44 protein-coding genes are annotated in these 57,671 nt (G+C 57.6%); 20 read left to right on the top strand and 24 right to left on the bottom strand.

Annotated elements, in window-relative coordinates; all coding sequences use genetic code 11:
• Nucleotides 1-984: 984 nt before the first annotated feature.
• The 4 genes from FNZ07_RS13585 to FNZ07_RS13570 all read left to right on the top strand — a co-directional run bounded on the left by FNZ07_RS13585 (nt 985) and on the right by FNZ07_RS13570 (nt 4,960).
• Entirely contained in the window at nt 985-1,428 is a 444-nt protein-coding gene (locus FNZ07_RS13585; RefSeq protein WP_091019265.1) for a hypothetical protein, read from the top strand.
• Between the two features lie 168 nt (nt 1,429-1,596).
• Nucleotides 1,597-3,162, top strand: a complete 1,566-nt coding sequence (locus tag FNZ07_RS13580) for a recombinase family protein (RefSeq protein WP_091019262.1) — start codon at nt 1,597-1,599, stop codon at nt 3,160-3,162.
• Nucleotides 3,159-4,061 carry a plasmid partitioning protein RepB C-terminal domain-containing protein gene (locus FNZ07_RS13575; protein ID WP_091019260.1) on the top strand — a complete coding sequence of 301 codons (903 nt, stop codon included), beginning with the start codon at nt 3,159-3,161 and terminating at the stop codon, nt 4,059-4,061. Before FNZ07_RS13580 ends, FNZ07_RS13575 begins: the two co-directional genes overlap by 4 nt.
• The gene (locus FNZ07_RS13570; protein ID WP_091019544.1) at nt 4,058-4,960 is read left to right on the top strand and encodes a plasmid partitioning protein RepB C-terminal domain-containing protein; all 903 of its coding nucleotides are present in this window, start codon (nt 4,058-4,060) and stop codon (nt 4,958-4,960) included. Before FNZ07_RS13575 ends, FNZ07_RS13570 begins: the two co-directional genes overlap by 4 nt.
• 143 nt (nt 4,961-5,103) lie before the next feature.
• On the opposite strand, the gene FNZ07_RS13565 is transcribed toward FNZ07_RS13570, so the two are convergent.
• Nucleotides 5,104-5,373, bottom strand: a complete 270-nt coding sequence (locus FNZ07_RS13565; protein WP_091019257.1) for a type II toxin-antitoxin system ParD family antitoxin — start codon at nt 5,371-5,373, stop codon at nt 5,104-5,106.
• Between the two features lie 155 nt (nt 5,374-5,528).
• Here FNZ07_RS13565 and istA point away from each other — a divergent pair, with 155 nt between their 5' ends.
• Both istA and istB read left to right on the top strand, forming a co-directional pair.
• Nucleotides 5,529-7,016 (top strand): IS21 family transposase, encoded by a 1,488-nt coding sequence (istA, locus tag FNZ07_RS13555; protein WP_091019255.1) that lies wholly within the window; start codon nt 5,529-5,531, stop codon nt 7,014-7,016.
• Entirely contained in the window at nt 7,013-7,837 is an 825-nt protein-coding gene (gene istB / locus FNZ07_RS13550; RefSeq protein WP_091019253.1) for an IS21-like element helper ATPase IstB, read from the top strand. Before istA ends, istB begins: the two co-directional genes overlap by 4 nt.
• Nucleotides 7,838-8,685: 848 nt before the next feature.
• Here the strand turns inward: istB and FNZ07_RS13545 are convergent.
• On the bottom strand, nt 8,686-9,378 hold the full coding sequence (locus FNZ07_RS13545; protein ID WP_091019251.1) for a DUF4145 domain-containing protein: 693 nt from the start codon (nt 9,376-9,378) through the stop codon (nt 8,686-8,688).
• Nucleotides 9,379-10,350: 972 nt separating this feature from the next.
• Between FNZ07_RS13545 and FNZ07_RS13540 the strand changes: the two genes are divergently transcribed.
• Complete coding sequence (locus FNZ07_RS13540) at nt 10,351-12,012, top strand: hypothetical protein (RefSeq protein ID WP_091019248.1); 1,662 nt, start codon at nt 10,351-10,353, stop codon at nt 12,010-12,012.
• A gap of 981 nt (nt 12,013-12,993) precedes the next feature.
• Here the strand turns inward: FNZ07_RS13540 and FNZ07_RS13535 are convergent.
• Nucleotides 12,994-14,094, bottom strand: a complete 1,101-nt coding sequence (locus tag FNZ07_RS13535; RefSeq protein WP_091019243.1) for an endonuclease NucS domain-containing protein — start codon at nt 14,092-14,094, stop codon at nt 12,994-12,996.
• 611 nt (nt 14,095-14,705) lie between these two features.
• On the opposite strand from FNZ07_RS13535, the gene FNZ07_RS13530 reads away from it, so the two are divergent.
• The 4 genes from FNZ07_RS13530 (at nt 14,706) to FNZ07_RS13515 (ending at nt 21,016) form a co-directional block, all read left to right on the top strand.
• A complete protein-coding gene (locus tag FNZ07_RS13530) occupies nt 14,706-17,249 on the top strand; it encodes a type VI secretion system Vgr family protein (RefSeq protein WP_170275769.1) in 2,544 nt (847 codons plus the stop codon).
• Between the two features lie 22 nt (nt 17,250-17,271).
• Nucleotides 17,272-19,008 (top strand): esterase/lipase family protein, encoded by a 1,737-nt coding sequence (locus FNZ07_RS13525; protein ID WP_091019238.1) that lies wholly within the window; start codon nt 17,272-17,274, stop codon nt 19,006-19,008.
• A 2-nt stretch (nt 19,009-19,010) separates the two neighbouring features.
• Complete coding sequence (locus tag FNZ07_RS13520) at nt 19,011-20,339, top strand: T6SS immunity protein Tli4 family protein (protein ID WP_170275768.1); 1,329 nt, start codon at nt 19,011-19,013, stop codon at nt 20,337-20,339.
• 410 nt (nt 20,340-20,749) lie between these two features.
• A complete protein-coding gene (locus FNZ07_RS13515; RefSeq protein WP_091019233.1) occupies nt 20,750-21,016 on the top strand; it encodes a PAAR domain-containing protein in 267 nt (88 codons plus the stop codon).
• A 123-nt stretch (nt 21,017-21,139) separates the two neighbouring features.
• Here FNZ07_RS13515 and FNZ07_RS13510 read toward each other — a convergent pair whose 3' ends face one another.
• Nucleotides 21,140-21,889 (bottom strand): NUDIX hydrolase, encoded by a 750-nt coding sequence (locus FNZ07_RS13510; protein ID WP_091019541.1) that lies wholly within the window; start codon nt 21,887-21,889, stop codon nt 21,140-21,142.
• A gap of 89 nt (nt 21,890-21,978) precedes the next feature.
• Between FNZ07_RS13510 and FNZ07_RS13505 the strand changes: the two genes are divergently transcribed.
• Together FNZ07_RS13505 and FNZ07_RS13500 are read left to right on the top strand one after the other, a co-directional pair.
• Nucleotides 21,979-23,007, top strand: a complete 1,029-nt coding sequence (locus FNZ07_RS13505; protein WP_091019231.1) for an SPFH domain-containing protein — start codon at nt 21,979-21,981, stop codon at nt 23,005-23,007.
• The gene (locus tag FNZ07_RS13500; protein ID WP_091019229.1) at nt 23,004-23,936 is read left to right on the top strand and encodes a diacylglycerol kinase catalytic domain-containing protein; all 933 of its coding nucleotides are present in this window, start codon (nt 23,004-23,006) and stop codon (nt 23,934-23,936) included. Before FNZ07_RS13505 ends, FNZ07_RS13500 begins: the two co-directional genes overlap by 4 nt.
• A 196-nt stretch (nt 23,937-24,132) precedes the next feature.
• On the opposite strand, the gene FNZ07_RS13495 is transcribed toward FNZ07_RS13500, so the two are convergent.
• Nucleotides 24,133-24,381 (bottom strand): hypothetical protein, encoded by a 249-nt coding sequence (locus FNZ07_RS13495; protein WP_091019227.1) that lies wholly within the window; start codon nt 24,379-24,381, stop codon nt 24,133-24,135.
• A 132-nt stretch (nt 24,382-24,513) separates the two neighbouring features.
• Here FNZ07_RS13495 and FNZ07_RS34505 point away from each other — a divergent pair, with 132 nt between their 5' ends.
• Entirely contained in the window at nt 24,514-24,978 is a 465-nt protein-coding gene (locus FNZ07_RS34505) for a hypothetical protein (RefSeq protein WP_407670714.1), read from the top strand.
• On the opposite strand, the gene FNZ07_RS13485 is transcribed toward FNZ07_RS34505, so the two are convergent.
• The 9 genes from FNZ07_RS13485 to FNZ07_RS33635 all read right to left on the bottom strand — a co-directional run bounded on the left by FNZ07_RS13485 (nt 24,950) and on the right by FNZ07_RS33635 (nt 34,526).
• The gene (locus FNZ07_RS13485) at nt 24,950-25,744 is read right to left on the bottom strand and encodes a metallophosphoesterase (protein ID WP_091019225.1); all 795 of its coding nucleotides are present in this window, start codon (nt 25,742-25,744) and stop codon (nt 24,950-24,952) included. The genes FNZ07_RS34505 and FNZ07_RS13485 overlap by 29 nt on opposite strands.
• An 89-nt stretch (nt 25,745-25,833) precedes the next feature.
• Entirely contained in the window at nt 25,834-26,445 is a 612-nt protein-coding gene (locus tag FNZ07_RS13480) for a hypothetical protein (protein WP_091019222.1), read from the bottom strand.
• 45 nt (nt 26,446-26,490) lie between these two features.
• Entirely contained in the window at nt 26,491-27,873 is a 1,383-nt protein-coding gene (locus tag FNZ07_RS13475; protein ID WP_143098171.1) for a hypothetical protein, read from the bottom strand.
• A 326-nt stretch (nt 27,874-28,199) separates the two neighbouring features.
• A complete protein-coding gene (locus tag FNZ07_RS34500; RefSeq protein ID WP_407670720.1) occupies nt 28,200-29,666 on the bottom strand; it encodes a TniQ family protein in 1,467 nt (488 codons plus the stop codon).
• Between the two features lie 46 nt (nt 29,667-29,712).
• The gene (locus FNZ07_RS13465; RefSeq protein WP_091019214.1) at nt 29,713-30,651 is read right to left on the bottom strand and encodes a TniB family NTP-binding protein; all 939 of its coding nucleotides are present in this window, start codon (nt 30,649-30,651) and stop codon (nt 29,713-29,715) included.
• Entirely contained in the window at nt 30,638-32,602 is a 1,965-nt protein-coding gene (locus FNZ07_RS13460) for a Mu transposase C-terminal domain-containing protein (protein ID WP_091019212.1), read from the bottom strand. Before FNZ07_RS13460 ends, FNZ07_RS13465 begins: the two co-directional genes overlap by 14 nt.
• A gap of 14 nt (nt 32,603-32,616) precedes the next feature.
• Nucleotides 32,617-33,261, bottom strand: a complete 645-nt coding sequence (locus FNZ07_RS13455) for a hypothetical protein (protein WP_245811729.1) — start codon at nt 33,259-33,261, stop codon at nt 32,617-32,619.
• Between the two features lie 281 nt (nt 33,262-33,542).
• Nucleotides 33,543-33,950 (bottom strand): helix-turn-helix domain-containing protein, encoded by a 408-nt coding sequence (locus FNZ07_RS13450; RefSeq protein ID WP_091019537.1) that lies wholly within the window; start codon nt 33,948-33,950, stop codon nt 33,543-33,545.
• Between the two features lie 414 nt (nt 33,951-34,364).
• Nucleotides 34,365-34,526 (bottom strand): hypothetical protein, encoded by a 162-nt coding sequence (locus FNZ07_RS33635; RefSeq protein ID WP_170275766.1) that lies wholly within the window; start codon nt 34,524-34,526, stop codon nt 34,365-34,367.
• Between the two features lie 391 nt (nt 34,527-34,917).
• Between FNZ07_RS33635 and FNZ07_RS13445 the strand changes: the two genes are divergently transcribed.
• Complete coding sequence (locus FNZ07_RS13445; RefSeq protein WP_143098170.1) at nt 34,918-35,721, top strand: hypothetical protein; 804 nt, start codon at nt 34,918-34,920, stop codon at nt 35,719-35,721.
• The gene (locus FNZ07_RS13440; protein WP_091019209.1) at nt 35,718-36,644 is read left to right on the top strand and encodes a hypothetical protein; all 927 of its coding nucleotides are present in this window, start codon (nt 35,718-35,720) and stop codon (nt 36,642-36,644) included. The genes FNZ07_RS13445 and FNZ07_RS13440 overlap by 4 nt, the downstream gene beginning before the upstream one ends.
• Nucleotides 36,645-36,973: 329 nt before the next feature.
• On the opposite strand, the gene FNZ07_RS13435 is transcribed toward FNZ07_RS13440, so the two are convergent.
• Together FNZ07_RS13435 and FNZ07_RS13430 are read right to left on the bottom strand one after the other, a co-directional pair.
• Nucleotides 36,974-38,206 (bottom strand): hypothetical protein, encoded by a 1,233-nt coding sequence (locus FNZ07_RS13435; protein WP_091019208.1) that lies wholly within the window; start codon nt 38,204-38,206, stop codon nt 36,974-36,976.
• Between the two features lie 2 nt (nt 38,207-38,208).
• Entirely contained in the window at nt 38,209-39,321 is a 1,113-nt protein-coding gene (locus FNZ07_RS13430; protein WP_170275765.1) for a nucleoid-associated protein, read from the bottom strand.
• 699 nt (nt 39,322-40,020) lie between these two features.
• On the opposite strand from FNZ07_RS13430, the gene FNZ07_RS13420 reads away from it, so the two are divergent.
• The 4 genes from FNZ07_RS13420 to FNZ07_RS13405 all read left to right on the top strand — a co-directional run bounded on the left by FNZ07_RS13420 (nt 40,021) and on the right by FNZ07_RS13405 (nt 47,134).
• Nucleotides 40,021-41,637 (top strand): type I restriction-modification system subunit M, encoded by a 1,617-nt coding sequence (locus FNZ07_RS13420; RefSeq protein WP_091019203.1) that lies wholly within the window; start codon nt 40,021-40,023, stop codon nt 41,635-41,637.
• A complete protein-coding gene (locus FNZ07_RS13415) occupies nt 41,634-42,908 on the top strand; it encodes a restriction endonuclease subunit S (protein WP_091019201.1) in 1,275 nt (424 codons plus the stop codon). Before FNZ07_RS13420 ends, FNZ07_RS13415 begins: the two co-directional genes overlap by 4 nt.
• 231 nt (nt 42,909-43,139) lie before the next feature.
• Complete coding sequence (locus FNZ07_RS13410) at nt 43,140-46,421, top strand: type I restriction endonuclease subunit R (RefSeq protein ID WP_091019199.1); 3,282 nt, start codon at nt 43,140-43,142, stop codon at nt 46,419-46,421.
• 2 nt (nt 46,422-46,423) lie between these two features.
• Nucleotides 46,424-47,134 (top strand): M48 family metallopeptidase, encoded by a 711-nt coding sequence (locus FNZ07_RS13405; protein WP_091019196.1) that lies wholly within the window; start codon nt 46,424-46,426, stop codon nt 47,132-47,134.
• A gap of 8 nt (nt 47,135-47,142) precedes the next feature.
• On the opposite strand, the gene FNZ07_RS13400 is transcribed toward FNZ07_RS13405, so the two are convergent.
• The 8 genes from FNZ07_RS13400 to dnaA form a co-directional block, all read right to left on the bottom strand.
• Complete coding sequence (locus FNZ07_RS13400) at nt 47,143-47,553, bottom strand: tyrosine-type recombinase/integrase (protein WP_245811728.1); 411 nt, start codon at nt 47,551-47,553, stop codon at nt 47,143-47,145.
• Between the two features lie 33 nt (nt 47,554-47,586).
• Nucleotides 47,587-48,714, bottom strand: coding sequence for a J domain-containing protein (locus tag FNZ07_RS13395; RefSeq protein WP_091020686.1), 1,128 nt, complete (start codon nt 48,712-48,714; stop codon nt 47,587-47,589).
• Nucleotides 48,715-48,959: 245 nt separating this feature from the next.
• Nucleotides 48,960-50,570 carry an IS66 family transposase gene (gene tnpC / locus FNZ07_RS13390; RefSeq protein WP_091020683.1) on the bottom strand — a complete coding sequence of 537 codons (1,611 nt, stop codon included), beginning with the start codon at nt 50,568-50,570 and terminating at the stop codon, nt 48,960-48,962.
• A gap of 92 nt (nt 50,571-50,662) precedes the next feature.
• On the bottom strand, nt 50,663-51,016 hold the full coding sequence (gene tnpB / locus FNZ07_RS13385) for an IS66 family insertion sequence element accessory protein TnpB (RefSeq protein WP_170275755.1): 354 nt from the start codon (nt 51,014-51,016) through the stop codon (nt 50,663-50,665).
• On the bottom strand, nt 51,016-51,480 hold the full coding sequence (gene tnpA, locus FNZ07_RS13380; RefSeq protein ID WP_091020679.1) for an IS66-like element accessory protein TnpA: 465 nt from the start codon (nt 51,478-51,480) through the stop codon (nt 51,016-51,018). Before tnpA ends, tnpB begins: the two co-directional genes overlap by 1 nt.
• A gap of 605 nt (nt 51,481-52,085) precedes the next feature.
• A complete protein-coding gene (gene gyrB / locus FNZ07_RS13370) occupies nt 52,086-54,557 on the bottom strand; it encodes a DNA topoisomerase (ATP-hydrolyzing) subunit B (protein WP_091016918.1) in 2,472 nt (823 codons plus the stop codon).
• Between the two features lie 113 nt (nt 54,558-54,670).
• Complete coding sequence (gene dnaN, locus FNZ07_RS13360) at nt 54,671-55,774, bottom strand: DNA polymerase III subunit beta (protein WP_091016921.1); 1,104 nt, start codon at nt 55,772-55,774, stop codon at nt 54,671-54,673.
• Nucleotides 55,775-56,078: 304 nt separating this feature from the next.
• On the bottom strand, nt 56,079-57,671 hold the full coding sequence (dnaA, locus tag FNZ07_RS13355; protein WP_091016923.1) for a chromosomal replication initiator protein DnaA: 1,593 nt from the start codon (nt 57,669-57,671) through the stop codon (nt 56,079-56,081).

Genomic DNA, 57,671 nt, shown 5'->3' with positions numbered 1-57,671 from the left:
GTTTCCCCATCCGACCGGACACGGACGATCTCTGAATGGGAAAGAACCCCACCCTAGTCGGCAAGACAACGGCGTAGGTGAGTGAACGCTTGTTGAGCATCTGGCGCTAGATCAATCGTGGTACGCAGGCATCACCACATCTTCAGACGTCGCGAACAGGTATAGACCATCGCTATCGGAAAACTCTTGCGGCTTCTCGGCGGGCTGGGATTGCTTGACGGCGGAATCGGTAAGCACCATTTGGGCAATACTGCCCTCGCAGGATTGCCTCTAGTTCTCAAAATCTTCCCCTTTCAGGACGGGAAGTCAACGGATGGAGTCGGATGCTCCAGAAACGAAAAAACCCGCAAACCTTACGGGACACGAGGTTTGCGGAAAATCTTGGAACTGTCTGGAACATCTGATGGTGGAGAGGAGGAGGATCCAACTCCTGACCTCCGCATCGTGAGCCCAACCTTAGAGCATTCGCGATCTCCAGCGTTTGCCAGTCTTAAGCCTGTGGCGCCAGCCGCAATTGCTCTTCCGACCTACGCCTCCAATAGTGGCGGTCACTTCACGTCTAAGTAAGTCAGTCTCATTAGCTTCGTCCCACAGTCTCAGAGCTGTGGCGCCAGTCGCACTTACTCTGGCGCCCTACGACACGTAGGGCGCCACAGTTAATGCGACGGCGCACACTAAAAATCAAAGACTTAAATGAGGCCGCGCCACAAGTGTCTTGTCGGGTGCGTCAGAGTTAGTGCGACTGGCCTACTTCCGCGCCAAAGTAGTAGCACATGGGTGCGACCCCGATTTATACACCCGTTCATCACCGGCTCAGACGCGCTCGGATGAGGCCCGGACCTCGAAACGAAATCACTCGGCAGCGACGCCAGAAAACGGGAAAATCTTCGAGGGTGGGCCGTGCGGCCCGTGGACTTGGCTGCGAACCGGCCTTGCCCCCGAACACGACTGGCCCCACCCGCGATACCTGCGTGGAGCCCTGCCATGAAACCGGACCGCATCTGCGCCGCCTGCGGCGCCTCCTTCACACCCTTCGTACACGTCCCGAATCAACGCTACTGCTCATCGCCGGCCTGCCAGCGCGCGCGGCGACGGGCCTGGCAGCACGAGCGCCTGCGAACCGATCCCGACTACCGGGCCAATCAGGCCAAGGCCCAGGCCACCTGGTGCGCCCAGCACGCCGACTACTGGCGCCACTACCGCGCGACGCATCCGTCATGTCGTGATCGCAATAGCGCGATGCAGCGCGAGCGCAACGCACGGCGAAGTGCTGGCCCCGTTGCAAAGATGGACGTGTCATCTCCCGGCCAGCCACTCACGTCAGGCTTCTATCTGCTGTGTGATGCACTCGAGGCTGGCATTGCAAAGATGAACGCGTGGACCGTGCACATCGCCGTCCTGTCTGCCCCTCACCGTTCGTCGGCGTGATTGCAAAGAGATGACGTGATTGATATCGGTCTCGCACCTGCTACGTTTGTTTCTATTCGCCCGCATCAGCCGCTTATGCGCCACACCGGCTGACGTCGACAGGAATCCGGTTGCCAGGTGGTACCCGGAGCGACGAAGCGAGGCATCTTCGCTGGCTGGAGCAGGATCGTGGACCTCGATTGCACAGGCGAATCCGTTGTCACGCCCAGCTCGACCGCACGTGCGGCCGAATATGTCCGGATGTCGACGGAGCACCAGCAATACTCGACGACAAATCAGCGCGACCGGATACGTGACTACGCTGCACACCGCGGCTTCGAGATTGTGCGCACTTACGCCGACGAAGGAAAAAGCGGCCTGCGCATCGACGGGCGCCAGGCATTGCAGGCGCTGATACGGGATGTTGAAAGCGGTGCGGCTGATTTTCAGGTGATCCTCGTCTACGACGTGAGTCGCTGGGGACGATTCCAGGACGCGGATGAGAGCGCGTACTACGAGTACATCTGCCGGCGTGCAGGCATCCACGTTGCCTACTGCGCCGAGCAGTTCGAGAACGACGGCTCGCCGGTTTCAACCATCGTCAAGGGCGTCAAGCGCGCCATGGCGGGTGAATACAGTCGTGAGCTGTCGGCGAAAGTGTTTGCCGGTCAGTGCAGGTTGATCGAGCTGGGTTTCCGGCAAGGGGGACCTGCAGGCTACGGCCTGCGCCGGATCCTGGTCGACCAGCATGGGCTCATGAAAAGTGAACTGCAGCGGGGCGAACACAAGTGCCTGCAGACGGACCGGGTCATCCTGATGCCGGGCCCGGAGAGCGAAGTCCGGACCGTCAACCTGATCTACCGCTGGTTCATCGACGAGTCGCTGAACGAGTATGAGATCGCTGCCCGTCTGAACGGCATGCGTATTCATACCTGCCTCGAACGGGACTGGACCCGGGCGACCATACGGGAGGTACTGACCAACGAGAAATACATCGGCAACAACATCTATAACCGGGTGTCGTTCAAGCTGAAGAAAGCGCGGATCGTCAATCCACCTGACATGTGGATCCGCAAGGAGGGTGCATTTGAGCCCGTCGTCCAGAGCGAAACGTTCTATACGGCGCAGGGCATCATGCGGGCGCGCGCCCGGCACTACTCCAGTGAGGATCTCATCGAGCGCCTGCGCAACCTCTATCGCAGTCGGGGTTTCCTGTCCGGCGTCGTGATCGATGAAACGGAGGGCATGCCGTCCGCCTCGGTCTACGCCTATCGCTTCGGCAGCCTGATCCGCGCGTATCAGACTGTCGGATTCACACCCGGTCGTGACTACCGTTATATCGAGACCAACCGGTTCCTCCGACAGTTGCATCCGGGGATTGTCGCCGAGACAGAGAGAAGGATCGCTGAGCTGGGTGGCACCATCGCACGCGACCCTGCAACCGACATGCTCACCGTGAACGATGAATTCACAGCCTGCATCGTCCTCTCGCGTTGCCAGTCGCATGACTCGGGCCACAATCACTGGAAGGTGCGGTTCGATACGAGCTTGTTGCCCGATATCACGGTCGCTGTCCGTCTCGACCACAACAACGAAACCACGCTCGACTACTACCTGCTGCCGCGACTGGATTTCGGCCAGCCGCGTATCCATCTGGCTGACTGGAATCCAGTCGAGTTCGAGAGCTACCGCTTCGACACGCTCGACTATCTGTACGGGATGGCGCAGCGTGCGCGGCTGAGGAGAGCCGCATGAACCAGTCCGGGCAGCCGGCCAAGCTCAGGATGATCCCGATCGACCAGATCGAGGTGATCAACCCGAGAGAGCGGAACAACCGTGTCTTCGAGGAAATCGTCGGCAACATCAAGGCCATCGGACTGAAGAAGCCGATCGTCGTCACGCCGCGGGCAACCGCGAGTGGCATCGAACGCTACCTTCTCGTTTGCGGAGAAGGTCGGCTGAAGGCATTCCGCGCCCTCGGTGAAACGACCATTCCGGCACTCGTTGTCAGCGTAAGCGATGAGGACGCATTCATCATGAGCCTCACGGAAAACATTGCGCGCCGGCAGTGCCGACCACTTGAGCTGCTTGCCGGAATCCGTGACCTGCAGGAACGTGGCTATGCTCCGAGAGCCATCGCAGAGAAGACGGGTCTCACGATGCAGTACGTGCAGGGCATCCTCACGCTGCTGCATCACGGCGAGGAGCGGCTTGTCATTGCAGTGGAGAAAGGGCAGATCCCGCTGAACGCTGCACTGTCGATTGTCGGTGCTGGTGACAGCGACGAAGCCATCCAGACTGCGCTGCAGGAGGCGTATGAATCCGGCAGGTTACGGGGCCAGCAGCTGTTAGACGCCCGGCGGATCATCGAGCGCCGGAAGACGCTCGGGCGTTCGTCCGCCCGGAACATGCCGCGCAAGGTAACGGACGTCACGTCATCGAGCCTGGTACGAACGTATCAGCGTGAGGTGGAGCGCCAGAAGACCATGGTCAGGAAGGCCGAGTTCACCCAGCAACGGCTGCTGTTCGTGGTCGGAGCGCTCCGGCAACTGTTCGCCAATGAGAATTTCGTCAATCTGCTACGCGCGGAGGGACTGGCGACGTTGCCGAAGTATCTGGCAGAGCGGGTATGGCCTGGCGGGAGTTCAGCATGAGCACCGTCGCGCTTGGATTTGTTCCCGAACCGCTTACGGTTCCGGTCGCGAATATCCTGCCATCGAGACGTTTATCGTCCGGCGTGACAGCTACACGCAAGTTCAGGCAGATCAGGAGCTCGATCGAGGAGGTGGGAATGATTGAGCCACTGTCGGTCATGCCTGCCGACTCCACGTCAGGTCAGCATGTGCTGCTCGATGGTCATCTGCGACTCACCGTGCTTCAGGATCTCCGGTTCGAAACCGCTGCCTGTCTGGTCGCGACTGACGACGAGAGCTATACCTTTAACAACAGGGTGAACCGGCTCTCGACGATCCAGGAGCATCACATGATCCGGCGCGCTGTCGAGCGGGGCGTCTCACCGGAACGGCTGGCAAAGGCGCTTGCCGTTGACGTGACCCAGATCCTCAAGCGGTTGACGTTGCTCAACGGCATCTGCGCGGAGGCCGCCGACCTGCTGAAGGACAGGCAGTTTTCACCGGAACTGGTCCGTGCGCTTCGCAAGATGAAACCGACACGGCAGGTCGAATGCGTAGAGTTGATGACTGCGGCGAACAACCTGTCCGTGCCGTATGCCGAAGCGCTGCTCGTTGCGACACCTGCCTCCCGGCTGGTCGACGGGAAGAAACCCCGGAAGCTGACGGGTGTGGGTCCCGAGCAGATGGCGAAAATGGAGCGCGAGATGAGTAATCTGCAAGGACAATACAAGCTGGTAGAGCAGACGTATGGGCAGGACGTGCTCAATCTTGTGCTCGCAAAGGGTTATCTCGCGAGGCTGATCGAAAACGAATCGGTGCAACAGTACCTGAAAGCACAACAGCCAGACCTGCTCGTTGAACTCCAGGCCATCGTAGACACAGTCGCCCTGGATCAGCCTGCGCTTGAAGCGTCATCTTAGAGATTTTCGTCGGCCGGGCCACCGGCTGGTGTCGACGTAGCGCTCCGTGGTCTGCGGCATGCCTGCTGCCGCGATCGTGAGCTCCAGATCCGCCAGCTGGTTGGGCGCTTCCGGCGAAAAAACGACACGCAGTCGTGCGGCGCTCACGAACGCGACGCGCGGCGACTGGCGAGCGACTGCCGCACAGCGTCGGGGTCAAGTGCCCGCGTCGGGTGGGCCTTGAGCGCGGCGGCCGCTGGCACGACTGATTCGCGTAGCCACGATTCGACCGCCCGGTCACGCGCGGCTAGCGCGCGCAGCGCGTCGCGGATCACTTCGGAGTCGGTTGCATACTCGCCGTTGGCGACTTTCGATCGCACAAACTCGGCCATTTCGTTGGGCAACGTGATGCTGAGTTGCTGGGTCGTCCGCATGGGCGGCGACAATCATTTTGTCCGGTATAGCGGCGAAGGTTCTGGCCGGTGGTGAGGAGTCGGAGGCGGCGTAGCCGCCGGAGACGACGAATCACCGGCGGCGCCGAGTGGGCCGGGTCTTAGGATGGCTGATCAAGTGAAGACGCGATCAGCCCATGATGACCGACCAGCAGGTTCGCCTCTATATGTCTAAACGCAAACACCACTCTCAGGAAGTCGCCGCGGCCAAGGCCGGTATCAGCGTGCGTAGCGCGCGGCGCATCGAACACGACGCCCGGCTGCCGTCGCAGAAACCTCGTCGCTACTGGCGCTCGCGTCCCGATCCGCTTGCCGATGTCTGGGACACGGAGATCGTACCGTTGCTCATGAACGCGCCTCGATTGCAGGCGATCACCATCCTGCGCAAGCTGCAGGACGATCATCCGGATCAATATCCAGATGGCGTGCGCAGGACGCTCGAGCGGCGCGTCAGCCACTGGCGGGCGATGGCCGGTCCGCCGAAGGAAGTGTTCTTCCCTCAACTGCACGAACCCGGCGCACGGGGGCTGTCGGACTTCACCGATATGGCTGATCTGCGCATCACGGTCGCGGGCGTACGGTTCGATCACCGGCTGTATCACTTCGTCCTGGCTTTCTCGCGCTGGGAATACGCCAATGTCGTCGAAGGCGGTGAGAGTTTCGAGGCGCTTTCCGTGGGTTTGCAGAATGCGCTCTGGCAAGCAGGTGGCTGCCCGCGCGAACATCGCACCGACAGCCTGTCAGCTGCCTTCAAGAACCTGCAGGACGAAGCAGACTTCACAGTGCGCTACGCGGCATTGCTCGAACACTACGGCATGAGCGGTACGCGTAACAACCGCGGCCAGGGCCACGAGAACGGTAGTGTGGAATCGTCACATCGTTATCTGAAGGAAGCGGTCGACCAGGCGCTGATGCTACGCGGCCATCGGGATTTCAACGATCGCGCGGCGTACGACGAATTCCTGCGTGAAGTCGTCATGCGCCGCAACCGGCGTAATGCGGCGGCGTTTCGCATCGAGCGTGAACAGCTCATCGATCTGCCGCTGCGTCGTACCACTGACTTCGTCGAGGAAGAAGCGCGCGTCACACGCTGCAGCACCTTTACCATACGCGGCATCCTGTATAGCGCGCCGTCACGGCTGATTGGCCATCGTCTGAAGGTGAGAGTCTACGGGGACCGGCTTGACTGTTACCTGTCCGGTGCAATGGTACACAGCACGCCGAGGGGTTCTCACGCAGCCAGCAGCTCTCGTCGCGCCATCAACTACCGGCACTTCATCGAAGCACTCAAGCGTAAGCCCGGGGCCTTCAAGGGACTGGCGTTTCGCGACGACCTGTTTCCACGTGAGGCCTATCGCGGAACCTGGGAGCAGCTCGAAGCCCGGATGACGCAACGCGATGCCTGCCGGACCATGGTCGGACTGCTTGAGCTGGCTGCGCTCGATGGAGTCGAGGCGGTGCTCGCCGGGCGACTCGCAGGGCTGCTGGTTGACGGTGCGTTGCCGGACCTGCCGGCGCTGCGTGAGGAGTTCGCGCCGCGCCATGCCGATTGCCCCGCTGTCAGCGTCGTGATGCCGCCGGCCAGTAGCTACGACACCCTGCTGGTTGAGGAGGTATCGGTATGAGCACACCCATCGTCTACGACACGGGTAGTCTCGCCCTGATGCTCAACGAGCTGCGCCTGCCGACCATTGCTCGTCTCTGGCCCGAATTCGTACAGCGTGCCGACAGGGAGGGCTGGCAGGCGACCCGGCTGCTTGGCGCACTGCTTGAACACGAACTCGCCGAGCGGGCTAAACGAAGAACCGAGCGTCACCGCAGCGAGTCCCGTCTGGATCCGACCAAGACCCTCGCCACCTTCGACTTCAGTCTGGTGCCCATGGTCTCGAACGCTCACGTCACGGCGCTGGCCAGCGGCGACGCCTGGCTGGAGAAAGGCGCCACGGTGCTGATCTTCGGCCCGCCGGGCGGTGGCAAGAGTCATCTGGGGTGCGCCATCGGCCACGCGCTGATCGACGCCGGCTATCGCGTACTGTTCACGCGCACCAGCGAGCTTGTGCAGAAACTGCAGGCAGCGCGGCAGAACCTGCAACTGCCTTCCGCGTTGTCCAAGCTCGACCGCTTCGACCTGATCATCCTCGACGATCTGTCTTATGCACGCAAGGATCAGGCTGAAACCAGTGTGCTGTTCGAGCTGATCGCCGAACGCTACGAGCGCCGCAGCATTCTCATCACCGCCAACCAGCCATTCTCCGGCTGGGACAACGTGTTCCCTGATCCCGGCATGACCGTCGCCGCAATTGACCGGCTCGTTCATCACTCGACGATCTTCGAAATGAACGTCGAAAGCTACCGGCGCCGCACGGCCAGCGACAAACAGGCCAGGCGGCGCCGACAATCAATCCGCGACAATCACGAAGAAGGAGCGACGCCCATGGCGCAATAACCAACGACAAACATCCCGGCCGACCGGCCAGAATGATTGCCGGTAAACCGGTCAAACTGCTTGACGCTATCTATCCGCATGACGGGATTCCTCCACGAGTAGGATTAGATCCTATTTCATTCTGAAAGCAGTGTCAGCCCAAGAGTGCCCTCAGGGAACAGATTTTTACGCACGCGTTTCTATTGCTAAACCCAGGCGCGTCGTAATGAAACGCGAGTCACCGGCTTCTGGACGCCGTCTCATCGAAAGCAGTCCTTCGAGGATGTTGACCGCATGCATGACACGCACGCGGGGCGTGCCTGAGGAACACGCATACGTCATGTTGTGCCAGACGCGTGCAAACATGGCCTGTTCACGAGTGAGCGGATACAGTGCCAGTCTGGGGTCGTGTTTCATTGCTTCCGCTTTTGTGCAGCTTTTTGACACGCATTTTCCTATCCGCATTTTGCAGCGGCTATTTGTTGACCGGGGAACTTTGGCCGCCTATAGTAGGTGCCTGCTTCAGCAAGCCCGTCACGTTTTTCGACGGCACTGTTATCAAGGGGTCAGGGGTGTAGGTCTGGGCGGTGTCCCGCTACATTTTCTGTTCCCCAACTCATCTAGGGGGTCCGCCATATGGTGGGCCCCTTGCGTTTCTGCCCTCCGTCGCGTCTCCCTCGTAACCGGTCGCTGCCGCCTGCGTTTCTCGCCCGCCAGCCGCTGCCCGTTGTCGCCCCGTTTAAAAATCGCCACATCTGATAACCCAATGCTCGCAAGCAAGCCTCTTTCAGACAACCTGTGTCGTACCGAGGCGGGCCGAACAGCGCCACAACTCCTTGTCTGAGACGATTCGTTCGATTGCTCTTAGCTCAATCGAGGTTCTGGTTTGAGTTAGCGGTCGGTTTAGGTAGCAACTCAGCCTGTCTCGGCAAAATGTAAACCCCTTGCAACAGATACTCAATGACGTCGAACGCCGCACTGAGTTGGAACTGGGCGTGCAGTTTCATTTCATGGGCAGCAGCGTTTCCCATGAGTCTCAGATGCTGAAGTATCGTGGCGCCAGATGACGTTATCAAACCCGCTTCTGCAAGCCCGTCTATCTTGATTTTCAAATTCCGCCCAGTGATACCCTTGTCCTTGCAAACCGCCTCCACAATTGCACGTACGCCAAATCCCGCCATGACAAGAAGTTCCGCGCATAGCGCGTTATGCGCCTCCTCGTAGATACCGTAGACGTTCTCGGGCAATTGCTGGGCTCCTTCCATCACGGAGCGCCCAACAATACGATTTGGGAACAGCCGTCTTTCTACCGGAGGATTCTCTTCGCCATACATGACATCTGCCGAGCAAAGTGATTCCTCGCAAAAGGAAATCGACAGGCATCCTCGGCACTGGATGATTTGATAGTCAATCCAGTTATCTGCCTCGCCATCTCCATATTCCCAATGCACGTGAGTTTGCGCCAGAACCTTGTGTCGCGTTTGTCTGTTGCACTGGTCGCAGGCCGCAGTCAAATGCTTGTTTTCCGGGATACTGGACTCTACGTTTAGCGGCTCATCCATGCCTCGCTCCGTAACCAAGATTGGTGGATACCTTTATCTCACGTGGACAACATCGATTGTAGAGGATCACGAAATATTTGATATCGATCGTCCTCGAAACATATGCCCCCTCATCAATGACCTTGTCCTTGGTGTATTCGAGGTAAAACTCGCTCGTATCAAATGACCCGCGGCATCTGACGCAACTCTTAGCAGGTCCTACGCCTGGGCGGCGGATCGGAACCTCCTCACGTTCCATCATCTCATCGTTGCGACCTTCCAGATAAGTTTGTTAGCAGTAGCATTCGAGCCCACGTGCATCGCGCAATTTCGATCTCGGGAAGTTCCGTGTTGAAATGTGCGTGCTCCCATTTTTGGTGGTGCTGAATACCCACTCCTTGAACCGAATGGAGCAAGCAATGCACTTGTATTCATCTTCCGATGCCGTATCCATCATAGCTTCGAGGAAACCTTTTTTATGGGTCTGCTAAAAGTCGAACCGACTGCGTGACTCGTGATCCAGAAACGCCTGACGCTGTCCTCCTATAGTGCCCCCATTCGTGTCCTGCAGTAACGTCGACCCGGGCTATCAAGGTCGTGCGCGTCGGAGATAGCAACGAAAGCTATTCGTCTTCAAACATAGAAACTGTCGAGCCTCCGCGCTCGGGAAGCAGAATTAAAGGACTCAGTCTCAATGTCCGGGCAATCCCCGAGGGTCATCTGTTCGGCAACAGGGGAAAGCCGAGGCTACTTCAAAGAATAGTGAAGGCGTTACCTTTGGCTACGGATTTCGAGCGCTTGCGATAGGGGTCCATTTACGTTAAATTCAGCGTACGCCGTGGCACGGTCGGCGCGCTGCCCACCCCTTGGGCCTTTTGGCCGCAGCGAAGCGAAGCAACCGTCCTGTATTTTCCATCAAAACTGAAACCCTTTCCGGGCGTCAGGGATGGCGGGTGGGCGCCTCTGACGTAGCTCAATACGAGTAACGGAAAAGTGACTACCCTGACTTCCAGCAGTAGCAACGCGTACAACAACGTCGTGTTGCAGGCAAAACGTCTCAAGAAGCATCTCAAAATCCCACTCCATCTAGCCAGATATGTACTGGCCAAGGGACCCTATCATTGTGACGATTGGGACGACCTGGTATCGCGCCTGAATACGGGCAATCCAGGCGATCACGTGCGGCAGCTGTCTTCGCTACCGGGTTGCCATGTTGCAGTTGGTTATTTCACGCACAACATTGACCAGATAGCCCGTGCGATCAGCCAGCATTTGCTGACCAACACGAATCTTGCTGGCCTGTACGAAACCGTCAGAGCGGTCTTCCTGATGTCGGACAGATCAATGTCGCTTACAGATATGGTGCCATGCCTCCCGACGCTGGAATGGGAGTCGGCCAATCTCGGTGCCGATCCATACGCTGTGCTGTATGCGAGTGCATTTATCAATGGCGTACCTTTCCGGGTGGTTGCGACCCGGGTCTACTTGCCGCGGTATTTCAATTTTGGAGCCGAAGTGCAATGCGGCTCGGAATGTGCCGAACCCTGGGGTGAAAAAATCAAGATCATGTGGTCGAAGCCGAACGCTTGGTACGATGCAGCGCGCACGTACCTCACCGCGCCGGAAGACGATTTTGACGTTGAGCTAGTACTGCCCAACGAGGTACTCAACGATAAGATGAAAGAGCATTCACAATGGTTCGATAGGGCGATGAGCCTGATGCATAGTCGAGGCGAGTACCGGGACGATGACGACGACCAATTGATTCCGTATTGGGGACCGGGAGGAACCTATGCGATGTTTGGCTTTCCGTCGAACCTCTGTGACGTCAATGGTCGCCCTGCGTTTGAAATGTCAGTGGCACGCTCGGCTTATTGGGGAAGCGAACTAATCGCCGTTGGCGACCATCCCATTTGCTTTGACTGGTGCAAGACGTTTCCCAAGCTCAGTGGTAGCGAATACGCTGAATACGCTGAACATATACGCACCAGTGTCTTCACTCACCCCGAAACCGATCTCAACGCGTTGTGTCCGCGGCACTCTTCATGCCTATTCTTCCTCCGTCCGGCAACAGCCTTCGATATTCGCCAGGCGATGGCAGTTGAATTGCGCGCCGATGCAAAAGAGGAGGTCTTTGTACTCAAAAGCGATCACCCGCGAGTAGCCGAGGCGGTGCTTGGTAGCGTCGCCGAAAAACGTATAACGGTCGACAGAACGCCTTCCACTGGCGTGCGTCATGTACTTGAACTGGATGTTTCCGAGCATCCTGAGTTGTCGAGTTTAAGCCTCACGTTGGAAGTCAATGAAGGAAACAAAGCAGAGCACGCGTGGAACATGGTGTCGATGTCCATCGTGATGAAGGAGCATACAAGCAGGACCCTTTACCTCCTTCTTCACCCCGCATTGTTTTCTCTGATGCATGCCGTAGGCAAGAAAGTCCTGGTAGACGCAGTTAGCTATGGACTTGTTATTCGACGACCAGCGGGTCTCGCCAGTTCGCTTGAGCGCCTACCGAAGTGGACAGATAAAGCGCCTCCTTCGTCGCCCGAGACAGTAAACATGTTTGATCGGGCAACGCGTCCCGATCCTTCCTTGTCATTGTTTGACCTGTTCCGACGTATGCGCCGGACCATATACGAGCGCGATAATTACTAAATCCGGAGGACGATATGGCAACCAAAGATAACGATGCAGAGCAAAAATGCCTAAGGGAAATTGCTAAGTCCGCGACGAATCCTTATTGTTCATTCCGAGACGACCGAGAGCGCCGACTTGCCTTGATCTCCCGGGATGTGCGCATCGTACTGCTGCGCGCATTCTGGTTAATCGCAGTCGGTGTAGTAGCGTTCAGCGGTCAATCATCTCCGGCGGCGTCACTCTTGCGACGCTGATGCGACGATGAACGCCGTCTGTTCGATTGCAGAAGCGCTTGCCCCTGCAATCAGCGGGCCGCAATCTGCCAGATTTGTAGATTGCGGCCTCTCGAACTCAGACCACCGAGCTACCGGGCACCCCTCAGTTTTCGTGGGAACTGGTGCGACACCCCATGGTGTTTCAATACAGTTAAACGTATGGGTCTGACTCGGAGTACGAGGAGGCGATACGGGAGCTGATGGTCGATGTCGTTAGGCTGAGGTAGCTGATTGCTCAGCTGGGTGGGCTCTGCCACGCTGTCACCGACCCGGCCTGATTCGACTCGATAGCACTCGACTGTTCGAGTCTATATTCACGAACGATCGCGAAGGCGTGGAAGCAGAGCAGGACAACAGCTACGAGATTTACGGACACACAATACCGCAGGACGGTGCCTACCCGTGCCGCGGCATGATTCTGCGAGATCGCGTCGTTAGAAGCAATGGCCTGCTTGACCTGTATCAGTCAGAAGACGAACAGGAAGAAGCTGGCGTCAAATGAGCAAGGTTGATTGGATCACGACGGACGACTTGTCAGGGCGAGAACTCAAACTGGGTCGAGAAAGCCTCTGCGAACAGTTCGCGATTCTGCTGCACGCACGGACGCGTTTTCTCTCCGCGCTTGCGAATGGCAGTCACTACATCACACCATGTGTGTTCCACGCCGCTTTCAGTTGCCCAAGCGAGCATGGCTTTGACTGAGACCTTCCGCATGGCCCGTACCTCAATTTTCTCGGTCAAAGTCAACGAATCGTTCTTTTAGCCGGTCAACCGTACTTCGCCACTTCGTAGCAGTTGGTTTACACACAGTATTCTGGTTTCCGAAGAATCCGATCTCGTTGATCGCCTCTGCAACAGGAACGGTCTGAATCCATTTAACCGGGACGAAGTATTCGCACAGTTCGTCGTCGTCGAGATGTTCGCGGTGATAGTTTCCGAATTTGACGGCGTCAAGCACAGGCCGCTTGCTTCCGTCCTCGGCTACTACGGTAAACGAGCGGGCTGGTTCTGCGCGTCCAGTCACCCGCCCGACGCCGACAAAACCGCGCTTCGGGACCTTCACCCAGACGCGATCGCCAGGATTGAGCAATTGCAACGTCCGGCTATACCAGGCACCTCCGCCACCGCACATAAAGCCTAGCGCGATCGCGTCCGCCCAAGATCGCGATGTGCCTTCGCCGTACGAACAATAATATTCACCGTTCCACGGCTCCCTCATGGTGGATTCTGGCTTCGACGCCACTGCCGCCGCTTGGGCAGTGATGGGATCCATCAGCCACGAGCGACTCAGCAATTGGCCGTCACCCCACGAAAAGACCTGAAAGCAAAGCACATTGATCGGAATACCTTGTGCGGCAAGATATTCCACTATCCGCTCCGTGCTCGGATCGAGCGAGGCCGCGACAATAACAATCTGGTGCCCTTGATTGAGCTCCTCTTCGTCTAACGGCACACCGAAGCGATGTTGGAAATCTTCCGCGAGACTGCGCCCACTCGAAAAGCGTCCATAGATCGCAGTTATCTCTTCGCTTCTCAATGATTCGACCCATGCCGCGTAGTCGAGTGCCTGTGCAACAACATCGCGAGGCGTTCGATCGCGCTTAAGCTCGATCAACACCAGCGACGCATCCGGTGCGATAGCAAGTAGATCGATCCGGCCCGAGTACCCCGTATATTCCTGGCGTCCGATTAGCATCCACTCTCCCGAAAGCATCTCGGGAGCTGCCACGATCATGTCCTCGAGTAACTGTTCGCCCTGAAGCAGCGATTCGTTGAGCTGCTCAGGACGAGCGCCGATTTTCCATAGATCGGTCCGTATAGGCATATTTTTCCCAGAAGTTGGTCGTCGCAGCGCGGTTGATTAAGTTCGAAGGTACCATCGGTTGTACGGGATTACCCTATTGGCGTTGAAAAAGGGGAGCCATGACCGGTCGAAATAAGCAGCCATCCTCGCCGACCTGAGCCGCGTTCAGCTTCGCGCGCCACCGAATCCGAGCAAGAGCCTCACACCAAGATTCGGTAAAAAATATACGCCCCAATGGTTGCTGGCAATAATGACACAAAACCGATGCACAATGAGTGACTCGATAATCCCGTGTTCGGCGGAATTCCGGAGATAATGGGCGTCATCACGTAACACTGATTGCGTACGTTTAGATTATTTGCGATTATCAGATATTGTTGTAGTTACAAACCACGTTTCAACTAATAATGTTTAACAATTCCGGGGTTAAAATGACTCGCATCGCCCGTCTTCTGTTAGCGCCCAGGTGAGTCATGGGCGCATCTCCGATAACGCTCCCTCCCTCTGGAAACCCGCTCGATGCGCTGTCCGGCGCATTCAAGAATTTTGACCAGCTGGTTTCTGCATTCAGTCAGTCGCAACGACAGCTGCAGGTGAGCTTTGCACCTGATGCGGGCCTTCCGACAAATGCCATGCTGCCTCACGAGCTCAACGGCAGCGAAGGCATCTGCGCACCGCTCGATTACACGCTCAGCTGTCTGTCGACAGATACACGCTTGCCACTGAAAACGATGATTGGCGTACCGGTTGCGTTCAACATCAGTGATTTCACCGGCAGTCAGCGCACGATCTGCACGATCGTGACCGGCGCGCGCCAGCTCGCGTCCGATGGCGGCTTCGTCCTGAACGAGTACACCTGCGAAGACGGGCTGTCTATTCTCCGTCATCGCACCACTTGGCGAATATTCCGAAGTGCGTCCGTGATCGATATCACGCAGACGATTCTGAAAGAACACATCAACGGGAACAGCGTGCTGGCCAGCGCGTTTGCACTCGAAACCAGTGGATTGACGGCAACGTATCCAGTGCGCGAGTTTACGATGCAGGCAGGCGAAAGCGACGCGGCATTCCTCACCAGGCTGTGGCGTCGTGAAGGCATATGCTGGTACTTCTCGCATGCGCTTAACGATAACTGGCCTGTTCACACGCTTCGTCTGGTCGACAGTGCGCACGTATGGCGAGACAACCCGGCCGGCACCGTGCGCTATCACCGTGCTGATGCAACTGAGAAAGACGACACAATCACCGTCTGGCAGGCCCACCGAGCGCTCACACCCGGCGGGAAGATTGCCGCTGCGTTCGACTACAGAACGGGGCGCGCCGACGAAGTGAGCGAAACGAATGTTCAGGATCAGGGCAAGCACGGCAAGGCGCTCAGCAGCACGCTCACCGAATACCAGTACGACGCGCCACACATCGCCGACGACTCCAACCACTACCGGCAGATGAATCTGCGCCGCCAGCAGGCACGCGAACAGCAGGCCAAGCACTTTGTCGGGGAAAGCGTCGTGTGCGCGTTCAGCGGTGCCGCGGGGACCGTGTTCTCACTGACGGAACAGCCTGAAATCGACCAGCATCCGGAGGATCAACGTCGCTTTGTTCTGACCCGGGTCGAAACCAGCGCACGTAACCACCTGCTGACGGCATCGCCAGCCAGGACCGCGCTCACTCTGGATCAGGACAGTGCACCCTATCTGAATCGTTTCGAATGCGTGCGGGCCGATATTCCGGTCGTACCTGTGTGGGACCCCGCTTGCGTGCCCTCTGTTGGTCCCATGAGCGCGCTTGTAGTTGGCGCACCGGGACTTGAGATCGACGTTGACGAGCAGGGTCGCATTGCGATTCAGTTTCTGTTCGCGCGTGGTGACGACCATCCCAGGGCAGGCGCAACAGGTACGCCCCGTGATTCCGCGCGTGTGCGACTGGCGCTGCCATGGGCCGATCAGGGCGCCGGCACGGCTTTGACGCCGCGCGTCGGTAGCGAAGTGCTCGTGACGTTCCTGCAGAATGATCCTGACAAGCCCGTAGTAATCGCGAACCTGCACGGCGCGAACCGCAGACCGACCCAGTTTTCTGGGGCGGGCAACCTGCCGGGCAATGCCGCGCTCTACGGCATCCGCTCGAAGGAAGTGTCAGGAGCCGGCTACGGGGAACTGCTTTTCGACGACACAACGGCCCAGACGAAGACGAAACTATCGTCCGAATACGGCAAGACGCAGTTGAACCAAGGCTGGATTGGCCATCCTCGTGATGGGGGAAAGTCAGACAAGCGTGGAGAGGGTTTCGAACTACGCACGGATATGGCGGGTGCGATCCGCGCCGCACAGGGTCTGCTGATCTCCACCGACAACCGGGCCGGCGCGAAGGGCCAGGTGCTCGACCGGCAGGAGCTTGTGGGTCAGCTTGAGGCGGCCCTCGCCATAGCGAAGCAACTGGCAGAGCTGTCAGAGACCCACGAAGCGGACAGCACCGATACCGCTCCGCAGGAAAAACTTGTCGGCCAGTTGAAGCAGTGGGATAGCGACAAGCCAGGCGGCGCAGCCATCATCGCAGTCTCGGCGCCCGACGGTGTCGCCCTCTCCAGTCCGCGGAACGTCGTCGCATCCGCAGGCACGCACGTCGACGTCAACGCGGTTCAGGACGTAAACGTGACCACGGGGCGCAAGATCCTGCTGCGCGCGGCGCAGGGGCTATCCGCCTTTGCGAAGGCTGGCATGAAGCTGATCGCCGGTAGCGGTGATCTCGCAATACAGGCGCAGCAGGGCAAGACGGAGATCGGCGCGTCCGACCGGTTGCATCTCTATTCGCTCAAGGAGATGGTCATCGAGGCACCGAGCATTGTGCTGAAGGCCAACGGCGTGACCTACTCACTTGCCGATGGCAAGGTGCTCGCGTCGTCGAGTGGAGAACACAAGATCGAAACCTCCAGCTTCAGCTTCACCGGTGGCGGTGGCGGCAATCCCGATCTACCGCACATGCCCGCCTCTGCCATGAAGACCAACGAGCAGTTTGCGCTTGCCAACCGTGCCGGTAACGCCATCACGAAGGTGCCGCATCAGGTCACCGACGAAACAGGTGCTGTACGCGACGCGGGCCAGCTAGGTGCCGATGGTGCCAACCAGACCATCGTGCATGACACACAGATCCGGCCGCTGACGATCCGACCGACTCCTTGAATTCCTACCGCTGACTTCCGACATGTCCACTCCTGCCGCAGAAGCTACTCCGGTCCAGAAACAGGCCGTACGTCGTGTACCACTACAGTTCGACGAGAACGGTGATCCGATTTTCCACAGCGTGACCAGCCCTGAGTGTTTCAAGCCGCATGCACTTGGCGTCATGCCGCCAAGGCACGTCATTCCGGTTATCTTCGTGCCGGGCATCATGGGCACGAACCTTTGCGCCAACGGCACAGCGCAGAAGGCGGGCACGACGGCATGGGCGCCGCCCAATGGAGCGATGGCAGGTCTGGGTGAATGGCGTCGACGCAAGAAGCAGACACCGACCGAACGGCAACAGCAGCTGATGCCCGATCGCGTGATGGTGGATCCCAGCAAAAAGGTCGCGGTCCCGAAGAGTCTCTTTACGATCACTGACGAGGAGGCGCGACGTCGCGGCTGGGGCGAAATTCACTTTGACAGCTATGGCGGCATCCTCGCCGCGCTCGAGCTTGCACTCAACGATCAGTACATCGACGCAGGCACGGCCGGCGCAAAAGAAATGCCCGTCTGGACTACCGCGAAAACGCTGAAGGATGTGGATGGTAAGGACGTGCTGTCTGAGTGGAATCCCGAAAAGAGTGACGTCCCACCACTGAACGATACGGAGTTCAGGCGCCTGGCGGACTATTACTATCCGGTGTGGGCCTGCGGCTACAACTGGGTCGGCAGTAACGGAGATTCTGCTGATCTGCTCATCAAGCGCATCAACGAAGCGATCGACTGGTACAAGCGCGGCAAATACTGGATTTCAACCGACAAGGTCATCATCGTAACCCACTCGATGGGAGGGCTGGTCGGCCGCCGGGCGGCGCAAAAGGCCGAGAGCCAGATGCTCGGCGTGGTCCACGGCGTCCAGCCGGTCGGCGGTGCCCCGGTGGTATACCGGCGTATGCGCGCCGGCACTGAAACTGACGGGTTCTTTGACATCATGGGCGCGATCGTTGCGACGATTATCGGCTGGGATGCCGCTGACGTCACCTGCGTCATGGCGAATTCACCGGGCGTGCTTGAGTTGCTTCCGACAAAAAATTACCCCCCAAAGTGGCTGAGGTTCGAGCACGAGTCAAACGGCTCCAGCACCCCGGTTATGCCAGCGCTGCCGATCGGGGACCCTTATACTGAGATATACAACAAGCGGGTCAAGGATGTGTGGTGGGCAATGGTCGATGACGCCCTGATTGATCCCGCAGGACTGGTTGCAAAACAGCACGGAGTTGTCTTCGATGCGTATGGGGAGACGATATCCAACGTACGTGATTTTCATGACACGCTGGGTCTGTATAGCCATCCCAATACGTATGCCTACTATGGAGGCGATGACAAGCACGTCGCATTCAGCAACGTTCGATGGGTAACAAAGAATGCAGTGCCTGCAGGGGCGGATGGCGTATTGCCCACGCTTACGGCCGACTCCTTTACGAAGCTGGGGCAGACAACGCTTACTGTTTTGTCGCAGAAAGTCACCTTCTCTCCTGCCGGTCACGACAAGCCCGACTCGGACACCGATGCATCATCTGGAGACGGCACGGTTCCCAGCCCCTCGGGCGCACTGATCTCAGAGGGATCTGGAACCCAGAACGTCTTCCGGATGAAAGGCTTTGATCACCAGCATAGCTATGCGGATCGCGTTGTCCAGGAGAACGTGCTCTACTGCATCGCGAAGATCATTCAGGCTGCCACACCAGTGGAAGAGTTGCCTGCCTGCAAGGAGTGACGATGACTTTGATACGTTTCGCTGCGGCGCTCTGCGCCATTCTGTTTGTCCCGATCTGCTATGCAAAAGAGCCTGCCATGAGCGATACCAAAACCTACTGCGTTGGTCGTTTTCTGGTCGACGTACCTGCGGACGCGCAAATAAACGGTCAGGCGTACGAGTACGAATACGGACGCATCGACTCGTCGACGTCGGTGGAGAACGCGGAAAATTTCGCACAGGACATGACCAGGCACGAGGCGGATCTACGGGCCGGAAAACAGAAGAACAAATTCACACTCACAGGTGTCAAGAGTCCGACGCCGGACATCAGGGTATTCGAGCTTTCGCGGGAGCTCGTGACGGGGCCCTCCGTTGGCGTAGAGGCGTACAGGTGGGACGGTGGGCACGTGTTTTCCATTCAGCGTACTGGCCTCATTCCGGCCGAATATCAAAACATCATTTCCACCCTACAAACAGACCTGCTTCCAAATCTTCGGGCACGAGGTGCGGATGTAATTCCTTCGCGTCCTGGTTTCTGTCTCGAGAACGGATTTATCGCGAACGACGGCAAGACGGCTCAGTATGAGGACGCTGGCATCAGCTTCAAGTTCGCGCGTTGGCCGGGAGTTCTCGTCTCCGTGCGAACGATGACCGTGACAAAGCTCGGTGAGCCGACCCTGCTGCAGCGCGCCGACAGTGGATCGGTACCCGATGCCTTTGCGAACCTCGTCAACCACATCAAGACGGTGCGCCGTGGCACGCGTGAGATCAACGGTCGCCATGGTGAAGAGCTGCTTGAGACCGTCCCCACGGAAGGCGGTTACAGGCTTCATCAGTTTCGATGGGAAGCACAGGGCACTGAAATCAGCGAGCCGTTGAAGCCGACGCTGATCGTCGAGTTCGAGAGCGGAATGACCAGCGTCAATGGTGACCCAGTCCGGCCGAAACTGACCGATGATGAGGCGGTCGCAGTATTCGATGCTGTCGTAAACTCGCTGCGAATTCGTCCCACAGACAGTAGTGCTGCTAGCAACGACACGTCATCCCCAATCCAGCCGCTCGGTACCCTCGCACGGACCGGCTCAGTCTGCCCTCAAACGGGCTGGTGGACATGCCCTGAGGCCGGTAGCCACGAAATCGCCGGCGGCGGCCGCCAGTATCTCGTAGCCGATAGCGTGATGCCTGTCGCCCAGGTCGCGGGCAGTCCTGGTTTTATGGGAAAACTGCTTGGCAAGGAACAGTGGCATACCGTCAATACGACGTGGCAGCTGGTCGCGTATGCACAGCAGACTACGCCGGAATCCGCCTCGCCTGCACCCGAGTCCGGACCGCAGGGCGATCCCTCTTGACCGGCACGCCATGTCTGATATTGTGATTCTGCCAGGGGCGTTCATCTGGTTCATTGTCTTCGGACTGGCCACGTGCCTGATTGCCTCAGTCCTGTTGATTCTCGCCCTGTACGGTCTGGCAAGACGGTCGTCGGAGCGCCGACGGGCAGTCGCCATCACAACCCCCTTGCTGCCACGTACCTGGTGGGTGGGCTTCGTGCTATTTCTCGCGAATGTGATGCTGACACTACTCAGTGCGACAAGTAATGGAGGCAGTCAGAGCAATGGCCTTCCGGACACCGCGGCACTTGTGTGGATACCCCTTAACGCTGCCGTATGGGTTTTCTGCTTGATGCGCTCACTAAGAAATCCGACGCGGTGGTAAATCGTCTTGCATGCGCAGAAGTAACGAAAGCGAACGGAGCTGATTCATGAAGAACGTCATTCGCGTCGGCGACCCCACGAGCCACGGTGGATCAGTCCTGACTGGCGCTGAAAAATTCGAGGTCGACGGCCGCGCTGTGGCACGAGTGGGTGACACATGTATTTGCCCCATTGAAGGCCACCAGGTCTGCTTCATTGCCGAGGGCGATTCAAATTTCATGGTCGAGGGGCGGGCCGTCGCCTTCGACGGACACAAGACCACTTGCGGTGCAACATTGCATTCAACGGCAGCGAACTTCGGCGGAGCGGAATAACTGCTACACCTTACCAGGTGGCTCGCAGCGAAGCAGTATTCTTCTGTATCAGAGCCTCAGGGACATGGGTATTCTACGGCGCAGCCAGCGCGCTTCAACGTCTGCGATTTGCCGCTTTGTGACTTAGTCAGCGCCGCGCGGACTGAAGGTCCGCGGAAACACCACCAGCGAAAGCCGGTCAATCAGTCTATATCCTTTCGCGGGACGATTGGATTCCCCGTCGGCGTAACCCACTTCCTCCAAAAAGCGGCCTGCCAGCATCCGCGTACGAAAACCGCTTTTATCCACCGGACGCCCCAGGACCACCTCGTACATCCGCTGCAACTGCGGCAGCGTAAATGGCTCCGGCAATAGAAACGCGGGTAATGACGTGTACTCGACCTTGCCTCTCAACCGTTCGACTGCGGATTGAAGGATGTCATCGTGGTCGAACGCAAGGCCCCGTGGATGCAGCACTTCGTCAACCTTGAACCAGGCCACGTCCGCAGCATTGGCCCCCTTGACGAGAGACACATCCTGTCCGGGAATCAACGTGAAATAGACGTGAGTAGCCGACCATCCACGCGGGTCACGTGTGCTACTTCCCCAGCTACCCAGTTGCTCGAGGTAAGGGCTGGCAACGCCGGTCTTGTCTTCAAGCTTTCGCCGCGCGCAATCCTCCAGGCTTGAATCCGCCTCGACATCGACAAAGCCACCGGGTAACGCCCAACGGCCAGGAAAGGGCTCATCGCCGTCGCCCCGTCGTTGCACGAGCAACACCTGCAACGCGTCATCGAGCACCGTGAAAATCACCACATCGACCGTCGTGTACGGCAGCGCGAGTTTCCGGCTGCGGCTTGCATTGCGATTGGAAGAAGCTGAACGGGTTGTCATGGAGGACCAATAAATCTTGACGTTCCGCATTGTAAGTTGTATTGTGCAACTCATACAAGTTGTACTGTACAACCTCAAAGGAGATCACCATGCTCGGTATGCGTTTCATCAAGTCCCAGCCTACGGTTCACCTGATGCAGTTCCGCGCCGGCAAGGTCATGCGCGAAGGATCGGGGCTGTCGTTCTTCTACTACGCTCCCACCACAACGCTGGTGGCGGTGCCGGTTGCCAGTCAGGACCGTCCTTTCATCCTTGAGCTTGTCACTGCCGATTTTCAGAGCGTGACCGTGCAGGGGCAGGTGACCTATCGCATCAGCGACCCGCGCCGTACGGCTGCGATGATGGATTTCTCGCTGGCAAAGGATGGGCACTCCTACATCTCGGAGGACCCGAAGCGTTTGGGTGACCGGGTCGCGATGCAGGTCGAGGTGATCGTGCAGCAGGCAGTGCAGGCACTGGAGCTAAAGCAGGCGTTGCGCTCGTCGGCGATGATTGCCCGCACCGTACAGTCGGATCTGTCTGCTCAACCCGAAATCGAGGCGCTCGGGCTGGAGGTTCTGGGCGTATCGGTCATGGCGGTCAAGCCCACACCCGACATTGCACGCGCGCTGGAAGCCGAAGCTCGCGAGTCCAATCTCAAGGCCGCTGACGACGCGGTCTATCTGCGCCGGATGTCGGCCGTCGAGAACGAGCGCGCCATCCGCCAGAATGAACTGGACACTGATATCGCCGTCGAGCAGAAGAAGCGGCAGATCCGCGAAACGCAGATGGAGGCCAAGGCGACCCTGATGCGCAAGGAAAACGAACTGCGCAACGAGCAGATGGCTTCCGATATCGCGCTTGAGGAGAAGCGCAAGGCGTTTGTCACCGGACAGGCTCACAACAGCGGCACGCTGGCCGATGCTGAGGCACACAGGGTAGCCGTGCTGATGCAGGCGCTGGAGAAGGCCGATCCGCGCATCGTCAACGCGCTGGCTGCGGCCGGTATGCAACCCGGACAGCTGATCGCCCAGGCATTCGGTGGCATCGCAGAACGGGCCGAGCGCATTGGTCAACTGAACGTATCCCCTGAGCTGCTGCAAGGGCTGATGGGTGCCGGCGTCGGGGCGGCATCATGAATGCCGGTGACCGGAAAGTTGTGCTGGTCACACGCCGTACGCGGCTTGAGGAGCTGATCGCGCGCCACCACACGCTGGCGCAGGCAAGGTTCTACATCGAGCACCTCGGGGCGGATTTCTCGGATTACCTCGCCGAGAATGCTGCGTACGCACAGAGTCTGCAGATTACCGTCAGTGCGTTGGAGACGTGGGGCCGCTACCAGGTGGTTGACCGTGCGTATCTGCCGAACTTCATATTCGCGCCCGACGATATCGTCGTCGCGCTTGGGCAGGATGGGCTGGTCGCGAACTCAATGAAATACCTCGATGGGCAGCCGCTGATCGGTCTCAACCCGGAGCCTCGTCGTTGGGACGGCGTCCTGTTGCCCTTTGAGCCGAAGGATCTGGGCGCCGTACTCGCAGATGTCGTGGCGAATCGTCGGTCCATCAGGTCGGTGACGATGGCAGAGGCCCGTTTGTCAGACGGGCAGGTACTGCGTGCCGTGAATGACTTGTTCATTGGACCGCGCACCCATTCCTCTGCGCTGTATGAGATCGAACTGGGCGAGCGGCGTGAATCGCAGTCGTCGTCCGGCATCATCGTTTCTACCGGGCTCGGATCGACGGCGTGGCTGAAGAGCATCGTCACGGGTTCACTGGGTGTCGCCGAGGCGCTGCACATCCCGGGCGAGCGGGTCGAGTATCAGCCACAACCGTGGGACAGTCCAAAACTGACCTTTGCAGTGCGCGAACCGTTCCCGAGTCGGGCCTCGAAGACTGAACTGGTATTCGGCTCCGTGAGCGCCGGACAACCACTTCGACTGCGTTCGAGGATGCCCGAGAACGGTGTGATCTTCTCCGATGGAATGGAGGCCGACTATCTGCGGTTCACAGCGGGGATGGAAGCAACGATCACGATCGCGGCTGCACGAGGGTGCCTGGCCGTGTAGCCGGTCCGGTCGGCACATCGCGATCCGGATCGATGTCCGACGAAGACCTCGACGGATCAACGTGACCGCCAAGGCAAACACCGGATTCTAGAAGCAGCAAGCTTCTGTGTACGGCTGATCCAGATAGCAGGGTGATTGCTACGCGCGAATACGAAGCCGACCGAAGACCCATCTCCGGATCGTAGCCATAACGCTTTCAGCTTCTCTCGCCGGGATAGGTGTCGGGTACCCCTGCTCTGGCTCGCAGCATACGAAGTTCCTGCTCGGCCGCCCTCTGGATCTCGTCGCGATTGAAATTCTTGAGATCTGGATCGGCACTGAACAGGAACTCGTGCCACACGCTTCGCGTATCCATATTGAAGACGGCGTAATCCAGCCATGTGCTGAATCCCTCAGGCGGCGGTGGCAAGCCGTCATCATCACTATCATTTTCTTCGCGACTCATTTGCATCTCCTGACACTTCGATATCCTTACCCGTAAAAACCTGGGACGCCCCGGCGCCAGTCAAGGGACGACGCTTCCGGCCGTGGGTGGCGGAACATTACCGTGTACTGCGTAGCGCAGGGCACGGGCATCATGCAGGGAGTGGTGTCGCCCTCCGCATTGCCGAAAATAAGACTCCAGCCGGACCTTGTCTGCCTGATCCCAGACGACCTGCCCTTCCCAGCCGTCGGGCACACCATCGAGAGCATCAACGAGCAGATCCCAGTCGCCGTTGTAATCCATGCAGAATGTCCCGCCCCCGAATTGCCGGAGCCAGTCATGGAGTGCGGCATGGAGGTCAGAGCGCGAAAACAGTCGCTCAGGATACTGACCGAGCTGCGGGAGTACCGCCTCCCGGACAAATGCACTGCACGCGCCCTAATCAAAGTCGTTGCGCTCCGCATAGAACTCGCGACCATCGTCGGCCACCAGTGCAATGCTGATCAGGTCGCAGTCTATGAAGTCCGTAAATTCGGTATCGACAAAAATCCGCATCGCCGTGATGTCCTGTTAAACGGTGAACCCCGGTTCATATCTCGACCAGCAGGCCAGGATTGAAGTCCGGGTTCAGCTGCTGCGGCGAATATCCGCGTGGATTGCAGAGCACGCGTGTGCCCTGCCCACCGGAAGCGTCGCCGGCCGGAACCACATAGTCAAAACTGGTATGCATGTGCCCGTGAATCCATAACGGAACGGCAGGCCCCATAAGATATTCAAGGTCAGACGCGTACGCCGGCGTCAACGAATCTCCCTCGTACTGTGCCTCGACAGAACCGGGAGACGGCGCGTGATGCGTGACGACCACGGTCTTGCCGTCGAATGGCTCACTCAACGCGTTGGCAAGCCACGCGCGCGACCGCTCGTGTCGCCGGACCGTGTCTGCCGGATACAGTTTTCTATACGTCGGCGTCGCCCGAATCAGGCGGAAATCGCTCATCGCGCTCTGTGCATCTCGCATGCAAACCACGGGCGAGACGTCGTCGCCGTAGAGCCTGAAATCCGTCCAGAGCGTACAACCCAGAAAACGGACATCACCAAGCACGAGGACGTCGTCCTCCAGAACGTGAATGTTGGTGCCGCGTGCGGACTCACGAAGCTTGTCCAGCGTGGAGTCGAAGTGCCCCCCGTAGAATTCGTGATTCCCGGCCACCAGGATGACGGGCTTGGCCGGATCAGCAACGAACGCCTGAGCCCATTCAACGCTACGATTCTTTATGTGGATATCACCCGCAAGCACGACGACGTCTGCACGGGTGACGGCCTCCGCATCAGCTACGATTGGCTCAAATTCATTGTGCAGATCGGACAGGACGAGCAGTTTCATGATTTCACGCTAAAGGGGTTGATTGCTGACCGGGGCGTCCCGCGCCAGATCACAGTGTTCTATAGCGGCAGATAACCCGTACATCACGTTCACTCCTTGCCCTCTGGTCTATCGGGATCTCGCAGCAAACCCCGCTCCAGTTGATTGAGTCGGCGCTCTACCGCTCGCGCGAGATCAACGAACCAGGGCTGACTCCCGATTTTGTCGAGCTCAGGAAAACGCAGGTAACCGTGTCTCACGCCTTTGGCAAACAGCAGTTCCGCCAGATCCTCCGGATACCGTGCGTCGAAGGATTGACCGGTCACCTGCACCTTGCCGGTCAGGCGTCGGGGATTGCCGTCATAGAGCAGATCGGCAATGAAGGGAGCCGCAGGTCGTTGCAGATCGATTGCCGGTTGGGCGTACTCGGACGAAACGTCCGTGGAGGTCATATCAGATTCAACACACCTGATGGTCCATGCAATGTTGGCGTTAAAATCGACGCCGCTTTCCGCGACGAGCTCGTAGATTCTCCCGGATTGCGTTACGCCGCGACGCGTCTCCCGATCAAATTTCACGATACAGGTGCTTACTCGCCCGCACCCGGTTCTCAGGTTGTGCCCAATGAAATGGCGAAAGCCCGTCTCTGTCTCCATCACTTGCCAGCGAGCCAGGAAAGCAACGGGTTCCGACTCAACCAGAGCAGCATGCCAGATTCCCATACGAACTCCTGATAGCAGGAACGGGTTAAGCCGCCCCCTCAAAAATTAATCTTTCACACGTGCAGGTATTACTCCGCGAGAGATGTCTACACCGGCTGGCCTGCGGATCCAGTACTGCCGTCCACCATCGACTGACGGCCCGGTTATGAGCCCGACACCGCTCTGTCTCGCCCACTCGGGGGCCTGGCGAGGAGAAACTCCTGCCGCTTTCGCCATCGTGAGCAGTGGTGCAAATTGCTCGGTGAACTTCAGCAGGTCATCAGCTTCGATGACCCGCGCTGCCCGGCGCCGCAGTTTTCCTGTTCGGGTCTTGACCAGACCTATGTTGACCAGGTGGTACATCACTTCCTGCTTGATGCCGAGCCGACGCGCTGCCTCAACGATAGATAGCGGCGAGCCCGATTCAACGGCAACCCGTATGGAAGCAGCCACATCGCACCGGTCAACGAAGATCTGCCGGAGCATCGGCATCTTGATCCGGGTCGGAACAAGGCGTACGTTGCCGTTCACGAGCCGGTCGAAGAACACCGCGGAAGCTTCAACGGGAACGTACAGACGCAGGGCATCGGCCACGCTAACTGGATCGTCGAGCGCTGGAGCATCCCGGGCACAGGCACCAACGATGCTGTCGAGCAGATGATCAATAGACCTCTTGTCGATCCGCGTCGAGGTGGAAGTAATCAAACCCGCCTTCGCCAGTGCCTCAATACGTCTGCTGGACATCCCGGCGTATCGCGCCGCGGTTTTCAGCGTGACAAGCGAACGCTGGGCTTTCTGAAGACTTTGTAGATCCGTGCGGCTGATGACGAACTTCTGCCGTCCTGCCCGGGTTCGTCTGACCGGTACGATGACGCCGGTCTGCGCGAGCACGGTGGCAATGGCAGGGTTTCGTGTCTTCTGCCGGCCACCCGGCTCCCAGCCTGCTCGCCCGGCAACACCTTTACGCTCCCAGAGCACCGACGACACGTTGCGCGACGAATCCGTGACGTATGCATCCAGCAGGTTCAACATCCAGCAACGCTCGGCCTCATCTAGCCGTTTCCTCAGCATGGTGAGCAAATGCGGGAAGACTTCCGGCAGCAGCGGGACGTTGCTCACACCGACCGGAGGAGCGCGAAGGCGATCGAGCAAATCGAAACAGGCCGGCCGATCAGCGATCAGTGACGCGCCCGTAGTCACCAGGAACTGTTCGATGTTTTCCGACTGACGCGACGCCTTCTTCAGTGGCTTTCCCTGAAGGCCGAACCGCGCGAGTGCTCCAATGAAACGTGCAAGGTTCCAGCGCTCCGCAACTGATAGCAAGTCGGTGTTCGAATCGGCTTGTTCGCCAATCAGCCTCAGGATTTCAGGCGAAAAATCATCAACTTTCACATTACACAGCGGTGCGCCACACGTACACAGCGCAAAGCGAACCTGTTTCCAGCGCAAGGTCCGCCGGCACGAGCAACATGTTGACGTAAGCCAGCTACGATGAGTCAAGCAGGCAGGCCAGCCGGCGTACCATTCCTCTCGCCAGTAACGATCTGCTACCGCGAGGCAATATGGGCACCAGCGCGCGATGCCGTGCGTCTTCGGCAAGGTCTTTTCAACGCACTCAAGCCAGTTAGGGTTGGACAGTCCATTGACATCGGCGACCCGAAGACGATAACCAAGGAAGCTTTCGTCTGAGCGCGCGCGTGGTCGCACAAGGAACTGCCCTGCGAACAGGGCAGTTCCCCTGGAACGCCAATCACCACATCGGATCGGCTCGTGAGTCATTGCAACGCTAGCTCAAACTGACTGGGCCTCTCCGTCTGGTGCCTGCGCCATGCCGCGTCGAACCTCTTGAGCTTGCGGGCGCGCTCTAACGCGATCTCGTCGACAAAAAAAGCCGACAAGCCAGGCGCCCCGGTTCGACGGTAAACCGGGAATTTTCCGGCAAATGCCTCCTTTAGAAGTTCCGTCGATATCGTTGATCTACTTCCGGCCATCGACAACAATGATCCGAACAGTGGGTATAGACGAGTAGCAGTTGCCGGGTACGGCCTTGACATGTCCCGCATCCGTTGACACAGATCGGCCAGGAGGTTCCGCGAAACAAAACGATACGCGCCGACTTCCACGGAGCAAAACATACCTGCGCGAACGAGGACGGAAAAAACGCTTCGATCTATATGAAGCTCTTTCATCACGGTCTCTCGGGTTGCGTGTGACGCATACCATCTACGGCACGCTTCCACCCACCGCAAAGGAAGATCGGTGCAACGTTTCTGCCCCGGAGGCACAACTCTCATACCTGGAAGGAACTCACTACGGGCGAGATGCCTCAGGCAGTCAGACGTGCATCCGATAAGCAATCTCGCATTCCTGAAACTCGTATAACCTTCCCGTCGTGCTTGATACGAATCTGCGGAGCTTCTCGTCGGCTTGACAAATTTTTTCCGACGACTATTCAGCAGCACCATTCGCAATTCAGCGAGAGGCAGACTGGACAAGCATGTCGGTCTATCCGTTTCATCCATCAGCATTCGGCGTAATCGCGTAAGCGCCGCGCAACGGTGCCTCGCAGCCTTGATTAGCCTCAGGAGCGTGCGAACCCCGTCCAGATCTGGTGCCACGGAATATTCGAATCGCTCAACAAGTTCGGCAAAGTCTGCTGTGCGTGGAATTCCGGACCGTAGAGATCGCCGGCCGCTTGTTCTGGCCACGACGGCGTCAAACAGCGCATCCAGCAGCAGGACGAATGGGAGCGTCTCGATAGCACTTCGCGCATCGTCCTCGACGATCGAGCGTTCGAAGCCCGACCACATTCGCTCGACATACCGTCGCTCGCCGGGCATCGGACACACCGCCCCTTCCCACATCTGTTCATCCGTCACCTCGGTGACGAAGTGTCTACCCGAATCGCTGTAGCCCCTCGTCATCACAGGTTCCGCGAGATCGTCTTTCAGGCGGATATAGTGAATAGTACAAATCTCGAACAGTTTGAGGCGCCACCGCGAACGAATATGCCGGGATTCGACCATGCACGCGGGGCAGTACCGGATGCGATTAACACGAGTGACTACGCTCCACCGAGGTAACGTAATGTCACTCCACAGTGGATAGCCATCAGGCTTGCTCCCGGCAGTGGCCACAAGTGTCTGACGAAGGTAATCGGCCTCCCTCAGCCTGGGACGGCGAATACCATTTGCTCGTGCGACACGGAAAAGATATGTCTCGACCCATTCGTCGGGAAGCATACGGGGACGACAGAGCGGTCGAACGGTTTCGAAGTGAAAATCCATGTCAGTGGTCCTCGGGTGCGAACGGCTCATCGTTTTTCACGAGAGGCATCTCATTGAATGTCTCGTGAAAAGGATTCCGGTTATCTGGCGCTCCTGAGTAAATCACGGTCCGGAATGCCTCTGCCAAAACCTTATCCGTCAATCCGGGATCAGGCTGCGCATATGCCAGCTCGACCGCTCGCGCAAGAAGCTTACAGATATCGCGCACGCGTCCATCGGTGGCGAAAGCAAACAACCTCGTGATCGTCGCCCCCGAAATATCGATAGCCGGAAGATCTCCCATGCAAATTTTGAAGTTCTTAAGAGCGCTACGGAATTCAAGTTCCGCGGATTCGTTTGCGACGGAAAACCGGTCGATCTGGATGACCTCCCGGAGCCTCCCTCGCAACTGATCATTGGTCGCGAGCAAGCGTTTGACTCGGGGTATACCTACAAACACATAAGAAATCTTCGAGTCGTCAATTACACACTTGAACCAGTCGGCAGCGGTGTGTAACGTTTTTTTGCCTGTACCGTCGACCAGATGGTTCGCCTCGTCCACGATCACGAGTCGAACTCTGCAAGTCCTCAGGAGACCGATAAATCGAGCGGTCAGCTGGGGCTCGGTACCTCTGAACCACAATAGATCTCCCAACATTTCCAAAGATTTCTGGGCAAGCGCTTTGCGGGTGGGCTTCGGACCGATACGCATGTAAAGCACCGGAACCTCGGTATATTCGTCGTGTTCGATCCTGGGATGCTGACGAGCATATCTTTTGACCAACGTCGACTTCCCGACTCCCGACTCACCCAGCAAAATTATGTGCTCCGGGTCTTCGTTGTCGCACTGATAATCGTAAAGGCGATCCAGTGCAGCCAGGATCCGCACTATGTGCGGGAATTTTATAAACGCTGTTCTAATATCCTTAGAAGATTCGGCTTTGGCATTATTCTTTTTCATGATCCACCTCAAGGTTGACGGATTCAATTTCGAAGTCGGAAAGTTCATCAGACTCTCGGGTGAATGAGCGGGGTGGCTGAGCAACCTGAGGTTCCGATGCAGTAGCTTGAGGACGGTTGGCCGATTTTGATGTCGTATGTGCCTGACGCGCGCCCCGCTTGCGCGTTGCCAGTTTCTTTGATTGCATCGCCTCGCTGGATTTCTCGCGAATCCACTCCTCGGCGTTTGCCCGCGTTCGTTGATGAGCATCAGAGGTTTCGTATTCGCGCTTTATAACCTTGGCTTGCTCGATCGTCAGATTGTTGAACTGTTCATCGACGTTATTGGCGCGAATGTATTTGCTTTCGATCGGATCCCACACCCAGATCAAGCCCGCGTTTTCGTAGGGAGCCTTGACCTGTACCCTCTGTCTTGCGGGCAGCATCCCGCGAAGGGCGAGTAGCTCGGGGGATACGTACCTGAACGTATTAAGGTTAATGCCATAGCGCTGCAACGCGCATTCGCCAAACTCGCCAAATTCGATGCTGAGGTCCTCCGCATTGCACTTCAACACAGGTGGAAACGCTGTTGCATCCTCCTTCCACACATCGATTGGTGCTCGCCCGGCAAGACCTTTATGTGGTCTGTGGTGATATACGGAAGTAATCCAGACGTGGACCATCTGGTTGAGCTGCTCGAACGTAATACAGGCCTCATCCTCCGATTTGAAGCCCACTCGTTGATGAACCTTGGCGAGGGTCGTACCTGGAAGTTTGTGAATGAAAGAGTAGTTGAACGTTCTGAGAAAGCGCTCGACAAAAGGTTTGTCGTTCGGATCACGCGAAGCGGCGTATTCGCATGTCACACCGAGATTCGTCAGTGCATCGACCACCGCAAGTGCATGAAATTCACGGCCGTTGTCCATGAGTAAACGCTCGGGCCAACCGTGACACGGCCATTCCAGAGACAGCTCTGGAAAACGCTCTCCCAGGTAATTTTTCGGCATCATCGCGTGTCGCAGTGCTTCGAATACGGCGTGGACGCCATGTCCAGCTGAACTGATACAGAACCCAAGCACGCATCGGGAACGTCGATCGAATACCACAGTGAAATACGGCCGATCGATCACCTGACCGTCGGAGTCGGTGTACATCACGTCCATCGGCGTGTGATCAATCTCAACAATCTCGAGGATTCTGCTTACCCTGCGCGAGCAGAGCTGGTCGGCGAACCGACGCTGCGCCTCCCGTTCGCCGTAGCGGGCAACCGTGCGCTCGTAAGCATGGATGCCTTCGATTCTCCTTTGAATAGTCCGGAGTGCCGGAACCTTGAGCCATTCGGACTCGATGCGAGTCGTATTTAGTCGCTGGATTTCTAGGAACACCGCGTTGTAGACGTCCTCAGCGGTTCCGCTTTTGCTGTTGAGAAACGCAGTTTCGATTTTCTCTTGCACAGCACTTTCAACCGCCGGATTGAGTCGTGACTGCCCCAGACCTCCTCGGTGCCAGCTCCCATCAAGCAGCCCGCGAACATCAAATCGTGCAAGAAGATATTTTCGACGCCAGCGATACACGGTCGTTTCGTGAGGCGGCCTCGCATCATCCAGATCTACGGCCACCTTGTGGATCGCCAGGCAAAGCGCAGACCGGGGCCCGTCGAACGCGCCGGTCCGGTCGAGCCTCACGAGATAGTTCACTCTTCGGCGTGTCTCGAAATCACCTTGTCTGGCTCGTGGCGTAGCAGCCTCCAGTGCTTCCTGAACGACATTGCGCTTCGGAGAACGTTGATACTGTTTGCTTTTAACTGTTCGAAGGTACCCTCGGACATACTCGTCCAGGAGATCCGCTTCGTCATGATTTGAGAACTCGCCCGTCGTAATGTTTTCCAGCTGGGCAATGTCATTTTGCACGCGGACGAGCCGGAATTTTCCGTCGCCGCGGAAGATGATCTGATCTTTGAAGAAGTTGGCCATGATAGAAACTCCTGTTAAGGAATAGAGACCGGCAAAACATCATCTGGATCACGTCTCATGATCCGGCGTAGCAGCTCGTCACATTGACGCTGTGCGTCTTCCCATTGCTGCAGGATCTCTGCCGTCGGGCACGTGCCGTTTTCCGGATCCCATAGAGTGGCGTCGATGTCAGCGCGATACCTTGTGCGAACCGGACGAGTCCGGAATAGAAGTTCGAGTTGTGGCTGGAGATTGTTTGCGACAAGGTCGGAGCGAAACACTATGTGCAAGGATTCGCTGAGTTGTCGAAGGTGCCGCATCGCAGCCCTGATCCGATCGGCAGCTTTTGAGCTTCGGGTGAACGCTCCGTCATCTTTAACCTCGAGGTACACCGTCTTATCTGCGGTCGCGATCTCGATGGCTACGTCAGGCGTATAACGCCACCGGTGTGTACCGTCTTTGTATTCAAATACCCGCGGCTGAGTTGCGATTGACTTGACAGACGGTGCTGTTTCAAGAAATCGCAACGTCATTTCTTCGATAAGACTTTCAAACTGGGCGGGTCTGGCTGCCTTCCGGCTCGGAAAGTATCCCCGCACTCCGCGGCCTGAAACCGTGACGATGTCACGCGGTCGGCGCCGGGTGGATTGACTGGCTGGGATTCGAGATTTTTTAGGCACGAGTTTTCTCCATCGCGTCTGCAGACAGACGCTCAATGTTGAGAAAACGCGCCCCCACTCGACAACAGTTAGTTGTCGAATTCGTACCGGAAAATGGGCGAGCAATCCCGAGGATTCAACCAAAAATGGTTGAATCCCGAGGGCGCGCAAATCGAGGGGCAGCAGCAGGGCTTGACGCTGAGGTCAGATCGGTAGAAAGTCGGCTTTGTCGAGAAGTCGAGTTGCTACTGTTTCTGAATTCAAGAGCGCTGCATGCCTTCGGGTGTGTCGCGCTTTTGCGTTTACATAAGACCTCCTTCGACATCCGGCTCCGCCCTAAAGGCGGACAGATTTCTATTGCGGGCTATCGCAGAGTGAACGCTTGCAATAGTCTCGAGATCCATTTCAGTTAGCCTCACATCCTCCATCAGCGCTGAAATCACCTGGTGTTTGCGCTCCGACAGTTCTTCGGGCACGCGCAGATATCGGCGCGAACGCCTCGAGGCGTCGACCAACTGGCGCAATCCATCTTCGTCCAGAGCGAGTGCTCGACTCAACGCCTCGAGAAAGGAACGGCCGTCGGGAGCCCTTCGGCCCGTTTCGACTGCGCTGACATATGCGTCATCTACGCCCATGCGAAGTGCGAGAGCAACCTGTGTCAGGCGAAGCTCCTTGCGTCGATTGCGTACGAAATTGCCCAGAGCTGTCACTTTCAAGTCAACAACAGTTGATGGATGGAAATTATCTCTGCCAGCATACTGCGCTCTACTCCTGAGTGGCAAATTGCGCAAAGAATGTCAAAATCCACATAAAAACATGGAAAACTCATAGTTCACGTCAAAAAAGATGCTCTTAAAAAATATTGTTTTACTTCGGTTTAAGTCCACTTTTCTAGAAAAGTGACATTTATGGCCAGAAATTAATGGATTCTGTCTTCGGCTCATTTGAGTTGCTATCATCACTCTATCTTCATGATTTTTTTTAATGATCAAGATCAAGATTGCCTGTCGGGGTGAAAACTGCAAGCTGTGTGCGCTCCACCGGAACAACGGCTAACGCTCCAGCCCTTGTCCTGTTTGCCGGCGCCACCGATCGGAACGGCTCTACCCATTCGAGCTTTGCCCTCAACCCACTGGATCGCGCTCGCCCGTCTTAAGCGCTTCCCGGATCACGAAGATCGCTTCATCGACCTGATGCTGCAACGGGAGCGGAACGATGTCCGCACTTTTGATCATCTGGATAGCCACTGCCAACGCAGCGTCAGCGCGAAGATCGACTCGAAGCATTCAGCGGGATCTCCGTCGTCTCGTAGTTCCGCCGTTGTCTGATCAAGGCGCCTGCGTCAATGCTCAGCACCTTCGCTGCTTTTTCAGTCCATGCGGCGGCGTTCCGTCATAGAGGCCTATAAATGAGGCTCAATGAACGTTGCGGCAGGGCATTGGTGCGATCAATGCGAGGGGAACGATGGGTGGGCGGTGAGCAGCATATCTCCGGGGCGCACACTCGGACTCCCGATGAGCCGGGCGCCACGCGTATTTCACAAACGCACTAACTCATGCGGAAGCGAGTCGGCCGGGGGACGAGGCGCGAGGTGGCCAATATGTTAAATTGGGAATAATAACTACGACTAGTGTGGCAAACGCGCTGCCGCCATAACGATCCGAGAGACCAAATACGATGTCCGTGCCGATTCTAAATTCGTCTGCGTGGCGTGAGTTTCGGGGTGTTCCCAGCAGCGCTGGGGTCAATCCGACCACGCACCTTGCCAACGTCGCCGATGCAACAGGTAAGTTGCACAGCTGCTACGTGAAGTTGCTGAGGCCGAACACACCGGCTTTGCTTTGCGAAGCAATCGGCTGGGCGCTTGCGAATCCTGTCGGCGTACCGGTGACATCGTTCGGGGCGATCATTCTCGTTCCCTTGGATAAGTTGGGTAATTGTATGACTCTGCCTCAGTGGACGAGTGGGCAAAGCGTCTGCGCAGCATGGTGCACGGAAATTGTCGCCGGAAAGTCGGTTCGTCAAGTTCACAAGTGGGCGTTTTGGATGGCACGGAAGCGATGTCTACACAGCAAAGATGTCCGCTCTATCGCATCGTTCGACGTGTGGACCGACAACCGTGATCGAAATTTTGGAAACGTGATTCGGTCACCGTCCGGGGGGTATATAGCGATAGATCACGAAACAGTGCTTCATGATCTGTTGTGGTTACCTACAGGCACATCGTATGCGCGCCGAAGCTTGGTCGATGAGGCAAGGCAACACCTTTCTGCAGGTGATCTGAAGCAGTTTAATGTTGAGTTAGCTGGCGCCTCGGGCAAGCATGGATCAGGTTTAGCTGCCGTGCAAGATGCGTTGAACCAGTTTATAGACGGGCTTTACCCCCATGCGGCGCCAGCGCTAGGTAAAGCGGTGATTGAGTATCTGGGTCTTCGATCGCAGGCCGGTTGGCTTGCCAATGAGATTGGGGTGATCGCATGAACCAGACCTCGATTTTTGGAGGCAACGGCAACGTTGAGCATTTGCTTAGCTTGGCACAAGAGATGCCTGTGCCAAGATTTTCCGGAGTATGGAGTACCGTCGAACTGCAACCGGACGTTTTTGTGCCGCAGTCATTTAGCGTTGGCATCGTAGTGCAGCCAGAAGGGCAGCGGTTGCACTTTAGACTTCTGGATGATTTCAAGAAATTTGAGTGCGTCTACGGAGATCGATTTCCTCAACGCTCTATCCGCGAAATAATGGCCCACGCGGAGAAGACTTTGCGGTTTGCTGCGCAAAATCGAGAGTCAATCTCGAACATCGCAATGGATTCAGATGTTCTACGTCTGTCGGCTCCAATATTTACGTCTGGAGAAGATTGCGAAGCTACGATCGAACGTTTGTTTGCCGACGTAATCGTAATGGCTCCAAATTCCAAGCGCCAAGGACGCGAGTTCGTTTCGATTGATACGCCACGTGCAAGGGCATTGGTAAATCAGGAGCTCAAGCGCATTGCGCAAATGGATTTTGAGAAGATCGTTGTTAGCGGGGCAAGTACAACGGGAATGCTTGTCGAAGACAGAGGTATAAAGCACTACCTCGATTTCAATCTTAGAACCGCGAGTGCTTGCGGGAGTGTCGTTTCCGCGGTGTACAAGAGCCTAGTGTCGGTAGAGCTGAACTTGCTAAAGTCAAGTCGAGACCTGACAACGTATTCGCGAATAAAGAGTCTTCAAAATACAGGGTTATTCCTCTTGTTGCCCGACGAACAACTCCTCGAAGCCAAGGAGTACAGGTACATCGTTGATGTCATCGACGAACAGGCGTGGAAGCTCGAGCGTGACGGCTTCCGAGTGGTGAGTCTATCGTCGGAGGCGCAACTGGCACAGGAAGTCTATGATTGGGCGCGACCCACGCTAGACTAGCTATCAGGAAAAGTTAGATAGTGTCCAGCAGCACCAGCCGTCAACTTACCTCCCAGATGCGCGGGTATATTGATATTAATGTTGATCAATCGTTTGGGATGTTTATAGGTAGTCGTCGGCCATGGCTGTCCCTCCTTGATGATGTTTATCTGCACCAGCTCTTCTTTTCCCTCTACAAGTGCTATCGCGTATACGGTGCGCAACGCACATTTCAGCCCGCACTCGTTTTCGCCCAAGTATTACCTGCAATTGCACAGCCATCCAACTTCGAAGTAGCAGCGAGTAGAGCAGGTGGCAATCAGGTCCTCGCGAGAAAGCTGAAGCCTCAGCTAGATGAAGGGCCTTAGGTGCGTCAGCATTGCTTTTAACCAGATTGCCAGCTGAGGATAGCGGACCCAGATTTTCCAAATCGCCCCCAGTGTGGGGGCAAACGTGAGGGCGGAGAACGCCCAGAAGGTGACTTTGGTGAGTCGAGCTTGCCTTTCAAGGGTCGCTTTTCGCTCAACCAGTACGCCCTGTAGCTTGCTCGGATAGGTCTTGCTCTTGTCGAACAACGGCGAGAAAACGAACTCAAAGCCGGACTGCAGGCGGTCAATCTGGTAGCGAATGTTCTTGAGAACGTACCGGAGAACAATCGTTACGAGAAAGAGGCCGGCGCACCCAAGCAGGAACGTTGAATCCTCCTTCAACGCGTCGAGGGCGCTGATGGCCAGTAGCGACGCCGGAAGCGCAAGCAACTTGCCGGCCACATCTCCAAATGCGCCAGTTAGCTTCGAGGCGTATTCAAGCTCGGAGTCAATTATCTTCTTGCGAACATCGTCGAACGCAAAGTTCTGGATATAGGCTTGGAAGTTTGCCCGATACTTCTGTTGGATAATTCGCCAGTTCTCACAAAGGAACGTCAGATCGTTCGACTCGGTGGATGCTGACGCGAGTGTGTCGGCAATCGCGCTCCGCATCGTCAGCAATCGCTCTTCGACGTGCAGCTTGTTTGAGTTTTCGTCTGCCACGAGCTGCTCTAGCAATTGAAGGTGAAGCAGGTCAAATTCGAGTGCCTTTTCCTCGACCTTAATTTCCGCAAGAGCAGTCTTGCGAACCTTGGTCGTATCAGTAGGAAGAATGAACAGCAGGCGATTACTTCTACCGCTGAACTCCACGCGATCGTCAGCAAGTTTCGACAGAAGCTCAATAAACTTCGCAAGCCGCTCGACCTTGACTATTCCTTCAGGCTTTACTTCGTCGGTAGAACAATAGTCTAGGTCTGCCATGTAGTAATGCACAGGCAACTTGCCGAACGCGAGGGACGGAGTTTGACGCAACAAATTGGACAAAGACAGATAGACCCGTCCCTGTTCATTTGTCGGCATCTGAATTTCGATTCTGACAGTACCGTCATCGTCGTCCTCGAGTTCCACCCTCCCAAAGGCAGCGCCCATGCGCTGACACCGGTTTGCCAACTCAACCGTAGCCGCGTTAATGGCCCCAGCAAAGCTGCAAGAATAATCTTGCGTGAGCTGTGGTCGGCCTAATGCACGATAGAGTGCGATGACATCTGAGAGCATGGTCAGCCATCGTTCAACGTTTGTTGCAGGCGGCCCATCATCTCGTTCGACAGATTCTGAATGGTCAGCGCGCGATTGTCCTCGTCAAAGAACAGCTCAGCGTTGCGGTCCGTGCCCAGCATCCCTCTATCAAATTTCAGCGTGAGACGAGCTCCTTCCAGAACAACCTTCGTATGCTTTCGCAGCACGGTCTCGCTGACAAGAAAACCGTCAGGCACCTTGAATCGGTCGCCGTTCAAGGTCTGAGTCATTTCACGCACAAGATGGGCATGTTCCGGGCGGACCACCCGGTCCATTACATCCTGCAGCGCATCCATTGTCACAAGTCGTTGAGCATCTGCTTCCTGTCGCAGGAACGCGCTTAACGCGTCTTTTGCGTTGCGCAGATACGGGTTGAGTTCCTCGTTCTCGCGAAAAAATGCGTCGACAGCCTTGTACAGACGCGTTGTCGCTTTAGTTGACGAAACTCCGACTTCGCAGCCCAGAGCGTTAATGAAATACGCAGAGGAGCCGCGGTCCGCGCGCTTGGCGACGAACGACAGATATGTGACGTCTGCTTGCTCTTCGCCTTCATCGTCATGCTGCTCTGCCTGCAGTTCGATGGTCTGTCGGAACTCGCCCACTCGAATCTGAGCAGCCTGATGCAGCTTCGACATATCGATTTCGACGATGTTGATTGGCACTAGGTTATCGTCAAGCTGCAAACCACTTCTTTGCTTAATCATTGCGACGATGACACGAGTGTTACCCGCATCATCATCGTATGTGGCACAAAGGATGTGTCCACCTGTAGACGCTTGCTGCGCTTCCGCAGTCCGCGAAATTTCATCAACGGCGAGGTGCGAAAGTGCAAGGAAGCCCTCAACGCTGCTCACGTCATCGATGTAGCCCGCAAACCGGCCGGGGAACGGACCTTCTCGCCCATTGTTCCCAAAGCGCCCCCAGACTTGGCTGCTTTCCTTTTTTCCGAGCAGTGTGACCATGCCTTGTACCAGTGAGAAGACTGAGGGCAGTGTGTTGTCCAGCAGACGGTCCTTCTTGTCGACGTGAGCAACGGGCTCGCCCGCTTCTTTGGTGAACCCGTGGATAACACTGTGGCGTATCTGAATTGGCATGTTGGTCTCGGAAACTCGAGGTCGTTGCCGACATGCGTTGTGCATGCACACCCGGCCGGCCCTCATTCTGGTTTTGAGTAGGCGATTCGCAGGAGCAAAGCGCTTGCGCCCCTGAAGCCCGCCGTAGTCTATCCCAGCACTGCCAACAAGTCGGCACCTTTTGCCGTCGCACCTGTGCCGTGTACTACCTACCGATCCCTAGTTTCAATGGATGACGCCAAACAACTGTATATTTATACAGTATTGATGAGCCTATTTCAATCGTTAGTCCGAACGGGTCATCGCTCACCAAAAAAAGTCTGCGCGGCTGAGGAAAAGCTACACCTGAGGTGGCTGAGCTCTGAAAAGCCCCCCGGACGCGAGCGCATAGCCCGGACGTGGGCAGGAGATGGCCGACCTGCATACCTTGCTGGCCTTTCAGGCTGGCAAGCGGCATCATACGGCCTTGGCTGAAACCCTTGATCGTGTCGCTTGGCAACCGGGCTTTCACGGCGTACGGACTCAATCTTGGGCGTTGTTTCAAGACGCGCGCCGGCGCGGCTACGCCGGACCACTACCGCAGCTCTTCTAGCTCCAGAAGACCAGTCATGGGGAGCGACTGGCGTTAGCTCCATAAGGGAGTCCATCCGATGGTTTGGATAGAACTGCGGCGAAACTGACGACTCTGCGTTAACCGTTGTGTATTGAGTGAAACCTCCGATGAGCAATCAACTATCCCTCGAAGTGCTCGAAAGCTGGCTTTGGGAATCCGCCAACATTCTGCGCGGTTCCATCGACTCGTCCGACTTCAAGAACTACATCTTCGGCCTGCTGTTTCTCAAGCGGTTTAACGACGTATTCGAAGAACGCGTGAGCCGTTTGACGCAAAATGAGGGGTTGAGTGGCCTAGAGGCCGAAGAGGAAATCGAAGAAAAGTGGGGCAGATTACCCACCACTGCCCGCTGGCCGATGCTGATTTCGCAAACCGAAAATATCGGCGAAGCACTGGATAAAGCGTTCGCCACCATCGAAGCCAACAATCCCGAACTGCAGCACGTGCTGACCGCCACCCAGTATGGTGACAAGCGCGTGCTCTCCGATGCCACCCTGCAGCGGCTGCTGCGCCACTTCAACCAGTACAAGCTGGGCAATGTCGACCTGTACAAGGCCGACATGCTGGGCGATGCCTACGAATATCTCATCAAGCAGTTTGCCGACGATGCCGGCAAGAAGGGGGGCGAGTTCTACACTCCCAAGGCGGTAGTGCAACTGGTGGTCGAACTCATCGACCCGCGACCGGGCCACGCGGTGTACGACCCCACCTGCGGCAGCGGTGGCATGCTGGTTGAAAGTGCGCACCATGTGGCCAAACTACCTAATGGTACGCTGCTGGGGGACAAGCCGAACGTACTGCTGTTCGGCCAGGAAAAGAACCTTGGCACCTGGGCCATTGCCAAGCTGAACCTCTACCTGCACAACATGCGGGCCGAAATCGAGCGCGGCGATACACTGGTCGAACCGAAGCACCTCGATGGCGACTACCTCCGGACGTTCGACCGCGTGATTGCAAATCCACCGTTCTCGGCCAAATCGTGGTGGTCCCCGCTGGAACTGGCGGCCGAGGCTGAGCAGGACGGCGACAAAAAACCCAAGGCCCCAAATTATAAGCAGGTCAGCGACCCTTACGGTCGCTTCGCGTATGGCATCCCACCTCGCAGTTACGCCGACCTCGCCTTCGCCCAGCACATGCTGTCGAGCCTGAAGGCTGACGGTCGCATGGGTATCATTCTGCCGAATGGCGTGCTGTTTCGTAGCGGCGAAGAAGGCAAGATTCGCGAAGGGCTCCTTTTCGGCACAGACGCCTCGTCCGGCGACCAGCCGGGCGACCTGATTGAAGCGGTCATCGGCCTGCCCTCGGCTCTGTTCTACAACACCGGCATCCCGGCCTGCGTGCTGATACTGAACAAACAGAAACCGGTGGCGCTCAAGAACCGCGTCATCATCATCGACGCCAGCCGCGACTACCTTGAAGGTAAAGCGCAGAACAGCTTGCGTCCTAAGGACATCACGCGCGTCGTCGATACCCACAAAGCTGCGTTCGAGCAGCAGACGGAGGTGGACAACTACTGCCGGTTGGTGACGCTGGATGAAATCAGCGGCAACGACGGCAACCTCAACATTGCGCGCTACATCGACAACGGCGAGACCGAAGAAACGGTCGATGTGGCTGCCACTTTGACGCAACTAAGCGAGTTGACTGATGAAGAAGCCGAGATTGATAAGCGACTGAACGGCTATCTGGCGGAGTTAGGGCTGCTTGAGGCCGAATCGAAATGAGTCAAAAGCAGACAGAACAAGTGGCCGAGACGGAGCTGGTCGTACCGGCTGGCTGGCAATCCGGCGAACTCTTGAGCTTCCTCGAACTTCAAAGGGGCGTAGACCTTCCTGTACAAGAACGTCGCCATGGCGACGTCCGGATATTCGGTTCCAATGGATTGTTAGGCTTTCATGATAGAAGCGTAGTCGGTGGTCCAGGAGTGATTACTGGGCGCTCGGGAACGATTGGGAAATTGTTCTACACAGAGGACGAGTATTGGCCGCTCAACACCTCATTGTATGTAAAAGGCTTCAAGGGAAACCTGCCGAAGTATGTCTACTACAAGCTGAGCGAAATCCGTCTTGAAAAATTTTCGACGGGAACTGGCGTACCAACCCTAAACAGAAACGTCGTACACAAATATGTGGTGACATTTCCGCCGCTCCTCGAACAAGAGAAAATCGCCGCCATCCTCACGGCGGTAGAGAATAAGCTGGACGTGATTGCCCGCCAAATTGAAGCGACCCAGACACTCAAGGGTGGCCTGATGCAAACCCTTTTCAGCCGAGGTGTAGGAAGCCAGGACGCGAATGGTCACTGGCGGCCGCATACCGAGTTCAAAGATAGTGAACTGGGGGAGATTCCGGTGGGGTGGCGTACCGACAAGCTCCATTCTCATGTCACCAAGGTTGGTAGCGGAGTGACTCCAAGGGGGGGCAGTGACGCCTATCTCAGTAGTGGCATTCCACTGATTCGGAGCCAAAACGTGCTCATTGGCCAGCTATCACTTGCTGATGTTGCATACATCAGCACTGAGCAGCACGAAAAGATGCGCAACTCGGCACTAATGCCGTGCGACGTGTTGTTGAACATCACCGGCGCATCTATTGGGCGTTGCGCTATCCTTCCTGCTAATTTTGGCGAGGGCAACGTCAATCAGCATGTCTGCATCATTCGACCTTTACCCAGCTTCAACCCGAATTTCCTTTGTCATTACTTGAATTCGAACGCTGGTCAAAATCAAGTTAATAAATTTCAGGCCGGTGGCAATAGGGAGGGACTAAATTACCAGCAGATTCGCAGCTTTGATTTGCCAGTACCTCCGGCAATCGAACAAAACAAGATTTCCGGAATTCTGGATACCGTGAATAGCAAGTTACGAGTCCTTGGAATTAAGCAGAACCATTACCAAAGCCTCAAACGTGGCCTGATGCAAAAGCTGCTGACCGGCGAATGGCGGGTCAAGGTCGACGCAGTTGTACTCGATGCTGAACCGGAGACGACCTCATGAATTTTGGCGACTAGGGCACGCTGAATGACAAACCCGATGTCCAAGGTACTAGCTGCCAGTAGCGACATTGCCAAGCCAACCGCAACGGCATGGCTGGGGTAGCTGGCTACAGGTTATCAACCGATTGAGTCTGTTCGAAATTCGCAAACAGGTCAATCAAGAATTCGGCTGCAATGAGGTCCGGTAAAGCAGCCGGCCGAAGGAAACAGCGATGCAATTAGAGCGGCATTCATGAGCCAGTCCTCCGAAAAAGCAGGGGTCGAAATCCCGGCCATTGAATCACTGGTCAAGCTGGGTTACACCCACCAGCCCGGCAATGACGTGCACGTGGAGCACCGGCACCTCGCTCCCTTGCTCGATTACATTCTGCGACCCCGACTGCTGGCACTGAACCCTTGGCTGGTTGTCGCCCCCGGCGGACTAGACGCTGCTCTGATTGAATTACGCAAGCGGGTGAACGACGACCTGCTACCGGCGAACAAGTCCTTCTCGGAGCAGGTGGTGCATCGCGCCGACGTCCAAGTGAAGGATGCCGAGGGCAAGCTGCACAGCGTACGCTTTTTCGATGCAACCACGCCCGCCAATAACGACTTCCATGTTGTTGACCAGTACGTCGGCAAGAATGCCGACGGTGACCTGTTCCGTCCTGACCTGCTGCTGTTCGTGAACGGCCTGCCACTAGCCATCATTGAGTGCAAAGCCAGTCACCACCGGCTCGATGAAGCACTGGCGCAGCTGGATGGCTACCAGGCCAGTTTTCCGGCCCAGTTCGTTTACAACCAGGTCTGCGTGGGCTTGAACCGCCGCGAGGGCCTGTATGGGGCCATCCTGACCAAGCCAGCTTTCTATGCGCGATACCGGTTGCAGGAAACAGAACTGGCGACGGTGGCCGCCCTACTGGGCGACGACCCTAGCGAACAAGACCATCTGCTGTGGGCGCTATTTGAGCCAAGCCGATTTCTAGAATTCATCACCCACTTCGTCCTGTTCGAGACCCGCGACGGCAAGACTGTGAAGAAGTTGCCGCGTTATCAGCAGTGGCGCGCAGTGCGCAAAACCATAGCCCGCCTCACCGCCCCGAAGCCCATTGGTGGCGTGGTATGGCATACCCAAGGCAGTGGCAAATCATTGACCATGGCGCTGTTGGCGCGGATGCTTCGTGCCGACAGCAGCGGTCTGAACAACCCGACCGTGCTGGTGCTAACCGACCGTAAAGACCTCGACAAGCAAATCTTCGATACCTTCCACGCGGTGGGCATCAAGGCAAAGCAGGCCGTGTCAGTTGACGGTTTAGTCAAGCTGCTGAGCAATGATTACGGCGCCGTGTTCACGAGTACCGTGCAGAAGTTTCAAGAGAGCGAGCGACCGGACGCCGCCGACGCCACACCGGATGAAGAAGACGACCTTTTGCGAGCAGCCCGGCACAGACGGGTGCGCGAGGGTAAGGACTTCTTCATGGTCGAAGAGCGCAATGTCCACTTAGGTCAGTATGACGCCGACGGGGTATTGTTCGAGGCGAAGTGGGAAGAGGTCAGCCGCGAGAAGGTCAATTTTCGGGTACTCAGTGCCAAACCGAATTTTTATGTTCTGGTCGACGAAGCTCACCGTAGTCAGTACGACTTCCTAGCCGCCTTCATGCGCGCCAGTCTGCCCAACGCGAAGTTCATCGCCTTTACCGGCACCCCATTGCTGAACGACGACAAGCAAACGCTCGCCGAGTTCGGTGGCGATACCTACATAGACGAATACCGGCTGCACGAGGCCGTCGCTGATGGCGCGACCCTGCCCATCAAGTACCAGGACGCATGGGTGGCGCTGTCGGCCGACGCAAAGCTTGATCAAGCCTTCAAAGACCAGTTCGCGAGTGAGGGTGAAGCCAAGCAGCAAGTGCTGAAGAAAGAACTACTGTCACGTTGGCGACAGGCCGGCGACCGCATGGAACAGGTAGCGGCGCATCTAGTTGAACACTTCCTCACCAACGTGCAGGCTAAGAAGCTCAAAGCGATGCTTGTCTGCGACGGCCGTGACATGGCCGTGCGCTACAAGGATTTGCTCGATGGGCTCATGCAAGAGCGCCAGGCGAAGGGCCTGCCCACGTTCGAAAACCGGGTGGTTATCTCCTTGGCCAGTGCCACGGCATCCCGTACCGGAGCGTCGGAGCAGCAAGAGGCGGCTGAAAAGAACGTCGCGAAGGGCCACATCCAGACCATCGAAGAACGTGTCCGCGCCGAACTGAAGGCTGGAAAAGAGCCTGTCACCCTGCCGTCCGAACAGATTGGCGGTTTCGTCAGCAAGCTGTTTCCATTGCCGTATGGTGATGAAGCCAAGGGGCGGGACGATCAGCCTCATGCCAATAACGTGGGCCTCATCATCGTCTCGGACATGCTGCTGACTGGTTGGGACGCACCCATCGTTGGCACCATGTACCTTGACAAGCCGCTGAAGGAACACACGCTGCTGCAGGCGATTGCACGGGTGAATCGCACCATGGCCGGCAAAAACGCCGGTTACATCGTGGACTACCACGGCGTCGTCCAACATCTCGACCACGCCCTGAAGATTTACGGCGGCGAAGTGCGGCCAGCGCAGGTCTGGGAAAGCGTCGAAAGCGAGCTACCCAAACTGCAAAGCACGCTCGAGCGTATACTCAAACTGCTGCCTAGGAAGCACGACCCGGTATCCCAGCGAGAGGACTACAAGGACGACGCTGAGCGCTTCCTTGACCCGGCCACGCGACTGGACGCGGTGGAAGACTTCCTGGAACTGGTAAAACAGTTCAATCGCAGCGTCGACATCATTCTGCCTGATGTGCGGGGGGTACCGTTCAAGCCTTACTTCACCCTCTTTGCAGAAATCCGACTTATGCTGCGCGACAAGTTACCTGGCAGCACCTACCGCGAGCGCATCACCAAACTGGAATCGGCTCTGCTGCAGCAACTGCTCGATGAGTACATAGCTGCCAGCCCGGCCAAAAGCCTTCTGGGGCGCGACGTGTCGATTCTGAATGCCAGCGATATGGCGCGGCTGAAAAAGTTGGCCAACCCCGGCAGTCAAGCCTTGGTGATGAAGAACCAACTCAAGCACACCATCGTCACCGGCCGGGACAAAGACCCAGCCTTCTTCGACAAGCTGGCCGAAGAGCTGGAGAGGCTGCTGGAAGAAGAGAAGGCTGGCCGTATCAGCCAAGCGCAATTTCTGGAACAGCTTGAGTTGTTTGGGCAGCGCGTCAAGGACAAAGACAACACCGGTTTCGAACACCCCGCTCATTCAGCCGTCTACCACTACCTGGCTGCCTTACTGACCGAAGACACCGCCAGGGTGGCCACCACCAAGCTGTTTGAGGACGCTGACCTTTGCCGCACCATGGCGGCGACCAACTGGAAGCAGATGCACGACCTGCACCCGGAAATTCGCGACCTGTTGCGCAAGCTGCTGATGCCGTTGGCTGGATGGGAACGCTCGGTGACCCGTGACCATGCCGCCCGTATCCTGGACATCCTGCTGAAGAACTGACCATGCCAATTCTGCAGTACGGCCAGACCGCCATTGAATGGCGATTTCAGCCCGATGCCAAGCTCAAGCGGCACTATGTGACCGTGGAGCGAGGACGGCCGGTATTGCTGCGCGGGCCGCAGGTGAGAAGGGCTGAACAGGAAGCCTTGGTGCTCTGTCGTGCCCGTTGGATACGCGATAAACTGAAGTTAGTCAATCAGCCGCTGCGCAATGAGGCCATCGTTACCGGCAGCCGTCTTCGTTACTCCGGTCGGACGTATTTCACCGAGGTCCGCCACGCACCGGGCATCACGCGACCTCGCCTAACTTTTACTGCGTCTCGCTTTATCGTCGAGCATCCAGATGGCTCGAGCATTCTGCCCGAGGCGATTGCTCCCCTGTTGGAGGGCTTCTACCGGGAGCGTGCGCAAGAAAAACTGCTCCAGCGCGTTCGTCACTGGGAACGGCAAACCGGATTGAAATCCAGTGGGGCGCGCATCCGTCACTTCGAGAGCCGTTGGGCCAGTTGCAATAGCCACAATGTGCTTGAGTTCCACCCAAGAGTGATGGAGCTGGCAACCACCGTGCAGGACTACGTCATCGTCCACGAGCTTTGCCATACGGTTGAAAAGAATCATACAAAGGAGTTCTGGGCCTTGGTAGCTCAACATTCTCCGGATTGGCGGCGGCCGCATGCAACGCTTGGACAAGCTGCATTCGGAGACGCTATATGAATATTCCACTACCATGGCTTTGCGCTCGTCCGCGCAAGCAGCCATCCCACCGCATCGCGCGCAACTCGATAGGCCGCTAAAACAGATATGGGCCGCTTGCCGAGCCACGCGAAGATATCGTTCTCGATCCGCGCAATGACCTTGTCCTTGTGAGACTTGGCCTTGTCGGTCATCATTCGCGCGAACCACTCGCGGGCGACATCCTCAAAAGTGTTGGCGACCCTCTCGAGCATCGCCGCCTTGACCGCTTTCTTGTGCGCGCTCGGGTCGACGTCGTCGGCCACCAGTTTGCGCGCATCGTCGCGCTTGGTCCGCGCATCCTTCAGGCTGACGTCGGGATACCGACCAAACGAGAGCCGCTTTTTTCCATCGAAGCAGTACTTCCACCGCCACAGCTTCGTAAGCGCGAATTTCGACACACTTGAGATTCTCGGCTCGAACCTCGAAGTCGCTCAGAACGGCATTTCGTCGAAGTGAAGCGTTGCGTGCTGACGTTTGACACTCTTCAGCCAGCTCTTGAGTGTCCTGATCTCTTCGAACACCAGCAGGTCTTGTTTCAGGTCGCGTACGCTTTGCTGAATTCCTGCGATGTCACCGGCGAGATTGCGTACGACGGTGTCAGGAGAGATGTCGATGAATGGTGGAATTCCATAGGCGTGCCTGAATCGCGCTTCGACATGCAGGATTTCCTGATCCAGTTCGCCGAGTTGCTCCTTCAGGATCACTTTATAGTGCTTCAGCCGGTCTTCGCTGATATTGTTGATCGCGCTCTGATCGATGTGTTCAAGTTCGAGCTGCAATTCCAGCAGTTGCAGCAGATTGTTGTTGCCATAAGCCTGGTTGGCCCGCTGCATCAGCGCGGTCTTGCGCTGGCGCTCGTGGGGATCCGGTTCACGATCGGGATGAAGGGCACTGGCAAGTTTGCGATAGACCTCGCGGATGGACTGGCTTAGCTGCTCCTGCTCCTGCTCCTGCCGCGCCTGCGCGGCGAGCTGCCTGGCCGACTTTTTCCGTTTGGCACGGCGCTCCTCTCGCGCCTGATTTTCGGCAGCTTCCCGCGCCTGTTGCTCTTCCATTTTCGCGTGCGCGCGCTGCAACAGATCTTCCGGTGAGCTCATGTCGATATCGTCGCCCAGCTCCGCACCGAGCATCGCCTCCAGCGCAGACTTCATGTCCTCAAGTTCGGCCGCCGCTTCGCTGTCGAAGTCGGATTGACTATGCCGGTTGTAAATGGCCTTCAGTTGCGCATCGTCCTGCTCTTCGATCAGATCGCCCGCCAGGCCGGTAATCAGCACCGAGATCGTGCGGCGTTCGGATTTCGTCAATCCTTTCTGGTCGAAGGCCTGCTCAAGGCAATGAACCATCTTTACCTGCAAATCCGTGCAGATCTTCTCGAGTGGAAGGAACTCGTCGGTATATTTTTTCTGGAAGACTGGCCCGACCACCTCCCACGCACCGAGATGGTGACGCCGCTTTTCAATCTGCCGGATGAGTGCGTTGAATGCCTTCTGGCCTTTCGACAGGCTGGTCTTGTTGTGGGCCGGGGCGATGCTCACGGACCTGCGGTTCGTCCTGGTCATGGGATGGTTTTCTCCGATTACTGCGCGAAGCGACGCAAGGCGATATTTTAACCAGGCTCCCGGACCTGCTCCCACTGCAGACAAACCCACACACCGTCGCGCTATTACGCGCCGACATCTGCGACGCGAGCGGCGATGATGACTTCACAGGGGTAAGCGTGGACGCACCGCGAAGTTGTCGCAACGACGACGCCCGAAGCATGCAGGGGGCACGCGCAGGGTCTTGAGCAGTGCACTTTCCTGTATCAGGGCGTGTTCGTCGAATCCTGCGGCTTCGCGTCCCGCAGGGGTTTCTGTGGGTTGAAGTTGAACGGCAAGAGATCGCTGACGTCCGCGTCGGGAGCACGCTGCGGCAATTCGGTCAGCACATGCAGCAGGTACGCGTATGGCTCGACGCCGCAGGCGCGGCACGTCAACATCAGGCTGTACACCATCGCGCTTGCTTTCGCGCCAGCAACCGTGTCAGCGAACAGCCATGCAGACCTGCCTGTACAGAATGGTCTGATGTCACGCTCGATAACATTATTGTCAACGGGGGCACGCCCGTCGCTCACGTAGCGACAGAGATACATCCACTGGTTGCGTGTGTATGAGATCGCCTTGCCCAGCAGGCTTTCTGGCAGAACCTGCGGCGCCTGTTCGTCCAGCCACTTTCTGAACGCTTCGAGTAGCGGCACGCTGTGCTGCTGGCGCAGCCGGTAAGTGTAGTCAACGCGCGTCTCGCCTTCGGGCAGATCGGCTTTGGCCAGCGCCTCGACCTGATACAGCGCCTTGAAGTATTCCAGTGCCTGCGCGGCACGGCCGCCGGGTTTCTTCATGCCCTTGAGCGCGTCGACGAAGGCCCGACGGGCGTGAGCCAGGCAGCCGAAGTGCGTCGGGCCTTCGAGCGTGCGCCAGGCGGCGTATCCGTCCGTCATCAGCAGGCCTTCATAGCCGTCGAGGAACGCTTGAGGATATTCCTGCCTCCGCCCCGGCTGGTAGTCGAACAGCACGACTGGCTGCGCACTGTCTTCGGCACTGCGGTAGACCCACATATACGATGTGCTCTGTGCGGCCTTGCCGGGCTCCTTGAGCACCTGCACCGTTGTCTCGTCGCCATGGATCAATGGCTGCGACAGCAGCGTCCTGCGCAGTGCGTCGTACAGCCGGCGGTAATGCAGCTCTGCGGGCCGGATGATCCAGTTCGCCAGCGTGCCGCGTCCGACTTCGATGTCCGCACGCGCGAGCGCGTGAGCCATCCGGTACAGCGGCGTACCATCGACGTACTTGCCTGCGGTGACGGTGGCGATCATCGCCGCACTGGCATTGCTGCCCGGTAACGGCTGCGCGGGCATCGATGCGGTGATCACCGGCGTACGCTCAGCATGGCGTTCGCAGTGACGGCACGCGTACTTGAAGCGCACGTGCTGCAGCACGGACGCTTTCACCTCGATATGCAACTGTTCGCTGACCTCTTCGCCCATGCGGTGAAGTGCGTGTGCGCAGCACGGGCAGACCTTCTGGTCTTCGGGCAGGTCGTATTCGATGCGCTGACGTGGCAGGTGCGCCGGCAGCGGTTTGCGTCCGGGCCTGTTTCGTGCCGGCCCGGGTACATCTGGCAGGCCAGTATCGGGCAGCGCGACCGTGTCATCGGCATCGCCGGCGTCATCGTCGTCCGTGGCGGCAATCTGTTCGGCTTCGTCGAAGACGCGATCCCCGAGCTTCTCGCTGCTCGGCGCGAAGCGCTTGCTCTGCGCCAGGCGGAACTGCTCCTCCAGCTGGGCAACCCGTTCGCCCAGCTGCCGGTTGCGTGTCTCGAGTTCACGGATATAGGCCTGAGCGGCCGGCGGCAATCGGGAGAAATCGTCTTCGTTCATGCTCCCAGGATAGCGAAGGACTGCGTGCGATGGGTTTACGGGAATTTGTAACCGTTCACCTGCCCGTTGTTTTACCGGGAACGCCCCGGCGTTCAACTCGCGTGGCGGTACCGCCGTGATGGATGGCGGCGCACTGCGTCGACGTCAATGCCCTCAAGGAGCCAATGTAGTTGTTCGGTCGTCAACTCGATCACCGCCTGTGGCCGGCGTGGCCAGACGAAGTGGTCCTGCTCAAGGCGCCGCAGCATCAGCCAGAAGCCGGTGCGCTCGTAGAACAGCAACTTGACCCGGTTGCGCCTGCGATTGTGGAAGGCAAACACGGCACGCGCAAACGGGTCGAGTTGCATGGACTGCTCGACCAGTGCCACCAGGCTGTTGATGCCGGCCCGGAAGTCGATCGGCTCACGATGCAGGAAGACCTTCAGGTCCGCCTCGAACCGGAACATCAGCACGCTCCCAGTGCGGCAATCATCGCGCTCACGAGAGCGGCATCGTGTCCTGAACATTCGAGCTCAAGCTTCACGCCGTTGGGCAATCTGGCCGACAGTCGCGCACCCTGCGTCGCCGGTGACGACAGGTCAGCGCGATCCAGTTCAGGCGTGGGCCGCGCAACAGGTGCCGTCGCCGGGACCGGCGCCGCGTCATCGATCGCGACGACCGGCACGAAAGCCGGGAATCCGACCGCGGAGTTGACTCTCGCGCAGGCAGTTTGCTGTTCGCGCAGCCGAACCCATTTGCGCAACTGGTTGGCGTTCACCCCAGCCTTCAGCGCGAGGCCAGACAGCGATGCACCTGGCTGCAGGCAGGCGTCGACCAGTCGCCGCTTGCCTGCCGGGTCGAAACTGCGCTTGCCGCCGACACCAACACGTGTCACCCGCAAGGGCAAAAAGGTCAGGTCATTCTCGGTCATGGATTGCGTCCGCAAATTTGGGGTTGCGGACGCAATCGTGGACCTTCTCAGGCACGGAAGCTAGGTGGGCGAAAACTCGCGCTTACACAGCTTCGACCCGCCAGCGGTAACCTCGAGATGCAGTCCGCCGGCGTCCCGTAAGCGGAGAGTTTTTCCGGTTGGCCGGGCGTTCCTGATGGCAACGTCTGTGAGGGGCATGGGGATACCCTGTGTTGGAAGCAGAAGCCGACGCCCCTTATCCTGCCCCGAAGGACCTCAAGATTTCACCAGACGTAGCTGGACAACCGTGGACGTAAAAAAGGCCGGAAGCCTTATGGGGTAAGGACTTTCCGACCTTCGCTGGACTTAACCAGACTTTAATTTGGTGAGAGGAGGAGGCTCGAACTCCAGACCTTCGTACCGCGAACCCTACCAAGCCATTCGTGATTTTTAACCCTTGCGAGTCTGAAAACTGAGCTTCGCCAAAGACACGTCGTATAGCCTATGTGTGCTGGAACGGTGGTCACTTCCCGTCTAGGTAGGTCAGTCGCATTAACTCTGTCCCACAGTCGCAAAACTGTGGCGCCAGTCGCACATACTCTGGCGCCCTACGACAAACAGAACCCTCAAACATCAATATTCCCCGCCCTAAGCGCATTAGACTCAATAAACGCCCTTCTCGGCTCCACATCATCCCCCATAAGCGTAGTAAAAATCCCATCCGCAGCGATAGCATCCTCAATCTGCACCCGCAGCAACCGCCTAACCGTCGGATCCATCGTAGTTTCCCAGAGCTGTCCAGGATTCATCTCCCCGAGCCCTTTGTACCGCTGCAACGAGACGTTACGCTCAGCATCGGCGATGAGCCACTTCATAGCGCTCTTGAAGTTATTAACCGCCATACTCCGCTCACCGCGCCGAATAACAGCCCCGACCCCGATCAAGCCTTTGAAAGTATCGGCAGTAGTAACCAACTGCTGATAATCCGCAGTCAACTGAAAATCCTGATCGATAACGGAGACCTTCAGGTTCCCATGATGCTTCCGCTCCACCCGCAGCGACCGCTGTTCCCGCACAGCGTCATACATCGCATGCACGAACACCTCGGGCTTCAAAGGATCGTCCCGCAGATGAGCCTCAAGCACCTTAGCCGAAGCCTCAGTTGAAGCCTCATCGGTGAAATCGATCACAACACCATCCATGACCGCTTCCATGGCCTGCGCGTCGTAAAGCCGGCTCAACCGGTTAACGACAGCCTGAGCAAGCAGATAAGACCGCGCCAGCTCACCAAGCGCATCGCCAGCAATAGGCGTCGCATTCTCAGTAGGAACAAGATCGGACCCCTGCAGCGCGAGCTTCAACATATGCGCATTCCGCTCCGACTCATCCTTAAGATACCGCTCATCCTTACCCGCCTTGATCTTGTACAGCGGCGGTTGCGCGATATAAACAAACCCACGCTCGATCATGTCCGGCATCTGCCGATAGAAGAACGTAAGCAGCAGCGTACGGATGTGCGCACCGTCCACGTCCGCGTCGGTCATGATGATGATGCGGTGATAGCGCAGCTTGTCGAGGTTGTAATCGTCCTTGCCGATCCCGCAACCCAGCGCGGTAATCAGCGTAACGATCTGTTCCGACGAAAGCAGCTTGTCGTAGCGCGCCTTTTCGACGTTCAGCACCTTGCCGCGCAACGGCAGGATGGCCTGAAACTTCCGGTCACGCCCCTGCTTGGCGGAGCCGCCAGCCGAGTCACCCTCGACGATATAAATCTCCGACTTCGCCGGATCTTTCTCCTGGCAATCGGCAAGCTTGCCCGGCAAACCAACGCCGTCCAGCACGCCCTTGCGTCGCGTCATCTCGCGCGCCTTGCGCGCAGCGTCGCGTGCACGCGCGGCATCGACGATCTTGCCGCAGATAATCTTCGCGTCGAGCGGCGTCTCAAGCAGAAATTCTTCAAGCGCCTTAGCGACCACGTCCTCAACCGGCGCACGCACTTCCGACGAAACAAGCTTGTCCTTCGTCTGCGCGCTGAACTTCGGCTCCGGCACCTTGACGGACAGCACGCACGACAGCCCTTCGCGCATGTCATCGCCGGACGTTTCGACCTTCGCTTTCTTCGCGACTTCGTGATCGGCGATGTACTTGTTCAGCACGCGCGTCATCGCCGCGCGCAAACCGGTCAAGTGAGTGCCGCCATCGCGCTGCGGAATATTGTTCGTGAAGCACAAAACGCTTTCGTTGTAGCTGTCGTTCCACTGCATCGCTACTTCGACGCCCACGCCGTCTTTCTCGCCGCTCACGTGGAAGATGGTCGGGTGCAGTACGGCCTTGGTCTTGTTGATGTACTCGACAAAGCCCTTCACGCCGCCGACAAACGCGAAGTCTTCTTCCTTGCCCGAGCGCTGGTCGGTCAAACGAATCCGCACACCGTTATTCAGGAACGACAGTTCGCGAATGCGCTTCGCCAGAATGTCGTAGTGATACTCGACATTGCCGAAGATCGTATCGTCGGCGAGAAAATGCACTTCGGTGCCGCGGTTTTCGGTGTCACCCACCACCAGCATCGGCGATACGCGTTCACCATCCACTTCTTCGACAATGCGGTTCTGCGGCACGCCACGATGGAATTCCATGAAGTGCTTCTTGCCATCGCGGCGCACCGTGAGGCGCAGCCACGCCGACAGTCCGTTCACGCACGAGACGCCCACGCCGTGCAGCCCGCCGGACACCTTGTAGCTGTTCTGGTCGAACTTGCCGCCGGCGTGCAGCTCGGTCATCACGATTTCAGCGGCACTGCGCTTCGGATCGTGCTTGTCATCCATCTTCAGGCCGGTCGGCACGCCACGGCCGTTGTCCGTGACGGAGATCGAGTTATCCGCGTGGATGATGACCTGGATGTCGTTGCAGTGACCCGCTAGCGCTTCGTCGATCGAGTTGTCCAGCACTTCGAATACGAGGTGATGCAGACCGGTGCCATCCGATGTATCGCCGATGTACATCCCGGGTCGCTTCCGGACGGCCTCCAGACCTTCGAGGATCTGAATGGAAGAGGCGCCGTAGCTGTTATCGGGTTGCGAATTGTTCGTTTCAGTCATGGATTTTTTCCGGTTCTGCGTTGCTGCCTGGTTGCTGCTTCAGGACTTTCAAAACACCATAAAAACGCCAAAGGGGCACTGCGCCCCTTGGTGTGTTCTTATTGTCGGTTGCGTCAGATGCGCATCGGCATCACTACGTACTTGAATTCCTCGTTCTCGGGAATCGTGATCAGCGCGCTGGAACTCGCGTCGCCGAGGCTGACCTGCAGCATGTCGACCTTCAGGTTCGCGAGCACGTCGAGCAGATACGTGACGTTGAAGCCGATATCGATGGTGTCGCCCTGGTAGGCGATTTCCAGTTCTTCCTGCGCCTCTTCCTGATCGGCGTTGGTGGACATGATCTTCAACTGGCCCGGCTCGATGATGCAGCGCACGCCCTTGAACTTGTCCGACGTCAGAATCGCCGCGCGTTGCAGCGAGCGTTGCAGTTCTTCGCGGCCAATCACGAACGTGTTCTTGTGCGACTTCGGAATCACGCGCTGGAAGTCGGGGAACTTGCCTTCCACCAGTTTCGAAACCAGTTCGACCTGGCCGAACGTGAACTTCGCCTGGGTCGACGCGATTTCGATTTTCAGCGTGTCGTCGATATCTTCGAGCAGGCGTTGCAGCTCAAGAATCGTCTTGCGCGGAACGATCACTTCCTGGCGGGCAAAGGAACCCTCGATTTTCATCGACGAGTACGCAAGCCGGTGTCCGTCGGTTGCGACGGCCATCAGCTGGTCGCCATCGACCACGAGCAACATGCCGTTCAGGTAGTAACGGATGTCCTGCTGCGCCATCGCGAAATGGACCATACCGAGCAACTGACGGAACGTCTTTTGCGGAACCGACAGGTTGGCGCCGAAATCTTTGGCTTGCGCGACGGTCGGGAATTCGTCCGCGGCGAGCGTCTGCAGCGCGAAGCGGCTCTTGCCCGACTGCACCGTGAGGCGCTTGTCGGTCAGCGTCAGGCTGACCTGGCCTTCAGGCATCGCACGCAGGATGTCGAGCAGCTTGCGCGCAGCCACCGTAGTCGCCACCGACTCTCCACCTACGCCGAAATCGGCGCGCGTGGTGATCTGCAGTTCGAGGTCCGTCGACAGGAACGACACATTGGAATCGCTCTTGGTGATCAGCAGGTTGGCGAGGATCGGCAACGTGTGGCGGCGTTCGACGATGCCGCTCACGGTTTGCAGCGGCCTGAGGAGGTTATCGCGTTCGGTCTTGACCAGTTGCATAGAGTTCCTTCGTTGATATAACGGCCTGCGCGCCCCGCCCGGCTCACCACCGCGCGCCGGCGGCCCCCTGCCGGTGCCGCCGCGCCCAGCCGGACATGGCCTGAAAACCCGCCTGCGCCCGCCGGGCGGTTAAACCTGTATTGTGCCTGAAAACGAAACCGCTTCCCTAAAATGGGGACGTTCCGCGAAATAAACAGGGCCGTTTTGCCGCGCCAGTCTCAGTCCTCTTTCGGACCGCCTGAATTGGCCTCGCGCCCTTCGTTTTTTCGCCTCACGATTCCCCGCTCAAACCGCACACGCCCACTCAGCCCTTCAACGTCTGCTCGAGCACGTGCAGTTCATGATTCAACTGTGCATCCTTGCTACGTTCGTCGGCAATCTTGCGCACCGCGTGGAGCACGGTGGTGTGATCGCGCCCGCCAAACAGCTCGCCGATTTCCGGCAGGCTCTTCTGCGTCAGTTCTTTGGCCAGATACATCGCGATCTGCCGCGGCCGCGCGATATTCGCCGGTCGCTTCTTCGAATACATGTCCGCGACCTTGATGTTGTAGAAGTCGGCAGCGGTCTTCTGGATGTTCTCCACCGAGATCTGCCGGTTCTGCACGGTCAGCAGGTCTTTCAGCGCTTCCTTGGTCAGTTCGATCGAAATCTCGCGGCCATGGAATTTCGAATACGCGAGGATCTTGCGCAGCGCGCCTTCGAGTTCGCGGACGTTCGAGCGCAGGTGCTTGGCGACGAAGAACGCGACGTCCTCGTTGAGGCTCACATCTTCCGATTGCGCCTTGCGCATCAGGATCGCGACGCGCATTTCCAGCTCGGGCGGCTCGATCGCCACGGTCAGGCCGGAGTCGAAGCGTGAAATCAGCCGGTCGTCGATCCCCGAAATTTCCTTCGGGTACGTATCGCTCGTGATGATGACCTGCGCCTTGTTCGCGACCAGTGCCTCGAACGCGTAGAAGAACTCTTCCTGCGTACGCGATTTGCCGGAGAAGAACTGGATATCGTCGATGAGCAGCAGGTCGAGCGAGTGGTAATAACGCTTGAAGTCGTCGAACGCCTTGCGCTGGTACGCCTTCACCACGTCCGACACATATTGTTCCGCGTGGATGTAACGGATCCGGGCACCGGCCTTGTCCATCAGCAACTGGTTGCCGATCGCGTGGATCAGGTGAGTCTTGCCGAGGCCGACGCCGCCATACAGAAACAGCGGGTTGTACGACACGCCGGGGTTGTCGGCGACCTGGATCGCCGCGGCGCGCGCGAGCTGGTTCGCCTTGCCGGTGACGAAGTTATCGAACGTGAGCACCGGATTCAGCTTGGAGCGCTCGTACATCGGGTCGCTGTCGCCGTTGCCGGCCGGTCCTGAGCCGGGACGCCACGTGCGGCGCGCCGCTGCGGCTTCGTTTGCGTCGAGGCTGGGCAGATCGAGATCGGCGGCATCGTCGCTGTGCTGGCCGGCCGTATGACCGCCATTCGATCCATGCGCCGAGCCATTGCCAAAGCGTGCCGCATGAGCGGCCTGCACCGCACCGACCGCGGCGCCGACGGCCGCGACGCCGCCTGCGTTGCTCTGGTTGCCAGTAGAAGAGGATGTTTGCTGCCGTGCCGCCATCGGCACGGGCGCAGGCGCCACGGACAAACGCGACCCGGCCTTCGGATCGAGAACGAACTGGACATCGACCGGTGCCTGCCAGAAATCGCGGGCAAGATCGGTGATCCGGCCGGAAAACTGGCTCTTGACCCAGTCGAGCTTGAAGCGGTTCGGCGCGGCGATGCTCAGGGTATGCGCATCGGCGTCGAAGGCGACCGGGGCCAACGGTTTGATCCACGTCACGTACTGCTGGGGCGTCAATTCGCGCTCCAGCAATGCGGAACAGTGTTGCCAGAATTCGTTCAT

The organism is Paraburkholderia megapolitana, assembly GCF_007556815.1.
Lineage (GTDB): Bacteria > Pseudomonadota > Gammaproteobacteria > Burkholderiales > Burkholderiaceae > Paraburkholderia > Paraburkholderia megapolitana.
Note: the sequence above shows the minus strand (reverse complement) of the source record. Positions and strands in the feature narration are given on the sequence as shown.

Coding starts and splice junctions, on each gene's coding strand:
- FNZ07_RS13465 (WP_091019214.1), bottom strand. CDS start 30,651: ATGAAAAAGAATAATGCCAAAGCCGAATCTTCTAAGGATATTAGAACA.
- FNZ07_RS13570 (WP_091019544.1), top strand. CDS start 4,058: ATGAGCACCGTCGCGCTTGGATTTGTTCCCGAACCGCTTACGGTTCCG.
- FNZ07_RS34505 (WP_407670714.1), top strand. CDS start 24,514: ATGCAGGGAGTGGTGTCGCCCTCCGCATTGCCGAAAATAAGACTCCAG.
- FNZ07_RS13440 (WP_091019209.1), top strand. CDS start 35,718: ATGAACCAGACCTCGATTTTTGGAGGCAACGGCAACGTTGAGCATTTG.
- FNZ07_RS13585 (WP_091019265.1), top strand. CDS start 985: ATGAAACCGGACCGCATCTGCGCCGCCTGCGGCGCCTCCTTCACACCC.
- dnaA (WP_091016923.1), bottom strand. CDS start 57,671: ATGAACGAATTCTGGCAACACTGTTCCGCATTGCTGGAGCGCGAATTG.
- FNZ07_RS13415 (WP_091019201.1), top strand. CDS start 41,634: ATGAGTCAAAAGCAGACAGAACAAGTGGCCGAGACGGAGCTGGTCGTA.
- dnaN (WP_091016921.1), bottom strand. CDS start 55,774: ATGCAACTGGTCAAGACCGAACGCGATAACCTCCTCAGGCCGCTGCAA.
- FNZ07_RS13435 (WP_091019208.1), bottom strand. CDS start 38,206: ATGCTCTCAGATGTCATCGCACTCTATCGTGCATTAGGCCGACCACAG.
- FNZ07_RS13545 (WP_091019251.1), bottom strand. CDS start 9,378: ATGGATGAGCCGCTAAACGTAGAGTCCAGTATCCCGGAAAACAAGCAT.
- FNZ07_RS33635 (WP_170275766.1), bottom strand. CDS start 34,526: ATGCTTCGAGTCGATCTTCGCGCTGACGCTGCGTTGGCAGTGGCTATC.
- FNZ07_RS13460 (WP_091019212.1), bottom strand. CDS start 32,602: ATGGCCAACTTCTTCAAAGATCAGATCATCTTCCGCGGCGACGGAAAA.
- FNZ07_RS13445 (WP_143098170.1), top strand. CDS start 34,918: ATGTCCGTGCCGATTCTAAATTCGTCTGCGTGGCGTGAGTTTCGGGGT.
- FNZ07_RS13395 (WP_091020686.1), bottom strand. CDS start 48,714: ATGACCAGGACGAACCGCAGGTCCGTGAGCATCGCCCCGGCCCACAAC.
- FNZ07_RS13535 (WP_091019243.1), bottom strand. CDS start 14,094: ATGCCTATACGGACCGATCTATGGAAAATCGGCGCTCGTCCTGAGCAG.
- istA (WP_091019255.1), top strand. CDS start 5,529: ATGATGACCGACCAGCAGGTTCGCCTCTATATGTCTAAACGCAAACAC.
- gyrB (WP_091016918.1), bottom strand. CDS start 54,557: ATGACTGAAACGAACAATTCGCAACCCGATAACAGCTACGGCGCCTCT.
- tnpB (WP_170275755.1), bottom strand. CDS start 51,016: ATGTTCCGGTTCGAGGCGGACCTGAAGGTCTTCCTGCATCGTGAGCCG.
- FNZ07_RS13485 (WP_091019225.1), bottom strand. CDS start 25,744: ATGAAACTGCTCGTCCTGTCCGATCTGCACAATGAATTTGAGCCAATC.
- FNZ07_RS13565 (WP_091019257.1), bottom strand. CDS start 5,373: ATGCGGACGACCCAGCAACTCAGCATCACGTTGCCCAACGAAATGGCC.
- FNZ07_RS13505 (WP_091019231.1), top strand. CDS start 21,979: ATGCTCGGTATGCGTTTCATCAAGTCCCAGCCTACGGTTCACCTGATG.
- FNZ07_RS13420 (WP_091019203.1), top strand. CDS start 40,021: ATGAGCAATCAACTATCCCTCGAAGTGCTCGAAAGCTGGCTTTGGGAA.
- FNZ07_RS13405 (WP_091019196.1), top strand. CDS start 46,424: ATGCCAATTCTGCAGTACGGCCAGACCGCCATTGAATGGCGATTTCAG.
- tnpC (WP_091020683.1), bottom strand. CDS start 50,570: ATGAACGAAGACGATTTCTCCCGATTGCCGCCGGCCGCTCAGGCCTAT.
- FNZ07_RS13500 (WP_091019229.1), top strand. CDS start 23,004: ATGAATGCCGGTGACCGGAAAGTTGTGCTGGTCACACGCCGTACGCGG.
- FNZ07_RS13480 (WP_091019222.1), bottom strand. CDS start 26,445: ATGGGAATCTGGCATGCTGCTCTGGTTGAGTCGGAACCCGTTGCTTTC.
- istB (WP_091019253.1), top strand. CDS start 7,013: ATGAGCACACCCATCGTCTACGACACGGGTAGTCTCGCCCTGATGCTC.
- FNZ07_RS13510 (WP_091019541.1), bottom strand. CDS start 21,889: ATGACAACCCGTTCAGCTTCTTCCAATCGCAATGCAAGCCGCAGCCGG.
- FNZ07_RS13495 (WP_091019227.1), bottom strand. CDS start 24,381: ATGAGTCGCGAAGAAAATGATAGTGATGATGACGGCTTGCCACCGCCG.
- tnpA (WP_091020679.1), bottom strand. CDS start 51,480: ATGACCGAGAATGACCTGACCTTTTTGCCCTTGCGGGTGACACGTGTT.
- FNZ07_RS13520 (WP_170275768.1), top strand. CDS start 19,011: ATGACTTTGATACGTTTCGCTGCGGCGCTCTGCGCCATTCTGTTTGTC.
- FNZ07_RS13530 (WP_170275769.1), top strand. CDS start 14,706: ATGCTGCCTCACGAGCTCAACGGCAGCGAAGGCATCTGCGCACCGCTC.
- FNZ07_RS13515 (WP_091019233.1), top strand. CDS start 20,750: ATGAAGAACGTCATTCGCGTCGGCGACCCCACGAGCCACGGTGGATCA.
- FNZ07_RS34500 (WP_407670720.1), bottom strand. CDS start 29,666: ATGCTTCCCGACGAATGGGTCGAGACATATCTTTTCCGTGTCGCACGA.
- FNZ07_RS13575 (WP_091019260.1), top strand. CDS start 3,159: ATGAACCAGTCCGGGCAGCCGGCCAAGCTCAGGATGATCCCGATCGAC.
- FNZ07_RS13430 (WP_170275765.1), bottom strand. CDS start 39,321: ATGCCAATTCAGATACGCCACAGTGTTATCCACGGGTTCACCAAAGAA.
- FNZ07_RS13525 (WP_091019238.1), top strand. CDS start 17,272: ATGTCCACTCCTGCCGCAGAAGCTACTCCGGTCCAGAAACAGGCCGTA.
- FNZ07_RS13410 (WP_091019199.1), top strand. CDS start 43,140: ATGAGCCAGTCCTCCGAAAAAGCAGGGGTCGAAATCCCGGCCATTGAA.